Genomic DNA, 44,651 nt, shown 5'->3' with positions numbered 1-44,651 from the left:
GCACAATCACAATCAACCACACAATGCAGAAAAAGTACATCGGCACACTATTGAGTTCTCAGACATCATTCGCATTAGTTCAACAACATTTAACCTGCTGTTTCTCTAAGCGACTGGAGTTCATACTTTAGCTAACAAGTCGATATCTTGTCAACCAAGAGTTAATCTCTCCGCCGACCGCTTGTCGCGGCGACTTCGATAAATATACGCACGCCCCTAAAGGTTGACAAATCGCCAGGTCAAACACGAAAACCGCCCACCTTAGGTGGACGGTTCTCACGACTTGTCGCGCTAGAAGCCTTTAAACCAGGCGTGCGCCCGCAAAGTTCTTCTTGCCGCGACGTAGGACGAGCCAGGTGCCATGCAGTAGGTCCTCTGCTGCAGGCTCCCAGTCATCCGATTCAATGCGCTGGTTGTTGACGTAAGCGCCACCTTCCTTAATGGTGCGGCGTGCAGCGCCCTTGGAATCAGCCAGACCAGAAGCCACCAGAAGGTCAACGATGGTCCGCGGCTCGCCTTCCGTAATCTCAGCGACTGTGGTTTCAGACAACGCACCCGCCAGGGTCTTTTCATCCAGTTCTTTAAGCTCCGCCTTACCGAAGAGTGCCTGGGCAGCAAGCTCGACTGCCTTGGTTGCCTCTTCACCATGAACCATGTTGGTCATCTCCTGAGCCAGGCGACGCTGCGCAGCGCGCTTGTATGGCTCTTCCGCCACGGCCTTCTCGTACTCCGCGATTTCTTCCTGAGTCAGGAAGGTGAACCAACGCAGGTAGTCAATGACGACAGAGTCGCCAGCGTTAAGGAAGTACTGGTACCAGGAGTAAGCAGAGGTCTTTTCAGGATCCAGCCACAACTTGCCGCCGCCGGTGGACTTACCGAACTTCTGCCCCTGGGCGTCGGTAACCAGCGGAACGGTGAGCGCATGGACCTTAGCGTTATCCATGCGACGGTTCAGATCGACACCAGAGACAATGTTGCCCCACTGATCGCCGCCGCCGATCTGGAGCACGCAATCGTACTCACGGTGCAGGTGCACGTAGTCGTTGGACTGCAGCAGCATGTAGGAGAACTCGGTGTAGGAGATACCGTCAGATTCCAGGCGGCGCTTGACGGTGTCGCGGTCAAGCATGGTGTTCAGCGAGAAGTTCTTTCCGATATCACGCAGGAAGTCGATAACGGAAAGGTTCATGGTCCAATCAGCGTTGTTAACCATGATGGCGGCGTTTTCGCCCTCAAAATCCACAAAGCGACGCAGCTGCTTCTGGATTGCCTGCAGGTTCTGCTCGATGACGTCCATGCTGAGCATGGAACGCTCGCCCACATCGCGTGGGTCACCAATAGTGCCGGTCGCACCACCAGCAACGGTGATCGGGCGGTGGCCAAATTCCTGGAAGCGGCGCAGCATAATCATCGGCACTAGGTGCCCTGCGTGGAGGGAATCCCCCGTCGGGTCGAAACCGCAGTACAGGGTAATCGGCTTTTCGCACTCTTCGCGCAGTGCGTCGAGGTCGGTGGACTGGTTGATGAGGCCGCGCCAAGACAGCTCGTCAATAATGTTCATAAAGGTCTTCCTAATTTCTTCCTAGATTCGAGGTGCAGAAAAGTTTGTTAGGCCTCTGCTTGTGCAGGCCATGCTTTTGCGTGATCAGCTAGCATCACTGGGATGTCGTCCTCGATGGGATAGGCAATGCCGAGACGCTCATTGACCAGAACCTGTGCATCCTCGTTATAGGTCAGCGGCCCTTTATCTTGGGGGCAGACCAAAATCTCTAGAAGTTGTGGATCAAGACTCATGGCGTTAATCCTACACTCGGCGCTTCGGCCGGCGGCTCCAACCCAGCGATGCGAAATGCACAAGCGAAAAGCCGGCCGTCTTCACTCCCTGAAGATGACCGGCTCCACTGGCTTAAGCTTCTGGGATCACCGAAGCCTGTGCCCATTTCTTAAATTCCGCGGCAATCTCGTCAACGCGTTCACGCTGTTCAGCGACCCGCATACCTGCGGTTCCACCCTTGGTAGAACGCGAGGCCACCGCACCATCGATGGTGAGTACGTCACGCACTGCAGGGAGCAAGCGCTTATCGACGCCGGCGAGCTCCTCATCGCTGAGGTCCACCAGGTCCACTCCCCTTGCCTCGGCAATCTGAACGCACGCGCCCGAAGCCTCATGTGCCTCGCGGAACGGAACGCCTTGGCGAACCATCCACTCGGCGAGGTCCGTTGCCAGAGTGAATCCACGTGGGGCAAGCTCACGCATGCGGTCTTCGTGGAATTCCAAGGTAGAAACCAGGCCGGTCATGGCTGGCAGCAGCAGATTGAGCTGCGCCACCGAGTCAACAATCGGCTCTTTATCCTCTTGCAGGTCACGGTTATAGGCCAAAGGCTGTGCCTTCAGTGTGGCCAGCAATCCGGAAAGGTTGCCAATGAGGCGGCCCGTCTTACCACGGGTTAGCTCCGCAACATCGGGATTCTTCTTCTGCGGCATGATGGAAGAACCGGTCGACCAAGCATCATCCAGGGTGACGTAACCGTATTCCGGAGTGCACCAATAGATGATTTCTTCCGCCAGGCGAGACATATCGACCGCGATCTGTGCCAAGACGAAAGCTGCCTCCGAGGCAAAGTCACGCGATGAGGTTCCGTCCAGAGAGTTCTCCGCAGCAGAATCGAAGCCCAGCTCCGTAGCTATTGCCTCTGGGTCGAGGTGCAGCGAAGAACCCGCAAGCGCGCCAGAGCCATAAGGCGATACAGCAAGGCGCTTGTCCAGATCCTTTAAGCGATCGACGTCGCGAAGCAAAGGTTGCGCGTGCGCCAGCAGCTGGTGTGCCAACAAGATCGGCTGCGCTGCCTGCGAGTGAGTCTTACCCGGCATGATTGCCTCCGGGTGCGCTGCTGCCTGCTGAGACAAAGCATCCACCAGGTCAGTGACCTGCAGAGCAATATCGCGAATGGCATCGCGGACCCACATGCGAAACAGGGTTGCTACCTGGTCGTTGCGGGAACGACCCGCGCGCAGGCGGCCGCCGACCTCAGGCCCGACGATGTCGATAAGCCCGCGCTCCATCGCACCGTGGACGTCCTCGTCGGTGGGCAACGGGCGAAACTCGCCGGAGGCTACCTTCTCCCCCAGCTGTGTCAGGCCATCGAGCATGGTCTGCAGGTCGGCGTCGGAAAGCAGGCCTGCTTTGTGCAGCACCTTGGCGTGTGCCTTGGAAGCCAGGACATCATATGGCGCCAAGACCCAGTCGAAGTGAGTAGATACGGACAGGGCAAACATTGCCTCGGACGGGCCGCCGGTAAAGCGGCCGCCCCACAATGCGCCCTCGTTAGTCTTATGCATTATTTCTTTCCGGTTGGGAAGCCGCCGTCGCGGTCACGCTGGTTGGAGATCTGGGTGGACAAGCCGTGCAGCTGGACAAAGCCCTTGGCCGCGGACTGATCGAAGGCGTCGCCAGTGTCATAGGTGGCCAAGTCGAAGGAGTACAGAGACTCACCCGAGCGGCGACCATTGACAGTTGCGGTGCCGGCGTGGAGAACCATGCGGATATCGCCGGTGACGTTCTCCTGGGAGGACTCGATGAAGGCGTCCAGGGAACGCTTCAGCGGCGAGTACCAGAGGCCGTCGTAGACCTCTTCGCTCCAGCGAGCGTCGGTCAGGCGCTTATAACGTGCGAGCTCACGCTCGACGGTGACATCCTCCAGCGCCTCGTGAGCCTTGATGAGCACCATGGCACCCGGGGCCTCGTAGACCTCGCGGGACTTGATGCCCACGAGCCGGTCCTCAACCATGTCGAGACGGCCGACGCCTTGTGCACCCGCGCGGCGATTGAGCTCTTCGATTGCTTCCAGAACGGTCACCGGCTTGCCGTCGATGGCGACGGGCTTGCCTTTTTCAAAGGAAATGATGACCTCATCGGGGGCGTTACCCAATGCCGGATCCTCGGTGTAGGCGTAAAGATCCTTTGTTGGCGGATTCCACAGATCCTCCAAAAAGCCGGTTTCTACCGCGCGGCCCCACACGTTTTGGTCAATAGAAAATGGCGAGGATGCGGACTGCTCAATCGGCAGGTTGATCTCCTCTGCGAAGGCGATTGCCTTGTCACGAGTCCAGGCGTAGTCACGCGCTGGCGCGATGATCTCTAGCGAAGGATCGAGTGCGCGGAAGGAAACCTCGAAGCGGACCTGATCGTTACCTTTACCTGTGCAACCGTGGGAAACATGTGTTCCGCCGTGCTCCTGCGCAGCTTTCACGAGGTGTTTGGTGATAAGCGGGCGGGAAATCGCAGAAACGAGCGGGTACTGCTTCATGTACATGCCGTTAGCCTTGATGGTAGGCAGGCAGTACTCTTCTGCGAATTCATCCTTAGCGTCAATGACGATGGACTCGACCGCGCCGCAATCGAGGGCGCGTTGGCGTACCGACTCCATATCCTCGCCACCCTGGCCAAGGTCAAGAGAGACAGCAACAACGTCGCCGCCGGTCATCTTAGCCAGGTAAGGGATCGCCACGGACGTATCCAGTCCGCCGGAATAAGCCAGTACAACACGTGCGCTCATAATCATTCTCCTTTGGTTATCTTCGAGCTATCGTTAATATTATACAATAGAACGTATAAAACCTAGACGTCGCGTGCTGTGAGCTTCTTCGCAAGTTCCTCGCCGGTGGTCGACTCGCGCGCGAGGACGAAAATAGTGTCATCACCAGCAATGCAGCCGACTACATCGCTCAAACCAACGCGGTCAATAAAGGAGGCCAAATACTGCGCAGCGCCGGCTGGAGTGCGCAGCATGGCGATGTTTCCTGAATGATCATGCGAGACAACAAGTTCGTCGAGCATGCGGCGCAGCTTCTCGCGGGGTCCGTTAAGCTGGTCTTCGAATTGCTCCAGCTCTCCGCCGACCATATAGAAGGAACGCCCGCCACCGCGCTTTACTTTCTTCGCGCCGAGCTCGTCAAGATCGCGCGAAAGGGTTGCCTGGGTAATGTCGATTCCCTCATCAAGCAGCAGCTCAGAAAGCTGCACCTGGCTGGTGACACGGGTGCGATCCAGAATTTCCAGGATCTTGGCTTGGCGCGCATTGCGCGTGGTCGGCGTCGTTGTCATCGCTAAAGAATTCTCCTTAAAACTCATGCCGGCAATCCGATATCCTCAAATGCGCTAAGTCTTAGTGCATTAAATTCGCTTTCAAGCATAAACCTTCAGCGTGAAGGATTCCGGAATTGTCCCGGCGGGAGCCATTAATTCTGCGTACGCTCGAAAGTTGCGCGGATATAGCTTGCGGACTCAGCCAACTTCTGGGTCTCCCATTCATCGAGCTTGGGGGCCAAGCGCTTTTCGACACCGCCGCGGCCGACAACCGATGGCATGGAAAGCGCAACATCGTCGATGCCGTATTCCCCCTCCAGCATGGAGCAGACCGGATGAACCGCCTTCTCATCCAGCATGATCGTTCGCGCAATCGCTACCGCGGAACGTGCCACACCAGCGTCGGTCCAGCCCTTTGCATTGAAGACGTCGTAGGCCGCGCCGACGACGGTTTCTTTGAGCTCTTCCTTACCTGGTAGCGAGCCCTGGTGGAGCTCTTCGAGTTCTTCCCAGCCCAAGCCCTGGACGTTCATTTTCGACAGCACTGGGAAGGCCGTCATGCCATGTTCACCCATCATGTAACCGGTGACAGACTTTGGATCGATACCGAGCTCGCGCCCTATAGCCCAGCGCAGACGCGCTGAATCGAGCATGGTGCCGGTACCAAAGAGTAGCTCGCGCGGGTAGTCGAACTCGCGGTGCGCAAGGGTAACCATTGCGTCCAGAGGATTGGTGATAAACAGGATGACCGCTTCACTCGTATGGGCAGTGATGCCTTCCATAACGTTGCGAACAACGTGGCCGGAAGAAACTGCCAACTCGGCACGGTCAGGAGCAGAACCCGGATTGTCCGGGTCCGGCTGCATGGACGCACCGGCAGAGACGATAATGAGGTCAGCATCAGCGCAGTCCGCGTAGGTACCGGCGTGGACGTGGATATGGTCAACGCCAGGCACGCCGGTGGATTGATCATGGTCCAGCGCCTCACCGTGTGCCACCTTATCGTTGACATCGATTGCGGCGATATCCGCGAAAAGGCCAGACTCCATGGCATAAGCAAGGACCGAGGATCCAACGTGACCCAGGCCAATACAAACAAGCTTTGTGGTGTTTAGGTTCTTCATATTCCCGAGCATAAACCTCACGCCGGACACGTGGTGCTTTAGCTGACGGTGGCGTCGGAAAGCGCCAGCGCAAAGCGGTTAACCGCGGCGTCCAGCTCTGCCTCTTCAATCACCAGCGGCGGCGTCAAACGCACGACGGAATCATTCGGCGCATTCACAATTACTCCGTGCTTGAAGCCGGCGCTGACCACCTGTTTAGCCACAGGGCGTTCCAGAACCACGCCCAACATCAGGCCGCGACCGCGCACTTCTACTACGCCAGGCAACGCAGCTACGCGTTCTGCGAGCCGCTCTCCCTTGTTGCGTACCTCAGCAATGAACGCGGCATCGATAGTGTCCAGTACCGCATTTGCCGCCGCACACGCAACGGGATTGCCGCCAAAGGTCGTGCCGTGGCTACCCGGAGTAAGCAAATCCTTCGCCGCGCCCCGTACGATGGTCGCGCCGATGGGCAGGCCCGCCCCCAAGCCTTTGGCCATGGTAATCACATCGGGCAAGATTCTCGCAGACTGGAAAGCGAAGAAGTCACCAGTACGCCCGACGCCAGTCTGAACCTCATCAACAATCAAGAGGAGCTCGTATTCATCGCATAACTGGCGCACCTTAACCAGAAATCCATCCGGCGCGGGAATCACTCCGGTCTCGCCTTGGATAGGCTCCAAAATGATTGCCGCGGTATTGGCTGGGTCCTGTTCCACCAATGTGCGCAGATATTCAATGTCGCCATAGGGATAAAATTCCACGCCAGCTGGCAGCGGCTCGAAAGGCGCCCGTTTGCCCGGCTGCCCCGTCATCGCGAGCGCGCCCATCGTACGCCCGTGGAATCCGTGGTGCGCCGCCAGCACCCGCTTCTTTCCAGTCAAGCGTGCTACCTTGAACGCAGCCTCGTTGGCCTCAGTACCGGAGTTGCAGAAGAATACCCGGGCATCGCTATCGCCCACCCGAGCCTTGAGCTTCTGTGCAACCTCAACCACAGGCTCGCTAGCAAAAAGGTTGGATACGTGCGCCAACTTAGCCACCTGCTGGCTTACCGCCTGAACTACGGCAGGATGCCCGTAGCCTAGTGAATTGACCGCAATGCCGGCCAGCATGTCAATGTAGGACTTCCCCTCTTCATCAACCACGGTAGATCCTGCACCTGAGACCAATCCGAGCGGCGGAGCGCCGTAGTTATTCGCGATCGCCTCGTTCCACTGCTTTATAAGCGAAGTCATGCGTTATCGTCCTTTCTAAAGACCGTTCCTTCCGGATAATCAGCACGGTCATAGTTATCAGGCAGAATCATCGTTCCGATGCCGCCGGAGGTCAGCAGCTCTAGGACCACCGCATGCTCGGTGCGGCCATCGATAACGTGGGCCGCATTTACCCCTGCCTCCACTGCTTTAAGGCAGGCCTCCATCTTGGGGATCATCCCGCTGTCTAAGGTGGGCAAGAGCTGCGAAAGCTCGCTGCACTCAATCTTGGAGACCAAAGAATCGGAATCTGGCCAGTCGGTATAAAGGCCCTCCACGTTGGTTAGGACCACGAGCCTTTCCGCACCCACAGCGCTAGCAAGCGCACCCGCCGCGGTATCCGCATTCACGTTATAAACCTCGCCATCCCTACCGGGCGCAATGGTTGACACAACGGGAATCCTTCCCGCATCCACGATGTCCATCAAGGCTTCGGGGTTGACGTCGGTAATATCGCCGACCAAACCAATGTTTGTCAGCCGCCCATCGATGTTGACCAGGCGCTTTCGGGCGCGAAATAGTCCTGCGTCCTCGCCCGAAGTGCCCACCGCGTAGGGCCCGTGGGAGTTGATGAGGTTGACCAATCCCCTGCCCACCTGGCCAAACAAGACCATCCGTACGACTTCCATAACCTCCGGGGTGGTTACCCGAAAGCCACCTTTGAATTCGCCCTCGATGCCGAGCCTGCCCAGCATCTGGTTGATCTGCGGGCCGCCGCCGTGGACGACAATCGGCTTCGCGCCTACCGCGCGCAGAAAAACCATGTCTGCCGCGAACGCCGCCTTGAGCCGCTCATCCACCATGGCATTACCGCCATACTTCACCACGACTATTTTGTCGCGATAATGCTGGAGCCACGGCAGTGCCTCCGCCAAGACCGTGGCCCGCTCCAAGTTCGTTAACTGCATAGTCTCCTCGCCTTTGCCTATTCCCCGAAGCTAAGAGCTATAGGCCGAGTTGATTTCGACGTACTGATGAGACAGATCCGTAGTCCGTAAAAATGCTCGGCCTGGCCCGTTAAGACCTAAGTGAACGTGGACGTCAATATCGATTCCTGATAGGTCCACCTCGCGCGCGCCGGGCGCGCCCGTGGAGTTGATGCAGACAGGCTGATTGTTGAAGGCAACAGAGATGTTTTCCGGGTCCATATCCGCGTCCGCCATGCCCACTGCCGCAAGGACGCGGCCCCAATTGGGATCGGAGCCAAACATCGCACACTTGAACAGGTTATCCCGGCCCAGCGTCCGCGCAGCGGCAAGCGCCTGCGCATCGTCAGTGGTGCCCTCGACGGTGATTTTGACGCGCTTGGTCACCCCTTCCGCGTCGGCCTGCAGCTGATCCGCGATATCGGCACAGGCTTTAAGAACAGCATCGTCGAGCTCTTCCTGCGAAGGCTCGATGCCCGATGCACCATTTGCCAAGATGATGACGGTGTCATTAGTCGAGGTCGAGCCATCAATATCTAAGGTATTGAAGGTCGCATCGCATGCACTGTGCAGCGCTTGCTGCAGCGCGGCAGGCGTGGCCGCGGCGTCGGTTGTCAGGCACACGAGCATCGTTGCAAGCGAGGGCGCCATCATGCCCACGCCCTTGCCCATCGCACCCAAAGTCCATCCACCACCGTGCACCACAGCTTCCTTCGCCACGGTATCGGTGGTCATTATCGCCTCGGCGGCAGCGTGACCTCCTTCTGAGCTGAGTTGCCCCACGACGCCGCGAACGCCGCCCAATGTTTTATTCATCGGCAAAGGCTCGCCAATCAGCCCTGTGGAGCATACAGCGATATCTTGCCCGACAATTCCAGTTAGAGCAGCAAGTTCATCCACCATGGCTTGGGCATCTTTGTCGCCTTGCTTCCCGTTACAGGCGTTGGCGTTGCCCGAGTTATACAACACGGCCCTTACCTGCCCGTCTGCGACGGCGGCCTTGGAAAGTTTTACCGGTGAGGCAACGACCCGGTTGCGAGTAAATACCGCCGCTGCATTAAAGTGTGGGCCTTGATTTACAACGAGCGCCATATCTGATTTCCCAGATGGCTTAATCCCAGCAGTAGTTGCTCCCGCCACAAAGCCTTTCGGCGCGGTAACGCCAGTCGGTTTGGGAACGGGCCCTCCTAGCGTGGTGGGCGATAGAGACATGGTCTTCTCCTAATTAGAAAGGTGGCTATTAATAACCTCCTAGGGCGCGACGGCCGCCTGTGGCAGGCCGTAGGCTTCTTCAAGCCCTAGCGCGAGATTCATACATTGAACGGCGGCACCGGCGGTACCCTTGGTCAGATTGTCGAGCGCAACAGTGATGAGCAATCGTCGGGCACGACCGTCCACATGAGCCTGGATATGCACCATATTGGAGCCCACTACGTTCTGCGTTTCTGGCTGGATTCCTTCTGGCAAAACTAGGCAAAAAGGCTCGTCCTTGTAGAAGTCCGCGAAGGCTTTGTGCACCTGGGAGGCATCCACTCCTCCGGCAAGAGGAGCGCTGATAGTTGCCAAAATCCCCCGCACCAGCGGGGCCAAGACCGGAGTAAAGCTGAGGTTGAGCTCAGCGTCACCGTGCACGAAAGGCGCCAGGTTCTGCACCATCTCCGGGGTATGACGGTGCGTGCCGCCCGGCGAATAGGCGCGCAAACTGCCCATGGTCTCAGCACCAAGCAACCCCACTGCGGCCTTCTTGCCTGCACCGGAAACGCCAGTAACCGCAACCACGTTGAGATCAGGTTCGATGAGCTCCTGCGCCAAGGCCGGCACAGCACCCAAAGTCACGGCGGTGGGAAAGCATCCCGGCACCGCTACCTGCGATGCCCCCTGCAGCTGTACGCGATTTCCAGGCAGCTCTGGGATGCCATAAGGCCACGCATCCGCGTAATCCCCACCATAGAACTCCCGCCAGTCCTCTTCGCTCCGGAGGCGGAAATCGGCCGCGCAATCAATCAACACCGGCGCTGCGACGCCGGTGCTTTGCGACGCCGCCTCTATCTCCCGCGCCACCGGTTGCCCGGCTGTGGAGTGCCCACAGAGGGCGCCAACGCGCAGCTCACCGGACAAATATGCTGGATGAGACAAGAGCAGGCGCAGAATCTCTCCGCCTGCATACCCGGAAACGCCCGCGATGGCTACTGAAATACTCATGCGGGAAACGCATAACAAGTTATGCAAGGCGCTGCAATATATATGAGGAATCTTTTATATCGCTCCAAAACGCAAAGTGCCTCCCGCGGCCCTCCTCCACCAATTAAGTGGAGAAGAAAGCCAAGCGGGAGGCACTAAACACTGAGCCTGAGGGCCGCAACCCTCGAGCCGCAGCTTAGGAGTAAATCAGCACCTGAGTTACCAGCATGATGCCGCCGAAGACCAGAAGGAAGACCATCATCGGCCAGACGAAGCGCAGCCAGTGCGTGTACTTCATCTTCAGCATCTGCAGCGTTGCCATGACCAGGCCGGTCGGGCAGATGAACAGCATTGCATACTGTCCCCACTGATAAGCACAGACCACAATCCAACGGTCGATGCCCACCGTATCTGCCAGCGGCGCCATAATCGGCATGGACAGCACAGCTAGGCCGGAGGAGGAAGGAACAACGAAGCCCAGCAGGAAGAAGATGATCATCAGCATGATGATGAAGACTGGACCATGCATTCCCTCAACCAGGTTGGTTGCAGAGTTCAGCAGTGTATCGGAGATATGACCATCATTGAGCACCAGGTTGATGCCGCGGGCCAGACCGATAATCAGGGAAACGCCGACCAGGCTGGAAGCACCCTCAGTGAAGGCGTCGCAAAGCTCAGCTTCGCCCAAGCGATTCTCACCGGTTGCCGCAATGAACATGATGGCCAGGGCCACCGTGAGGAATGCGGCCGCCATCGTTGGGAACCACCAGCCCTGGGACATAACACCCCAGACCATCAACGGGAACGCGATAGCGAAGAGGATGAGGATGACCTTCTGACGAAGGTCGAACTTCTTAACGTCACCGGTGGCGTCCATGGACCACTGGCCCTCAAAGACTTCCTTATCCTCCAGGACATAGGAGAAGTTCGGGTCTGCCTTGAGGCGACGCGCATACCAAGCCATGTAGCTAATCACCACGATGCCGCCGACGACACAGCCGACCAGACGCCATACGATGCCGTCCGTGAAGTTGATACCCGCCGCGTTCGACGCGATAACAACCGAGAACGGGTTAATCGTAGAGAACGCCGTACCCATGGAACCTGCCAGGAAGATGGCACCCACCACGACGATGGCGTCATAGCCTAGCGAGATAAAGATTGGGGCGAGGATCGGGTAAAAAGCAACAGCTTCCTCCTCCAAGCCACAGGCGGAACCGCCCATCACCATCAGCACGGAGACCACGACAACGAGCAGGAACTCGTGCCCCTTAGTCTTCTTGGTCAGTGCGACCAGGCCCGACTCGAAAGCGCCCGTTGCGCGGACCACGCCAATGAGGCCACCCAGCACGAGGATGAACACGATGATGTCAACGGCCTCGATGGTGCCCTGCACCATGCTGACCGGGATATCCCACAGACCAGCCGGGTTCTGAGTGACATGCTCATAAGTGCCCGGGACGGAAACTGCCTGCGTCAGTGCACCAGAGGTGAACTGATCGATGTTGATCTGCACGCCCAGGCTATCGAGAGTCTTTTGCGTAGCGTCCAGAACGTCGACCGAACCATCAGGGTTGGTCACATTCAGCTTGCCCGAGTCAGGGTCATACATCAGCTTCGAATACGAGCCTGCCGGAACCAGCCAGGTGGCGATTGCAGAAATCACCGTCAGGGCAAACAGAATCGTAAAAGCAGACGGAACTGAGAAGTGGAACCTCCGCTTCTTCTTGCGGTCTGTATCCTTCTCTTTCAGTGGCGCGGTCATGGCGCCTTCCTTTCATATCATAAAAGGCCGGGGAAGCCAGCACATACTGTCTTACCCGGCCAATAAACTTCTCCTAAGAGGTTATAACGGTTCCGACGGAACCAGTCATGGCTTCACCGGCATGTTCGAGCGAGGTGATGATTGCTCGACGGCCGGCGCCCGAACGGGCGAACTCCAAGCAGGCTTCCACCTTCGGCAGCATTGAGCCTGGTGCAAAGGCTGCATCATCAATCAGCTTCTCTACCTCGTCAACGGTGACCTTCTCCAGAGCCTTTTGTTCTGGAGTGTTAAAGCCGGAGTACGCGTAGTCAACTGCGGTGAGAATCAACAGGGTGTCTGCCTCAATCTGCTGAGCGATAAGAGCCGCGGTGCGGTCCTTATCGATGACTGCGGTGACACCGCTGAGCTGACCTTCCTTGCGGACGACTGGGATGCCGCCGCCACCGGCTGCGATGGCAATGCCACCGGAGCCCAGGATGTTGGCGATGCTCCTTGCCTCTACAACCTCGATAGGAAGTGGCGAGGCAATGACCCAACGCCAGCCGCGGCCGGAATCCTCGACGTAGGTGTTGCCGGTTTCCTTAGCCAACCGCTTTGCCTCTTCCTCGCTGTAGTACACACCGATGGGCTTGGTTGGGTTATCAAAAGCCGGGTCGTTTTCGTCGACAACCGTCTGTGTGATGAGGGAATAGCAGTCGCGCTCTAGGTTCCGCATGCGCAGCACATTCTCAATGGCCTGCTGGAGGTGGTATCCGATGTAGCCTTCGGACATTGCACCGCACTCGGCGAAAGGAATCTCTGGCGTGGTTCCCTCCTGGTGTGAGAAGTCGGAGGAAACCTTGATCATGCCAACCTGTGGACCGTTGCCGTGGGTAACCACGACCTCGTGGCCGGCCTCGATGAGGTCAACGATTGAGTCGGCGGTCTGGCGGATTGCTTCCAGCTGCTCGGTTGGGGTGTTTCCAAGGGCGTTGCCACCTAGGGCAACGACAACACGTCGCTTATCCATTGCACTTTCTCCTGGTGAAAAGACCTTGATTTTCTAGGACAAGGTGGCGTACATGACCGCCTTGATGGTGTGCAGACGATTCTCTGCTTCATCGAAGACCTTGGAGTAAGCGGACTCGAAGACCTCGTCGGAGACCTCCATCTCGCTAACTCCGAGCTTCTCGGAGATTTCCTTGCCAATGACGGTCTTGACGTCGTGGAAGGAAGGCAGGCAGTGCATGAAGATGGCGTCGTCGGCAGCCATTGCCATGACATCCTTGGTGACACGGTATGGCTCGAGCAGCTTGACGCGCTCCTCCCAGAGCTCAGCCGGCTCACCCATGGACAGCCAGATGTCGGTGTAGATGACGTGGGCGTCGGTGCAGGCTTCCTTGACGTCTTCGGTCAGGGTGACGGAGCCGCCGGTCTCGGCTGCAATCTTGGTGCACTCCTCGACCAGGCCATCTTCTGGCATCTGTGCCTTCGGGCCACAAGCGACGAAGTGCATGCCGAGTTTTGCACAGACAACCATGAGGGAGTTTGCAACGTTGTTGCCTGCATCGCCCATGAAGACCAGCTTCAGACCCTTCAGGCCCCGTGGGAAGTTCTCCTCTACAGTGAGCATGTCTGCAATCATCTGGGTCGGGTGGAACTCGGTGGTCAGGCCGTTCCAAACTGGAACGCCTGCGTTTGCGCCCAAGTCCTCAACAATCTCCTGAGCGAAGCCGCGGTACTCGATGCCGTCATACATGCGGCCCAGCACGCGAGCGGTGTCCTCGATGGACTCCTTCTTGCCCATCTGCGAGCTATCCGGCGCCAAGTAGGTAACGCCCATGCCAAGGTCGGAGCCGGCAACCTCGAATGCACAGCGGGTACGGGTCGAGGTCTTCTCGAAGAGGAGGGCGATGTTCTTGCCCTCGAGGTAGCGGTGCGGCACACCGGCCATCTTCATTTCTTTGAATTGCTTGGAGAGGCGGATAAGGTAGCGAATCTCGTCTGGGGTGTAGTCCAAAAGCTTGAGGAAGTTACGTCCGCTGAGGCTTACTGGCATTGTTGCCAACTCCTTTCTTTAATAGGGCCTTTTACCCTATTGTCACTCCGGCTACTCCCCTTCAATTCACACTCATGGGGTGCGCCGGCCGAACCCGGAAGCCTTGTGCTTCTCATCTGAAGTTCTGGCTTTATCGTGACTCGATTTCCTCACCCAAGCAAGCGCTAATCGAGCTTATTTTTCATTAAATCCGGAGTTGACCGCCACTAAACCCGGTTTAAACCACTCTTGAGGTGCAGGTTTACACGCAAGGTTTATATTGTGACATCCATCTCTTCTTCTAGAGACGGTAACGCAACCTACAAATTCACCCGGTTTAAACCGCTGCCCAAACGCGAGCAAAAGCCGGTTACATTACCCCTGACCAGTACCCCTCAACCAATAGGTCACGAGACTCGTAGGATGACTTTTTCAAAATGTTGTGAACGTGGACCTTTACGGTAGAAAGCGAGATGCCGAGTTCGTCCGAGATCTCGCGATTGCTCTTGCGGGCAAGCACCAGGCCGGCCACTTCACGCTCGCGCTTCGAAAGGCCATGGACCTCCGAAAAGCGCTCAAGGCTGCGCTCATGAAAGTCATCCGCTGCCGCATCTGCGATTGGCTTAACCGCCGCATCCGCACCAACGTGGCGCAGAACCACTCGCGCATGAGAGATGACCGCCCAGCCGATGGCAACGATTAGAACGTTTTCCATAAAATTGCGCTCCGGCAAGAATGAGAGCACATCGGGCCCGGCAGCCTCCCAGTCAAAGATGAGCTGATAGTAAACGTTCTCTGCCACCACCAGCACGGCACAGATAGCGACCTGGAAGAAGAGATGGCGGTAGGAATAAAGGCGTGCGCGCTCCGCGGGATCATTCGCGCGCAAGTAGCAGCCAAAGCCATAGCAAAGCAGAAATGTCAGCGTGATAGGCCGCATGTTGAAGAAAAGGAACTGGCGTAGTGCCGGGTCCTCTACTGCCCACAAGGCCGCGACGCTGCCTATCAGGAACAACCCGACGCAGGCATGCGGCAGAAAGCGCCAGCCATTTAAGTAGCGCTGCACCACGATGGCCATCACAGCCATCATCACGCCACCCAGCAATATCGACTCGAAAGGCGCCGTAATTGCGTAAACAGAAACCTCACGGTTAGCCATTCCGCCGTGGATGAACTGCGTTCGAAAGACAAGCGCTATATCGAAGGCATAGACACCGAAGAATACCGCCAACAGTTTGAAGACTTGGGAGCGGGTGGCCACCAGGCATCCCACGCAGACGCCGGCGACCAGGACGCTGGCTAGCAGCATGCAGATAGTGAAATAGAAGACGGCATACTCTAGCACCAGCACCTACTTTCCCAGCAGCGAGAGAGAAAAACTGCCGGTTTCAAGTCAGACCCAATAACTTGGGTAATCATAGCTCACATCATTAAGGATTCATAAGAATAGGACCGAGCAGTCACCCATAATTAGAAGTGATCTGCACGGTCCTTAGCGCGACTCAACGCGCGGGTTTAAAGCCTCGTTTAAGCGCGCATCTGAGCGCCCAAACGCTGCTCGGCCAACTTCGCTGCAGCCAGACGGTGCTCGTTTGCTTCCTCGTCAGTCAGCGTGCGGTCGGAGGCACGGAAGATCAGCTGGAAGGCTAGTGACTTTTTATCCTCACCGAGCTGCTCACCGCGGAAGACGTCGAAAAGCTCAACGCCCTCGAGCAGTTCGCCGGCGCCTTCCTCCACGACCTTACGCACGGACTCAGCAGGAGTGTCTTCGTCGACTACCAACGCGATGTCTTGGTGCAGTGCCGGGAATGCAGACAGAACCGGAGCCGGGAACATCTCCTCAGTAGGCAGCGCGTTTACATCCATCTCCATCGCGCAGGTGCGTGCCGGCAGGTTCAGTGCCTCGAGGATCTCTGGATGCAGCTCGCCTGCATGGCCCACGACGACGCTTTCACCATCGACGACAGCCTTAATCGCTGCGCAACGGCCCGGGTGCCACGGCAGCTCGGAGTTAGCCTCTACCTCGATCTCTACGCCGGCCGCGCGAGCGACCAGGCGCGCAGACTCAATGGCATCGGCGTAGGTGTAGGCGCGACCCTTGCCCCAGGGGCCCTCGTGCTCGACGTTGCCGGTAGCAACGGTGGCCACGTGCAGCGGCTGGTACGGCAGGGAGTCGCGCAGCTCCTGAACGACGGCGTCGCTTGGACGCTCCTCAACGGAAGGCATTGCGGAAGCATCCGCACGCTTGAAGGAAACCTGCTGCAGGCCGAACAGCGCGAGGTCGTTGCGGCCGCGGGCGACGTTGCGTGCGACTGCTTCGAGCATGTTCGGCAGCAAGGTGGTGCTCAGAATTGCCTTGTCTGACTCGAGCGGGTTCTGCACCGAAATGGTCTTGCGGCGCTCGTCATCGCCTTCCAGGCCGCAGACATCGAAGGTGTTGTTGGCGATGAACGGCGAAGGAAGCACCTCGGCGTAGCCGGCATAAGCCAGGCCATGGCCGATGGCGCGGCGACGCTTCTGTGCCGGGGTCAGACCGCGGCCACCAACTGGGGTCGGCAAAATGGTCGGGATGTCCTCTAGGCCTTCCAGACGCAGCACCTCCTCGATGAGGTCAACATCCATGGTGATGTCGGTGCGCCAGGTAGCCGGGGTAACCAGCAGGTTGTCACCGGACTCTTCAACCTCGCAGCCGACCTCTTGGAGACGGTTCACGACGGTCTCACGGGAGTATTCAACACCGGCATACTCGCTCGGCTTGGTAGCGCGCATGGTGATCTGCTGCGGACGAGCGACCTCGCCGACCAGGGTGCGGCCGGCTTCGATGGTTCCGCCAGCGATCTGCACGAGCAGTGCACAGGCGACGTCGAGTGCAACTTCAACGATGGCCGGATCTACGCCTCGCTCAAAGCGGCGGGATGCCTCAGAAGACAGTTTGTGGCGGCGCGAGGTGCGAGCCACGGTGATGGAATCCCAGTTTGCGGCCTCGAAGTAGACGTTGGTGGTGCCGTTTTCGCCCTCGGTAATCTCCGAGCTCGTTCCGCCCATCACGCCGGCCAGGGACTGGATACCGTTGTCGTCGCAGATGACTACGTCTTCGGCGTCCAGGGTGCGCTCAACGTGGTCGAGGGGCTCGAACTTCTCCCCTGCCTGCGCGTTACGTACAACAAGGTCGCCAGAAATCTGATCGGCGTCGAAAGCGTGCATCGGCTGGCCGAGCAGCAGCATGACGTAGTTGGTTACGTCGGTTGCTGGGTTAACAGGGCGTTGGCCTGCCAGCATGAGCTCGCGCTCCATCCAGAACGGAGTGCGCGCGGTCGGGTCAATGCCAGTGACCTTCCGCAGGCCAAAGCGCTGTGCCTTGGTCTCCTCGCGCAGCTCAACATTGATGAGTGAGCCACTAGCCTCCGGCACAGCGCTGACATCGATGCCAGCAACGGATGGGTCCTGCGCCGGGCACGCGTAGTCAAGGCCGAAGGCCGAGGCAACCTCGCTGCCGAGGCCGCGCAGGGAAAGCGCGTAGCCACGGTCCGGTGTGATGTTGACGTCGAAGACAGTATCGTCCAGCCCCAAGAATGGACGGGCATCCTGGCCGACTTTGTCCGCGAACTCCTCGCCCAAGGTTATGATGCCATCGGACTTCTCAGCGATGCCCAACTCGGCCGCGGAGCACATCATGCCCGCAGAGATCTTGCCGTAGGTCTCACGTGCGGAGATCTTGAAGCCGCCTGGCAGCTCAGCGCCCGGCAGGGAGACTACGACGTAGTCCCCCAAGCGGAAGTTGCGCGCACCACAGATGATGCCCTGCAGCTCGCCAGTGCCGTTAGCGTCGCCGACATTGATCTGACAGTAGCGGATGGGCTTCTTGAAGCCCTCGAGCTCCTCGAAGGAGTCAACGTGGCCGATAACGAGCGGGCCGGTGATTTCTGGCAGACCCTCGTAGCCCTCGGTCTCAAAGCCGACGCGAACGAAACCAGCGTCGAGTTCTTCCGGAGTGACGGACCAGCCGGGGTTTTTCGCGCCAAGCAACCTGGTTACCCAGCTCTGGGAAATAAGCATTGTGTCTAAATTCCTTCCTAATTGCGGGGTAAACGGTTATGCCTGGACGCCGAACGGCAGGGTGAAACGAACGTCGCCTTCGACCATGTCGCGCATATCGGTCAGGCCGTTGCGGAACTGCAGGGTGCGCTCCAGGCCCATGCCGAAAGCGAATCCGGTGTATTCCTCCGGGTCAACGCCTACTGCGCGCAGGACGTTCGGGTTGACCATGCCGCAGCCGCCCCACTCGATCCACCCGGCGCCGCCCTTCTTGTTCGGGAACCAAACGTCAACCTCAGCGGAAGGCTCGGTGAATGGGAAGTAGTTGGTGCGCATGCGCGTCTTGGTCTCTGGGCCAAACAGTACCTTCGCCAGGTGATCCAGAGTGCCGCGCAGGTGTGCCATGGTAAGCCCCTTGTCCACTGCCAGGCCCTCGACCTGGTGGAAGACTGGGGTGTGGGTGGCATCGAGCTCGTCGGTGCGGAAAACACGGCCCGGGCAAGCAATGTAGAGCGGGACATCGCGGTCCAACATGGTGCGTACCTGCACCGGTGAGGTGTGCGTGCGCAGAACCTGTCGCGAATCTTCCTTACCCACGTGGAAGGTATCTTGCAGGGTACGTGCCGGGTGGTCAGGTTTGAAGTTCAGGGCGTCGAAGTTAAAGTACTCCGCCTCGACCTCAGGACCCTCGGCGATCTCCCAGCCCATGCCAACGAAGATGTCGGCAATGCGCTCCGACAGCGCGGTAATTGGGTGCAGTGCACCGGTCTGAGTGCGGGTGGTCGGGATGGTCACGTCGACGGTCTCTGCCGCCAGCTGCGCCTTCCGGGCCTCTGCTTCCAGCTGCTGCTGGACCTGAGCAAAGCGCTTTTCGACGCGACCGCGGGCCATGTTGACGTTCTTGCCTGCGTCTTTGCGCTGGTCCTTTGGCAGGCTGCCGAGCATGGTGCGTGCCTGTGGGATATAGCCCTGCTCGCCCAAGTGCTCGCGGCGAGCGGCAGCCAGCTCATCGAGGCTTGTAGCAGCGTCAAATGCAGCTATGGCGGAATCGGCAGCCGCGCCCAGCGCGGCTTCGGTCAATTCGATCTGAGATGTGTCGGACACGTGCCTTGAAACCTTCTTCTTGCGCGAAAACTAACGGCGCTAATCATACCGTAGTGACCGTCACAAGAAGCCAGCAGGGGCACCAGCTAGCGGCTATGAGACTTCGCAGATTCGTAAAGACATATAGAAGCGGCGGTGGCGAGATTCAGCGACTCCGCGCGGCCCAAAATAGGAATGCGCACGCGCATATCTGCCTCGTCGAGCAGCTCCCCTAGCCCGTGTGCCTCGTTGCCAAATAGCCACGCGGTGGACTGGCTGAGATCTGCCTCGGCAAGGTCGACCTCGCCGTCGGCTGCGGTGGCAAGAATCTGCATGCCGGACTTGCGCAACTGCCCCAGGACGTCCTTGATGTTAGGTTCGCGCGCAACGGGAACGTGGAAGAGCGAACCTGCTGAGGAACGCGCCACCTTGCAGCCCAGGGGATCCACGGTCTCGCCGGCGAAGATGACGCCGTCGGCGCCCATGGCGTCAGAAGTCCTGATCAAGGTACCCGCGTTGCCTGGCTCCGAGGTCAAGACCGGAACCGAGACCAGACGTGGTTTGGCGTTGAGAATCTTGCCCACTGACCACAGCACCGGCTTGCAGAGGGCAAATAGCCCGGTGGTGCTTGCGGTATCAGACATGTGGCGCGCTGCTTTACCCGTGATGGGATGGACGTAGACATCCATGTAGCCGGCAGCGGTGACAATGTCTGCGAAACGCTCAGCCGCTTTCTCGGTGACGAAGACATCGGTTGCGGCACCGGTGGACACTGCCGCGTCCACCGCATTTTCGCCCTCAATGATGAACTGCTTGGCCTTGCGCCTATTAGCCGCGCGGTGCAGCTTGACCGCATTAACGATGCGCGGGGTTCTCTCAGTAAAAGCAGATTCAAAGTCCAATTCCATAGACCCCAATCTAGCAGCGCATACGCCCCACACACCAAAAGGATTAAGCCACACCCCCAAAAGCACCAAAAGCCCCAGAAAACCACCAAACCCACCACAGCAAAAGCCGTAGTGGGCAAGTATTAGAGCTCGGGCTTTAAGTGAGCAAACGCTTAGCGACGCAGCGGGATACCGCGTCCGTCACGGTCGTATCCGCCGGCACCCGCGATGATCATGATGAACTCGACGAATGCCCAGATCTCGAGGGCGCCACCGATGAAAAAGCCGATGATCACGATGAGGGTCACAGCGGAAACCACGAAGGTAATCAGCTGTGCGATACCGCGGTTGGTCTTGCCCAAGTAGAAGTTGTGTGCGCCCAAGTATCCGAAGAAGAAAGCCAGCAGCATCGCTGCAACCCAGGACTTCTGCTCAACGCCTGCTGGGTACTGCTGAACTGGGTAGGCCTGGCCGAACTGTGGCTGACCGCCCTGGTATGGAGCAGGCGTAGGAGCGTTGTTGTTGAACTGCTGCGGCTGCTGGCCAAACGGGTTCTGCGGCTGGTTGCCGTAGCCTTGAGGGTTTCCGTTGTTTGGATAGGTCATAGAAGGCTCCTGAGAAATGGGCAAAAGATGAAAAGGAGTACACGCCGGAAAAGTCCGCGCCGTGTGTCACAGACAAACTAGCACGAGCTAACTGCGACTTCCTAGATGGGTATAGATAACTGGGGAAAAATCCCCAAATACATAAAAGCTCCCCCTATCCTTTCACACCATAATTGACGGAAAGTAGTAGCGGGAGCTTTAAAAGTAATACGCTTTGCGCATACCTATTTAACTAGGCAGCCTTCGGAGCGTTGATGTCCTCCGGCAGAGCAGCCTTGGCTGCCTCGCACAGTGCGGAGAATGCCTCGAAGTCGTTGACTGCGAGCTCAGCGAGGATCTTGCGGTCAACCTCGATCTCAGCCAGGCGCAGGCCGTGGATGAGGCGGTTGTAGGTGATGTCGTTCATGCGGGCAGCGGCGTTGATGCGCTGGATCCACAACTTACGGAACTCAGACTTACGGGCGCGACGATCGCGGTAAGCGTAAGTCATGGAGTGCAGCCACTGCTCCTTAGCCTTACGGTACAGGCGGGAACGCTGGCCGCGGTAGCCCTTAGCGGACTTCAGAATCGCGCGACGCTTCTTCTTAGCGTTAACTGAGCGCTTTACTCGTGCCACAGTATTACTTCCTTATCTTGTGTGGGTCTAGTAAGTGGGTTGATTCGGCGCTAATTAGGAGCGGCCGAGCAGGCGCTTTACGCGCTTGACGTCGGAAGGTGCAACGTCCTTGGTGCCCTTGAGACGACGGGTCTGCTTGGATGGCTTGCCCTCCAGCAGGTGGCGGCGGCCAGCCTGCTCACGGCGCAGCTTGCCGGAACCGGTCACCTTGATGCGCTTGGCGGTGCCCTTGTGGGTCTTCTGCTTCATGAGAATTAAGTCCTTAGATCCTAAATGGAGTTTGGTCTACTTCTTGCCCTTGCGGACGGGTCCCAGAACCATGGTCATGTTGCGACCATCCTGCTTGGGGCGGGACTCGACGGAGCCGTACTCAGCGACATCCTCGGCGAGGCGCTCCAACAGGCGGAAACCAAGCTCCGGACGCGACTGCTCGCGGCCACGGAACATGATGGTTACCTTGACCTTGGAACCCTTCTCCAGGAAGCGCACCACGTTGCCCTTCTTGGTCTCATAATCGTGATCATCGATCTTCGGACGGAACTTCTGTTCCTTGACCACAGTCTGCTGTTGGTTCTTGCGGGCTTCGCGAGCCTTCTGAGCCTGCTCGTACTTAAACTTTCCGTAGTCCATGATCTTGGCTACGGGCGGCTTTGCATTAGGCGCAACCTCAACAAGATCAAGGTCTGCTTCATATGCAAGCTTGCGAGCATCATCAGTACGGACGATGCCCACCTGTTCACCACCGGGGCCAACTAGACGGACCTCGGGTACTCGGATGCGCTCATTGATGCGAGCTTCAGCGCTGATTGTGGTTCTCCTCGATTAAGGGGGTGGGTTAGTGATGTGCCTACCGAGACCACAAACGAAAAACCCGGTCTGCCATAAGGCAGCCGGGAGTTCTCACAAAAATGCCGAGGTATTAACCTCAACCCTTTTACCTTTATCCTTCGAACCAAATAGGTTCGCGGCTTCAGGTGGGAGAAACTCCGCTTGTGACCCGTGACCTCCTGGAGAAGGCCCTACGGGCGGTAGTGCTGATTAGTATAACCCCCACTTCCCGCAGAGCCAAATCGCCACGCGCAACTAACTACGCGCTCACTGCCAGAGGCGACTACAGGAGCTCCTTCAGGAACTGGCCTGTATAGGAGCCTTCCACCTTTGCGACATCTTCTGGAGTGCCCTCAGCTACGACGCGACCGCCGCCATTTCCGCCTTCGGGACCCATGTCCACGATCCAGTCAGCGGCCTTAATCACGTCAAGGTTGTGCTCGATGATAAGAACCGAGTTGCCCTTGTCCACCAGCCCTTGGATAACCAGCATGAGCTTGCGAATGTCCTCGAAGTGCAGGCCCGTGGTTGGCTCGTCCAAAATGTAGACGGTACGCCCCTTGGTGCGTTTTTGCAGCTCAGCAGCAAGCTTTACGCGCTGCGCCTCGCCGCCAGACAGCGTGGTGGCCGCTTGCCCCAGGCGAACATAACCCAGTCCGACGTCGACAAGCGTGGCGAGGTAACGGTGAATCGAGGTAATCGGCTCGAAGAACTCGGCGGCCTCGGAGATAGGCATGTTGAGAACCTCAGCGATGTTCTTGCCCTTGTAGAGGACCTCCAGGGTTTCACGGTTATAGCGCGCACCCTCACAGACCTCACACGGGACATAAACGTCCGGCAGGAAGTTCATCTCGATCTTCAACGTGCCGTCACCCTGGCAAGCCTCGCAGCGACCACCCTTGACGTTAAAGGAGAAACGGCCTGGCTTGTATCCGCGCACCTTTGCCTCTTGGGTCTCCGCAAAGAGGTTGCGGATCTTGTCGAATACACCGGTATAGGTAGCCGGGTTGGAACGCGGGGTACGGCCGATCGGGCTCTGGTCCACCTGCACCAGCTTGTCGAGGTGCTCGACGCCCTCGACGCGCTTGGCGCGGCCTGGCACCTGGCGCGCACGGTTGAGCTTGTTGGACAGAGTCTTGGCCAGAATCTGGTTGACCACCGTGGACTTGCCGGAACCCGATACACCGGTGATGCAGCAAAGCACGCCGAGCGGAATCTCAACGTCGATGCCCTTCAAGTTGTTTTCCCGAGCGCCGACTACCTTGAGCTTGCGTTCAGGGTCAATCTCACGACGCTTATCCGGCACCGCCAGCACACGCTTGCCAGACAGATACTGACCCGTAAGCGATTCTTCCTTATCCATGATGCCGGCGGGCTCACCTTGATAGACAACCTCGCCGCCGTACTCGCCGGCGCGCGGGCCAACATCAACAAGCCAGTCGGCCTCGCGGATGGTGTCTTCATCGTGCTCAACCACAATCAACGTATTGCCGATGTCACGGAGGCGCTTCAAAGTAGCGATGAGACGCTGATTGTCACGCTGGTGCAGACCAATGGAGGGCTCATCCAGCACATACAGCACGCCAGCCAGACCCGAACCAATCTGGGTTGCCAGGCGGATGCGCTGCGCCTCCCCACCAGAAAGCGTGGAAGCTCCACGATCCAAGGTGAGGTAATTCAGACCCACGTCGAGCAGGAATCGCAGGCGGGCCTGAATCTCCTTCAATACTGCGCCAGCGATAATTTCCTCGCGGTGCCCCAGTACCAGCGAGTCAAGGAACTCCGCGGCCTCTTCGATAGACAGCGCGGACAGCCCCGCAATGGACTTCTCGCCGTGCGCGGTGGAGGCAAGCCGCACAGCCAAGATCTCCGGGCGCAGGCGCGTGCCATTACAGGTATTGCAAGCCACCCGGCGGGTGTACTGCAGCAAGCGGTCCTTCTGCGACTCGGAATCGGCCTGCTCAAGCTTGCGCTCCAAGAAGCCGATCGCACCCTCAAAGGGAGCGGTCCAGTTGCGCTGCCTGCCGTAGCGGTTCTTATAGCGCACGTTTACTTCCACGTCGGTGCCATAAATCAGCGCATCGCGCTGCTGCTTTGTCAGCTGTGAAACCGGAGTCTGCGGATCAAAGCCCAACGTCTTACCAAGGCCCTCGACGAGTTTGACGAAGTAGCGCGAATTCGGGCTGGAATGCCACGGCTGGATGGCGTCGACTGCTGGAGCGTCAGGATCCGGAATCAGCAGATCTACGTCGACCTCAAGTCGGGTACCTAGACCGTCACATTCTGGACAGGAGCCGAAAGGCGCATTGAAGGAAAACGCACGCGGCTCGTATTCCTCGATGGTTAGGGTGTGACCATTGGGGCAGGCGGCCTTCTCCGAGTAGGTATGAGTGAGCTCGGGGTGATCGATGAAGTCGAGGGTAACGAGACCGTCTGACAGGCGGAGCGCAGTTTCGACAGAATCGGTCAGACGCTGCTTCTGTGAGGCCTTGACCTGCAAACGGTCCACCACCACGTCAATATCGTGCTTGATCTGCTTCTTCAGCGTCGGCGGCTCAGTTAATTGATAAACCTCGCCATCAACCCGCACGCGGGAGAAACCCTGAGATGCAAGATCGGCAAAGAGATCCACAAACTCGCCCTTGCGGTGTCGCACCACGGGAGCCAGGACCTGGAACTTTAGCTTTTCCTCGAGTTCAAGCACTGTGTCCACGATTTGCTGCGGGGTCTGACGCTCAATCACGGCGTCGCACTTCGGGCAATGCGGCGTGCCCGCGCGGGAGAATAAAAGGCGCAGATAGTCGTAGATCTCCGTGATGGTGCCCACCGTAGAACGCGGGTTGTGGTTGGTGGACTTCTGGTCAATCGAGACCGCGGGAGAAAGGCCATCAATGAATTCGACGTCAGGCTTGTCCATCTGACCTAGGAACATGCGGGCGTAGGAGCTCAGCGATTCAACATAACGCCGCTGGCCTTCCGCGAAGATAGTGTCAAAAGCCAACGATGATTTACCGGAACCGGAAAGGCCGGTAAAGACCACCATCTTGTCGCGCGGCAGGTCGATATCGACGCCCTTGAGATTGTGCTCGCGAGCACCGCGTACGACCAAACGATCAGCCACTTATTGCCTCCTTTGTCAGCCTAGCTTCGCGCCCATCCTAGGTTCTGTTGGGGATAAGCAGCCAGACCAGTGAAAAATGTCTATCTCGAAATCTACCCGTAGGGTTGGACACATGAATAACGCACTAAAGCTCAAAAGTATTTCCGTGTCCGAGATGGACAACAACTGCTACCTCATCTGTGCCGGGGAAGAAGCACTGCTTGTCGACGCCGCGGATGACGCTCCCGCACTCCTCAACTTGGCCAAGGAAAACGGCGTCCGCATTAGCGCCGTGCTTACTACCCACCGCCACTGGGACCATGTCCGCGCCACTAAGGAAGTAATCAAAGCTACCGGCGCTACCCACTACGCCTCCTTCCTCGACTCCCCTGCGATGCCGGCGCCTGTCGACGTCGAGTTGAAGCAGGGAGACACACTGACTTTCGCAGGCCACGAATTCCCGGCGATTATTTTGCGCGGCCATACCCCAGGCGGCGTCGCCATCGCCGTCGATATCGATGGGACCACGAATCTCTTCGTGGGCGACAGCCTCTTCCCCGGCGGTGTGGGCCGCACCGATTCGGAAGGTGACTTTGTACGCCTTTATAAAGACGTCAACGAGCGCATCTTCGATGTCTACCCAGATTCCGCCATCGTGCGACCCGGCCACGGCAAATCCACCACTTTGGGTGAGGAGCGTCCAAAACTTGCTGAATGGTGGCAGCGCCGCTGGTAGATGCGACCTTTGTACACCAAGTGGTGGGTGGATAAGCACGGTTTCCACCCACAGCGGTCGGCGTTTTCCGTACACTGGTGAGAAGTTCATTACTTTACTCAATGAATCTCAACGAATGGAGTAACAAGTGATTCGTAAGTTTGCTCGCCCTATGCTGGCTTCTGTTTTTGTCTGGGACGGCGTCGATACCCTGCGTAACGCCTCCGACCACGTAGCCGAGACCGAGTCCGTTCTGCAGCGTCTGCGCAAGGTTGTCCCGGCACAGTACGCCGGTTACATCCCGAACGACCCAGAGCTGGCTGCCCGCGCAGTCGGCGGCCTGAAGGTCGGCGCCGGCTCCACCCTGGCGCTGGGCAAGGCACCGCGCACCTCCGCAGCAGTGTTGGCGCTTTCTACCCTGCCTAATCTCCTCGGCCGCAACGCTTTTTGGGAGGCAGAGGATTCTGAGGAGAAGAACAATCGCCGCAACGGTTTCATTACCAACACCGCTCTGCTTGGCGCACTGTTCATCGCTACCCAGGACACCGAGGGTAAGCCTTCCCTGGCATGGCGCGCATCCAAGTCCGCAGAGCGCACCAACAAGAAGATCCAGAAGGCTCTGCCGACCAAGTCCGAGCAGCAGAAGTTCGCTGATAACCTCTCCGACCGCGCCGATGAGTTCTCCACCAAGGCCAGCGATTGGTTCGAGGGCGCTAAGGAATACGTCGATGACAACAAGGATGACTGGCAGGCAACCGGCAAGGACCTGGTAGATTCCGCTCGCTCCTTCATCGAGGACAGCGCCGAGCAGGCAAAGAGCTTCATCGATGACAACAAGGATGACTGGCTGTCCACCGCCCAGGAAAACGCTGAGCTGGCTCGCAAAAAAGCTGTGAAGGCAGCTTCCAAGGCTCAGGAGCGCGCTGACTTCGCTCGCGCACAGGTTGATACCAAGGCCAACAAGCGTGCTGCCAAGAAGGCCTCCAAGCGCGCTGAGAAGCTGCAGAAGGAAGCTTCCAAGAAGCTCGACAAGGCAATCAACAAGTTCGGTGACCGCCTGAACTAAGCCTTTAACCTCCAACGGCCCAGCAAGGTATGCTGGGCCGTTGTCGTTTTTATCAATCTCTTCGCGTATTGAGGTGTATTAACCGTCGTGGCCTCCCCAGAACATAGCCCAAATCACCCGCAGAACGAGCAGGTAGCACAGGAGATTGCCGCTGAGCAGGCCTACGTTGACAGCCTCTTTTCAAGGCTGGACCACGAGGTCGCCCAAGCCAACGAACGCCTCAACGAGGTGCAGGCCGCAGTGGACCCGCACACGCCTGATGCGGATGCCCTAGTCCGCCGTGAAACGGAGTACCACGGCCTGCAAGCCAAGCTGGACCGTCTAAATCTCGCGCAGCTAGGCCTCGTCTTCGGCCGCATCGATATCGATGCCCCAGGCGATAATCCCACCGCAGAAGGCCTAGACCGCCGCTACATCGGCAGGATGGGCTTAGATGCCCGCGAAGAGGATTACCGCACTCTCCTGCTGGACTGGCGCGCGCCGATGGCACGTCCTTTCTACCTGGCCACCACTGCGCAGCCAGAGGGCGTTACGGTCCGCCGCCACATCCGTACCAAAGGCCGAACCGTAACTGATATCAACGATGAAGTTCTCTCCGGTGCTGGCGCGGCGGACGAGACCGCGGGCGTCGCCAGTGAGTCCGCGCTCTATCACGCGTTGCAGCGTGCTCGCACCGGCCACATGGAATCCATCGTGGAGACCATTCAGCGCGAGCAAGACGAGATTATCCGCGATAGCACCCGCGGCGTACTCGTGGTCGAAGGTGGTCCCGGGACGGGCAAGACCGCAGTCGCTTTGCACCGCGTGGCCTATCTCCTCTACACCCATCGCGAGCAGCTGGCGGCCACGGGCGTGCTCATCGTCGGGCCTAATTCCACCTTCCTTGACTACATCTCGCGCGTCCTTCCAGAACTGGGTGAAACCGGCGTGGTTCTTTCCACCATCGGTGAGCTCTTCCCCGGCGTTCGCCCCACCCACCAAGAGTCTTTGGCCGCGCGCGAAATCAAAGGCTCGGAGGCGATGGTGGAAATTCTCGCAGCCGCGGTGAAGAACAACCAGACGCTTCCCGAAGGCCCGCGCCGCATTCGCGCGGAGCACTTGGAGCTGACCGTCGACCCCGCGATGATTAAGGCGGCCCGCACCCGCGCGCGTCGTTCGCGCAAGCCGCACAATGACGCGCAGGCGGCCTTCGCCGAACATCTCACGGAGTCACTCGCCCAGCAGATGGCTGAAAAGATTGGTGCCGACCCGCTAGGTGGCAAGAACCTGCTTTCGCGCGCGGACATCGACCAGCTCCACGATGACCTGGCGGAGGAACCACAAGTGCGCGAGCTCATCGACGAGTTCTGGCCTACCCTGGACCCGCGCGCAGTACTGGCGGATTTGCTATCTTCGCGTGCGCTTATCGACGCCGCGGCACCGGACTACGACACCGAGACCCGCGACGGCCTGTACCGCGTGCAGGGCGACGCGTGGGCGCCTTCCGACGCCGCGCTCCTCGACGAGCTCGCGGTACTCATCGGCATGCCGAATCCAGAGGAGGAAAAGGCTGCCGCGGATCAGGCCTGGCGCGAGCAAGTTGCCGACGCCGAAGACGCGCTCGACATCTTGTCCTCCTCCGATTCCACAGACAACGACGATGACATGTTCGACGCCGAGATCCTGTCTGCACACGACGTCATCGACGCTGAGACCCTTGCCCGCCGCCAGGAGGTGCGCGATAACCGCACCACCGCGCAACGTGCCCAGGAAGACTACACGTGGGCCTACGGCCACATCATCGTCGACGAGGCCCAGGAATTAAGTCCGATGGAATGGCGCATGCTCTTTCGCCGCAGCCCTTCGCGCTGGATGACGCTCGTGGGCGATACCGCGCAAACCGGAGCGCCCGCTGGCGTAGACGATTGGGCCGAAGCGCTTGAGCCCTTCGTGGCCCAGCGCTTCCGCCACCACAAGCTGACCGTGAACTACCGCACGCCGCAGCCGATTACCGAGCTGGCCAATTCCCTCCTCGAGCTCATTAACCCCGAGGCAGCTCCCGCCGTGGCGGTCCGCGACGGCGCGGAAGTCGTCTTCACCGCGCAGCCAGCAACGCACGCACCGGGGACTGTCACCGATGCCGACGGGCGATTGAACGCCGTCATCACGCGCGAGAACGTCGAGGAGATCAAGGGGCTCGAATTCGACCACGTGGTGGTCGTTGACCCTGATGCCATCGTGGCCGCCTCGCCACAGGGCCTGCAAAATCTCTACGTTGCGCTCACGCGTGCGACACAGACGCTGACCTTGGCCGGCCGCTTCCAAGAGACTTTCCACTAGTCTGGTGGGCATGGCTTTATCTGACATCGCACGCAAAATTGAACGCGCCACAAATAAGGCGGCGCTAGAGCGCACCACCCGCAAAGGCTGGACGCCGGAACTTACGGGTTATGCCGGATACGGCAACACGGAATTCGTCCACGTCTTGGGCCGCGTGCTCATGCATGATCCAGCGGCCGAGGCCACGGAGACGTGGGCGCAGCGCGGTTACCGTCAGTTTTTCACGATTCAGGTAAACAACCTCGACGTCCGTGTCACGGTCAATGGCAAGACCGTCCACGGCCGGACCAATTACAACGGCTATATCGATATCTTGGTCCACGAGCATGGCCTAGGTGCCGGCTGGCACGAGGTAGTCATCGAGGCAGACGGCGCCGAGCCCATTACCTCCGAGGTGCTCATCGTGTCTGAGGACTCCCCACTGGGCGTCGTCAGCGATATCGATGACACCGTCATGGTGACCTGGCTGCCGCGTGCGATGACTGCGGCATGGAACTCGTGGGTCAAGCGCACCAACACCCGCCAGCCGGTTGAAGGCATGGCGCGCTTCTATCAGCAGTTGCAGGAACAGCACCCGGAGATGCCTTTCATTTATCTGTCCACCGGCGCGTGGAATACCTACGACACCTTGGTCAGCTTCATGGAGCACAACGGCTTCCCGCGTGGTCCACTCCTGCTGACTGACTGGGGCCCTACCCCCACCGGGCTTTTCCGAAACGGCCAGGAGCACAAGCGCGTGCAGCTGCGTAACCTCTTTATCGCTTTCCCATGGATGAAGTGGCTGCTCATCGGTGACGATGGCCAGCACGATCCGCTCACCTATGGTGATGCCGCGAACGAGCACCCAGACCGCGTGGCCGCGGTGGCCATCCGCAACCTTTCGCCACAGGAGCAGTTGCTCTCCCACGGTTCACTGGGCCCGCTTGCCGACGCCAACGAGGAAGGCTCGTTTAGCATCCCCCTCATCCAGGGCGGGGACGGCTCGGAGCTCGCCGCACAGATGCACAAGATTTCGGCGGAGCTTGAGGCTGGGGCCTTTGCAAAGGACGCACCGGAGACCGACGACGTCAAGTAGCGCAAGCGAAAAGCCCAGTCAGATTCCCCGCGAGGGAATCTGACTGGGCTTTTTAAAGCAAGATATTAGCTCACGGTGTGAACAATCATGACGTCGCAGTCAGACTGGCGAGCGACGTCAGCCGGTACGGACCCCAGCAGGCGGCCGGTCAGGGAGTTGATGCCGCGGTTACCAACGACGAGCAGCTCAGCCTGATTGTCATTAACGATGGACATCAGAGCCTGGACCGGGGTGCCCGGGCGGACGGCGGTCTCTACCTTGGTGGCACCGAACTTCTCAGCGTGCTCCTTGCCGGTGGTGAGGTTAGCCTCTGCCTTCTGGTCACCCAGAATGGTCACGGAATCTTGGCGCAGGGTCTTGGAAGCCTGCTCCTGGTTCTCGTAATAAGCGCAACCGATGATAAGAGTTGCATCGAATGCGGCGGCGATCTTAGCGGCGCGCTCCACTGCCAGGAGGGAGGACTTGGAACCGTCAGTGCCGACCACGATCTTCTTGTAATCGCTCATGATGACCTTTCTTCAGGGGCCTTATACCCCAAATGATGATGCAGAATGTGCAAATTGCTAATCCTTATAAAGGCGCAAACGTAAGTTTAACAACTTTGTGACCTGTCCGTTGCGCAACGTGGCATTTTATACCCCAAATGGAAAGTGCTGTTTTTCTCACTTTTGGCGCCGTTTGTCGTCACCGCAGCACGCTAGATTCCCGCCTCTTTCAGGCCACGCATTTCCTTCTTCAAATCGGCAATTTCGTCACGCAAACGACCCGCCAATTCGAACTTCAACTCGCGGGCCGCAGCCCCCATTTGGGCGGTGAGGTCGTCGATAAGCTTTTGCACTTCGTCGGCAGCCATGCTCGAAACGTCGGGTTTGTCCACCATCGCCGCTGGGTCGGCGGAGTCCTGCTCTTCCCCATCGGATTCGTAGACCTGGTCCAAGATGTCCGCAATCTTCTTGCGCAGCGGCTGCGGGTCGATGCCGTGTTCCTTGTTATAGGCAATCTGCTTTTCACGGCGGCGCTCGGTCTCATCAATGGCCTCTTGCATGGACTCGGTGATTTTGTCCGCGTACATGATGACCTCGCCCGAGACATTTCGAGCCGCACGGCCGATAGTCTGGATGAGCGAGGTGGTCGAGCGCAGGAAGCCCTCCTTGTCCGCATCCAGGATGGCCACCAGAGAGACCTCCGGAAGGTCAAGGCCCTCGCGCAGGAGGTTGATGCCCACGAGGACGTCGTATTCACCAAGGCGCAACTGACGCAGCAGCTCCACGCGCTGTAGGGTGTCGATGTCCGAATGTAAGTAACGGACCTTGACGCCGTGTTCCAAGAGATAGTCGGTGAGGTCCTCGGCCATGCGCTTGGTCAGGGTGGTAACGAGCACGCGTTCCTGCTTTGCGGTCCGGGTGCGGATCTCGTCGATGAGATCGTCGATCTGCCCCTTGGTGGGCTTGACCGTCACCTTTGGGTCGATCAGGCCGGTTGGGCGAATGACCTGCTCGACATACTCGCCCTGGGAGGCAGTCAGCTCGTAGTTGCCCGGAGTAGCAGACATATAGACGGTCTGGCCCACACGCTCTTCGAACTCGTCAAAGGTCAGCGGGCGGTTATCCGTGGCCGAAGGAAGGCGGAAGCCAAACTCCACGAGGTTGCGCTTGCGCGACATATCGCCTTCAAACATGCCGCCGATCTGCGGAACCGTCACGTGGGACTCGTCGATGATGGTCAGGAAGTCCTGCGGGAAGTAATCCAGCAGCGTGGCCGGCGCAGAACCTGCCGGGCGGCCGTCGATATGGCGGGAGTAGTTCTCGATGCCTGAGCAAAAGCCCACCTGCTCGATCATCTCGAGGTCATACTCGGTGCGCATGCGCAGGCGCTGGGCTTCGAGCAGCTTGCCGCGATTTTCTAGATCCTCCAGGCGCTCAGCCAGCTCCGCCTTGATGTCTTCCACAGCCTTGGCCATGCGCTCCGGACCCGCCACGTAGTGCGTCGCCGGGAAGATGCGCACCTCGTCGACGCGTTCTAAGACGTCACCGGTCAGCGGGTGGATGTAGTAAAGCTCATCGACATCGTCGCCGAAGAACTCAATGCGCACCGCACGCTCCTCATATGCCGGAATAATATCCACGGTATCGCCTTTGACACGGAAGGTACCGCGGGTAAAGCCGACGTCGTTGCGCTCGTATTGGATATCTACCAAAAGGCGCAGGAAGCGGTCGCGGTCGATCTCCTCGCCTTCCTCAATGACCACCGAGCGGTCCAGGTAGGACTGCGGGGTACCCAAGCCGTAAATGCACGAAACGGAGGAAACTACGACGACGTCGCGGCGGGACAGCAGCGACGAAGTGGCAGAGTGACGTAGGCGCTCGACGTCCTCGTTGATGGAGGAATCCTTCTCGATGTAGGTATCGGTCTGCGCGATATAGGCCTCGGGCTGGTAGTAGTCATAGTAAGAGACGAAGTACTCCACGGCGTTATGCGGCAGGAGCTGGCGCAGCTCGTTAGCAAGCTGTGCCGCCAGGGTCTTGTTCGGTGCCATAACCAGCGTGGGGCGCTGCTGTTGCTCAATCAGCCAGGCCGCCGTTGCCGACTTACCGGTACCGGTAGCGCCCATGAGCACGACGTCGCTTTCGCCACGGCGCAGGCGCGCGTCTAGCTCCGCGATAGCGGAGGGCTGGTCTCCGGAGGGTTCAAACTCTGATTCCACCTTGAATTCGGCGGAGCGACGCTCCACCTCGCTCACTGGGCGATGCTCAGAGACCGGCAAAATTGGATGTTCCGCTGCAAATGCCATGCCCGCAAGTCTAGCGTTTTAGGGCAATGCAGCGCGCACAGCCATAATCCACGTCTCTAGCTCGCCGGTGGGTTCCCACAGTGCGTACACGGAAGAGGTATCCGGGTCGAGGGTGGCGTTAATCTGCTTGCGCAACCACGCCCGCGACTGCGGCTTGTAGAGCGCGTTGATGCTTTCTGCGCTAATACCCTGGGGCAAATGTTCAGGTGAAGTCTTGGCCAACATGCCAAGGGCAATGACCACCTCGGCCTCGTCGACGTCGAGCGGCGGGGCGGCGCACATGCGCTTGAAACGTTCGAAATCGAAGGAGCCATCACGAATGGCGGCGAGCAGGTCGCACGCCGCGTGATTATCGAAAGGTCCTACATCCCACGTTCCCATAGATTGGGACAATAGGAAAGGAAAGTGAACGTAGCTAAAGCGCAGCGTTAACATTCATCGCTACAAAACTTAAATTTTCGCGTCGAGGGCCGCCACCAGTCGCTCTACTTGCGGCACCAAATCCTCGCGCGCACCGTTGTTGTCGATGACGAAATCCGCTGCGGCCAGGCGCTCCTCATCCGGGATCTGTGCCGCTATCCGACGCCGCGCGTCATCCTCGTCCAAACCTCGGAACTCGACGAGGCGGCGCACGCGCTCCTTAACAGCGACGTCGACCACGACCGTATAGTCCATGTCGCGGTGCAGGCCTTTATCCACCAACAAAGGCATGTCATAGACGGTAAAAGCTTCACCGCGTTTGCGGGCCTGCGCGAAACGGGATTCGGTCTCAGCCGCAATGCGCGGGTGGGTGATTTCGTTGAGGCGCGCGGTAGAGGCGGCGTCGCCAAACGCGCGCTTAGCCAACAAGCCTCGATTCAAGCTGCCATCCGCCTGGAGGATGTCGGAACCGAAAGATTCTGCCAGCTCCGCTAGGGCGGGCTGGCCCGGCTCGACGATATCGCGCGCAATCTGATCTGCGTCCACCACGTTCCAGCCGCGTTCCGCCAGAAGCTCGGCCACGGTGGACTTGCCGCTTCCTATGCCACCGGTTAAACCAATCAGTTTCATAATTGGCCAGGGTACGCGAAAAGGCCGCACCCCGCGTTTGGAAGCAAACGGAGGATGCGGCCTTTATGAGCTAGCTGGGATTAGTTGCCAGCGAGCTTGTCGCGCAGAGCAGCAAGCTGCTCGTCGGAAGCCAGGGAGCCGCCAACCTCAGCCGAAGCCTCGGATGCCGGAGCTGCATCGTTGGACTCGGAGGAGTAGTTGGAGGACTCGTTAGCCTCTGCAGCCTCAGCGGCTGCGGCACGGTTGCGCTCGATCTGAGCGGTGTGCAGGTTGAAGCGACGCTCGGACTCTGCGTAGCGTGCCTCCCAAGCCTGACGCTGCTCGTCGTAGCCCTCGAGCCACTCGTTGGTCTCTGGGTCGAAGCCCTCTGGGAAGACGTAGTTGCCCTGCTCGTCGTAGGAGTCAGCCATGCCGTACTTGGACGGATCGAACTCTTCGGTGTAGTCCTCGTCTGCCTGCTTAACGGACAGGGAGATACGACGACGCTCGAGATCGATGTCGATGACCTTGACCATGACTTCCTGGCCAACGGTGACAACCTGGTCCGGAACCTCGACGTGGCGCTGAGCCAGCTCGGAGATGTGAACCAGGCCCTCGATGCCCTCTTCGACGCGAACGAATGCGCCGAACGGAACGAGCTTGGTGACCTTGCCCGGGACGATCTGGCCCACAGCGTGGGTGCGGGCGAATACGCGCCACGGATCTTCCTGGGTAGCCTTCAGGGACAGGGAGACGCGCTCGCGGTCGAGATCAACGTCGAGAACCTCAACGGTGACCTCGTCACCGACGGTGACGACCTCAGATGGGTGATCGATGTGCTTCCAGGACAGCTCGGAAACGTGAACCAGGCCGTCGACACCGCCGAGATCGACGAATGCGCCGAAGTTGACGATGGAGGAAACAACGCCCTTGCGGACCTGGCCCTTCTGCAGCTGGTGCAGGAACTCGGAGCGAACCTCAGACTGGGTCTGCTCGAGGAATGCACGGCGGGACAGGACGACGTTGTTACGCTGCTTGTCCAGCTCGATGATCTTTGCTTCCAGCTCCTGGCCGATGTACGGCTCCAGGTCGCGGACGCGACGCATCTCGACGAGGGAAGCAGGCAGGAAGCCACGCAGACCGATGTCCAGGATGAGGCCACCCTTGACAACCTCGATAACGGTACCGGTAACTGGCTCTTCCTTGGCGTGCAGCTCCTCGACTGCACCCCAAGCACGCTCGTACTGTGCGCGCTTCTTGGACAGGATCAGACGGCCTTCCTTGTCCTCCTTGGTGAGAACGAGTGCGTCGATCTGATCGCCGACCTCGACGACCTCATCTGGGTCGACGTCGTGCTTGATGGACAGCTCGCGGGATGGGATGACGCCTTCGGTCTTGTATCCGATGTCGAGCAGGACCTCGTCGTGGTCAACCTTGACCACGGTACCCTCGACGATGTCACCATCGTTGAAGTACTTGATGGTGGCGTCAACGGCAGCGAGGAAGTCCTCAGCGGTTCCGATGTCGTTGATCGCAACCTGAGGGGTGTTAGAAGTTGGCATATGTAGAAATGCTCCGAGTTGATGTAGGAGATCGTAAATGGACAGTTACGCGTCTCTCGAAAAGCGTCTCTAAACAGGCAAGATAGCGATAGTTTAGGATGGATTCCGATCCCGCCGTGACGATGTATAAAGCCCTCCTACGGAAGCCTCAGACAACCCACGGCATAGACACGCCCGTGCAATACTACATCCGCGCAGCTAAAACGGCAAATACTTCAATTTTTCACAAGGACTTCATCCATGCAGACTCCCTCCCGCGCGAACCAATCCTTTTGGGACAACGATGCCGCGGCCTATCATGCCGCGCATCCGGATTATCTTTCCTCCTTTTATTGGTGCCCGGAGATGCTGCACGAGGCTGACGCACACCTGCTTGGCGACGCCGCCTTCCTCGCCGCCGCGCGCGTGCTCGAGATTGGCTGTGGTTCAGCACCTTGTACCGCGTGGTTGCAGGATAAGGCGGGCTTTGCCACCGGCTTCGATATCTCACGCGGCATGCTCTCCCACGCGCCGAGCGGCCTGCCGCTAGTACAGGCAGATGCCCTAGTGCTGCCCTATGCCGACGAGTCCTTCGACATCGCCTTTTCCGCTTTCGGCGCTTTCCCTTTTATTGCTGACTTAGACGCGGCGCTCGCGGAGGTCCGCCGCGTGTTGCGCCCGGGCGGGCGCTTGGTCATCTCCGCTACTCACCCGATGCGCTGGATTTTCCCCGATGACCCGCTAAACCTCACCGCTGAGCTTTCCTACTTCGACCGCGCCTACTTAGAGCACGACGCTGATGGCAACTTGAGCTACGCGGAGTTCCACCGCACACTCGGCGACTGGGTGCGCGCCATACAAACCCGCGGCAGTTTTCTCATCGAGGACGTCCTCGAGCCGGAGTGGCCGCAAGACCTCGACATCACCTGGGGCCAGTGGTCGCGCGAGCGCGGCGAAATCTTCCCCGGCAGCATCATTTTTATCTGCACCGCCGTTTAGCAGCAATCGACTATGAGTAATCTATAGCGCATGGATTTTTTGGTTAAAGAGCGCTTGGGCATCACCCTCCGCCGCGTCGTGGCGTGGTGGATTGATGCCTTCCTCGCCGCCGCCATCATCATGGTGGTGCGGTGGACCATCAACGCGCTTTTCGACGCCCCCATCACAGGCCACGCCGCCGCCATCTACGACATCGCGGCCCTTGCCAGCGTGTTCTACCTCTACCGCGTTATCTGTGAGGCACGCAAACGCACCTCGCTGGGCAAATGGTCGCTGCAGTTGCGCGTCATCACTGACAAGCCCGGCTGGTGGTCGGCCGCGCTGCGCAATAGCTGGATTCTTCTCACGCTCATCTCTTTGACCGGCGTGCCACACGTGGAGGCAATAGTTCTCGGCGTGCTAGGAATATCAGTTTTGGCAACGGGCCAAACGCCCTTCGACATGCTGGCTAATTGCCTAGTCGAGCGCCGCCCACTGCCTTTCTAACTTCGCCTTCGCGTAGGCCGGGATACCGTGGTCCTCGATGCCCTGGGCTACCAGGCGTGCGCGGGCCTTAGTGCGCTGCGGCATCCCAATCCTTACCGGCACCGGCGGAGACCTCGAGCGGGACGTTGAGCTCGATGGCCGAATCCATCTCGCGTTCTAGAATCTCGCGGACCGCATCAGCCTCGCCTGGGGCGACTTCCACCACAAGTTCGTCGTGGACCTGCAGCAGCACACGGGAGCGCATTCCCTCAAGCGCCCTATCCACGCGAATCATGGCGACCTTGATGATGTCCGCAGCCGTGCCCTGAATCGGAGCGTTCAGCGCTGCACGTTCGGCGTTCTCACGCGCGAGGCGATTATCAGAGTTCAGCTCCGGCAGGTAGCGACGGCGCCCGAAGACGGTCGCGGTGTAGCCATCCTTGCGGGCTTGCTCAACGACGTTGTCGAGGTAGCGTTTCACGCCACCGAAACGCTCGAAATAGCTTTCCATGATCTCCTTGGCCTCGCGGGCCGGGATGCCCAGCTGCTGGGACAAGCCGAACGCGGAAAGGCCATAGACTAGACCATAAGACATCGCCTTGACACGGCGGCGTAGCTCCGAGGTCACCTCATCGACCGGCACGTCGAAGACCTTCGAGCCGACGTAGTTGTGCAGATCCTCACCCTCGCGATAGGCCTCGATAAGCCCCGGATCCTCGGACAGGTGAGCCATCACGCGCATCTCAATCTGGGAATAATCGGCCGTCATCAAGGTCTCGAACTCCGTGCCCACGATGAACGCAGAGCGAATCTGGCGCCCTGCCTCCGTGCGCACTGGGATGTTCTGCAGGTTCGGCTCGGTGGAGGAAAGTCGACCCGTGGAAGCCACCGTCTGGTTGAAGGTGGTGTGGATACGACCGTCCGGCTGCACGGTCTTAATGAGTCCTTCCAGGGTGGTCTTCATCTTCTGGTACTCGCGGTGAGCAAGCAGATGATCGAGGAACGGGTGCGGGTGGTTGACCGCCAGCTGCTCAATCTCCTTGGCCGCGGTGGAATAGCCCGTCTTGGTCTTCTTCGTCTTCGGCATCTCGAAGGTCTCGAAGAGCACGGTCTGCAGCTGCTTTGGCGAGTTCAAGTTCAGCGTCTCGTCGCCAGCCAGCTCGCGGGCGGCGCGCTCCTGCTCGGCAACCTGCTCGATGAAGGCATCGCGCTGGGTTTCTAGAATCTCCACGTCCACGGCGATACCGGTGGCCTCCATGCGCGCGAGAATGCCCACGAGCGGCAGCTCCAAGTCGGTATAAAGCTCGAAGGAATCGATCTCTTGCAGCTGCTTGCTAAGCGCCACAGCCAGCTCCATGATGGCACCCGCCTGGTCCACCAGGGAAGAATCTTCCAGCAGCGAGAGCTGGTCGCTGGCCTGGGCGAGAGTCTTCTTCAGGTGACGTTGATAGACATCCGGCAGGTCATAGGTGCGCTGGCCCGGGCGCAGCAAGTAGGCAGCGATCGCGGTATCGTGCGCGATGCCACGCAGCTCGATGCCGCGGCCTGCCAGCATATGGAAAGCGGCCTTGGCCTCGTGAAAATACTTCGGCGCAGAAGAAGCAAACCAGGCGGCAAGTGCGGCGTCATCCTCCGCGCTCAATTCGCCAAGTTCGACCTGCATGCCTTCAAAGTCGGCGTCGACAAGCGCGAGTGCGCTCGCGTCACCCTGGCCGGGGCGGGAGTCACCAGTGACAAAGACCGCGACGTGCTCTTTGCCCTCCAACCACTGGGCCAAAGGCTTGTCGACGACCTTAATCTCCAGCGTCGGCGCCTCCTCCACGGCCGGCGCCCCACCGCCGTCGTTCGGGATGGCCTCCAGCACGCGCTCGCGGAGATTGGTGCCGAACTCGAGCTCGTCGAACTTCTCGGCCACCTCGCTAACGGTCGCGCCTTGGAATGCCAGATCGTCGGGGCCAACCTCTAAATCCATGTCCGTGATCATCTGCGTGAGTTTGCGGTTCATGCGCACCTGCTCGATGCGATCGCGGAAGTTCTGACCGGCCACACCCTTGATTTCCGCGGCGTGTTCGATAAGCTCCTCGAGGGTGCCGTATTGGAGGATCCACTTGGTGGCCGTCTTCTCGCCCACCTTGGGAACGCTCGGCAGGTTATCGGAGGGATCGCCGCGCAGGGCCGCAAAATCCGGATACTGCTGCGGAGTCAGACCGTACTTCTCCTCCACCGCGGCCGGGGTAAAGCGATGCAGAGTGGAAACGCCACGCATGGGGTACAACACGGTGGTGTCCTCGTTGACCAGCTGCAGGTAGTCGCGGTCGCCGGTAACGATGAGGGTTTCATAATTATCGGCCTGGGTAGCCAGCGTGGCCACGATGTCATCGGCCTCGAAGTTCTCGCGGGATAGCGTGGTGATGCCCAGGGTGCCGAGCACCTCGCGGATGAGCTCTACCTGGCCGCGAAACTCCTCGGGCGCAGCCTCGCGCTGGGCCTTGTACTCCGGGAACATCTCGGTACGGAAGGTCTTGCGCCCGACGTCGAAAGCCACGCCCACGAACTCCGGCTTCTCCTCGGCGACGATGTTGGAGAGCATGGACAAAAATCCATACACCGCATTCGTGTGCTGGCCGCCGGAAGTGGCGAAGTTTTCTGCCGGCAGCGCATAAAAAGCGCGGAAGGCCATAGAGTGGCCGTCGATAAGCAAAAGGCGCGGTTTGGTGGTCTTATTGTGTGTTGTCGAAGAAGTCACTCGCCCCATCATAGAGCCTTTACCCCCACCTAATTAGTAATTGCTCGCCCGGCTGCGCTAAACTGCTTTCCAGTCAACAAGACGCGCCCCTGTAGCCCAATTGGCAGAGGCAATGGATTCAAAACCCATTCAGTGTGAGTTCGAGTCTCACCAGGGGCACCACCTTCATCCCCTCGCTCGGCAACTTTGCCTGGCGAGGGGATTTTTTACGTTCGGGGCCGCAAAATTTTGCCACGTTGCGTGAATAATATGCCGCGAGTGGTATTTATTGTGATAGGTTTATTCCTCGGGCGGCGCGGCGTTTCTCCGATCCGCTTAAAATCTCGGCCATATTGCGGCACGTCACGCCCCAGAGCCCGATCATTCAAGGTTAGTTTCGAAAGTATGCAATATATTCTCAACGCCATTCGCGGCGCACTCATAGGCTCGGCAGAGCTCGTCCCCGGAATCTCCGGTGGCACTGTCGCGCTTATCGTGGGCATTTACGAACGCGCGCTGCACAATGCAAACTTTCTCATCTCTGGCCGGTTCAAAAAGGTGGAATGGGGCTTTCTCGCCTCCGTCGCGGTAGGCATGTTCGCGGCCGTATTTGGACTGTCGACGCTGTTGCACAACTTCGTCGAGAGCCAAGTATCGATATCAAGCGCCCTGTTTTTAGGAATGGTGGCGGTATCCATCTTCGTGCCGATCTCCATGATGACTCGGGCTGAGCGCTTCAAGGCCTCCTCCATCGCCACCTTCGCAGTGGCGGCCGGACTTATTTTCTTTGTCACGGGATTTACCTCGGAGCCGGTGGACAATCCCTCACTCATCGTGGTCTTCTTGGCCGCCATGGTAGCGGTCTGCGCGCTCGTGCTCCCCGGTGTCTCGGGCTCGCTGATTCTGCTGACGATGGGCCTTTACCAGCCAGTCATCGGCGCCGTTTCCGACCGCGAGCTGGGCACCATTGCCGTATTCGCCTTGGGTGCCCTGTGCGGCCTCGCAGCGTTTGTAAAGCTGCTCAACTACCTATTGGATAATCACCGCTCGCTGACCCTGGCAGCCATGGCCGGCTTCATGTTCGGCTCCCTGCGCGCTTTGTGGCCGTGGGGTGCGGACCAGGACGCATCCAGCGGGGCAATCATCGCGATGATGGTGCTCGGCGGCATCATCGTATCCGTATTCATCTTCATCGACGCGCGCAAGGCCAAGGCCTACAACGAGCCAGAAAAGCAAAGTTAGAACACCCCAATGAAAAGAAAAGTCGCCACCACAGCCGTGGTACTAAGTTGCACCGTCCTAGCGACGGGATGCGTCACCAACAAGGAATCCTCCATGCCTGAGGGTTGGCAAGCACCTGACATCGAGATGGTTCCGGAAATCGCGGCGATGTACCACGACAACGATGGCGTGCTCACGGCGGGCACCAACCCGCCGTTTGCGCCCTTCGAGTTCAAGGACTCCGATGGCGCGCTCGTCGGCGTTGAGATGGACATCACCAACGCTATTGCCGACGTCCTGGGGCTCGAGTTCCAGCCCGTCGAACAGGATTTCTCGCTCATCCTGCCCGCGGTGCAATCCGGACAAATCGATATCGGTGCCTCCGGATTTACCGATAACGAGGAACGCCGCAAAAACTTCGACTTCGTCGACCACCTCTACGCCGGCATCCAATGGGCCGAGCGCACCGAGGGCATTAAAGACGTAGACCCGCAAAACCCGTGTGGGCTTACCGTCGCGGTCCAGCGCACCACGGTCTCAGAAACCGACGACCTTAATCCGAAACGCGATGCCTGCGGCGGTGACCTGCGCATCCTGGCCTATGACACCAGCGACAACGCGGCGCTTGCCGTGTTGATGGGCCGCGCGGACGCAATGTCCGCCGACTCGCCTGTCTCCTCCTGGGCCGTCAACCGCTCAGAAGGCAAGATGCGCATGGTCGGTGACATGTTTGACGCCGCACCTTATGGGTTGGCGGTGCCGAAAGACTCCGAGCTCGGTCCTGCTGCCGCTGCGGCACTGGACTACCTCATCGAAACAGGCGAGTACGAAAAGATTTTGAGCCGCTGGGGCATCTCTGAGGGCCTCGTGGACCAGGCAATGATTAACGAAAGGCCAGTCAATGACTAAGACAACTCCGGCCGCGCAGCCGCAAGAAATTCAGGCTCGTCCCCTGCGTCACCCATGGCGCTGGGTCTTTGCCACTATCCTCGTCCTTCTAGGGCTCTGGTTTGTCATCGCCTCCGCGCGCAACGAGGCATTTGGCTGGGATACCTACTTCCAGTACCTCTTTGACAAGCGCATCGGGGCCGCATCCCTGCATACCCTGGCCATTACCATCCTCGCGATGCTCATCGGCGTCGTCGGTGGCGCGGTGCTCGCGGTGATGCGCATGTCCCCCAACCCGGTTTTGCGCGGCGTCGCCTGGCTATTTTTGTGGATCTTCCGCGGCACCCCGGTCTACGTGCAGCTGGTGTTCTGGGGCCTTTTATCCGCGCTATATCAATCCATCAACCTCGGATTCACCGAGATTTCGCTCTCGGGAGTGTTGACCAACGCCTTCCTGCTGTCCGTGCTGGGTCTCGGCTTGAACGAGGCGGCCTACATGGCAGAAATCGTCCGCTCCGGCATTTCTGCAGTGCCGGAAGGCCAGAAAGAAGCCTCCAAGGCTCTGGGCATGGGCTGGTGGATGACCATGCGCCGCACTGTGCTTCCGCAGGCGATGCGCATTATCATCCCGCCGACGGGCAACGAGTTCATCTCCTTGCTCAAGACCTCCTCGCTCGTGGTTGCGGTGCCCTATACCTACGAGATTTTCGGCCGCGCTACCGATATCTCCGCCGCTCTCTTCGAACCCATCCCGCTGCTTATGGTCGCAGCCACGTGGTATCTGGTGATCACCTCCTTGCTGATGGTGGCCCAGTACTTCTTGGAGCGCCGCTTCGAACGCGGTGCCACGAGTGAGCTCACCGGGCGTCAGCTAGCAGCGCTTGCCGACGCCGAGGGCACCATCCCCCGTAACGTTTCCGTCATCCCGGAGGTAAATAACTAATGGCTACGCCAATGATTTCCGCACAAAACGTGCACAAGTCCTTCGGCAGTTTGGAAGTGTTGAAAGGTATTACTCTCGACGTCATGCCGGGCGAGGTCGCCTGCCTGTTGGGGCCTTCAGGCTCGGGCAAGTCGACGTTTTTGCGCTGCTGCAATCACCTAGAAAAGGTCACGGCGGGCCGACTATACGTCGACGGGGACCTGATTGGTTACCGCGAGCGCGACGGAGTCCTCTACGAGATTACGGAAAAGCAGGCCGCCGCCCAGCGCACCGATATCGGCATGGTGTTCCAGCAATTTAACCTTTTCGCCCACCGGACGGTGCTCGAAAACATCATTGAGGCGCCGGTGAACGTGAAAAAGCAGCCGGTGGAAAAGGCAAAGAAACGCGCGATGGAGCTGCTCGAACAGGTAGGCCTTGCGCACAAGGCGGATGCCTATCCGGTGCAGCTTTCGGGCGGCCAGCAACAGCGCGTAGCCATCGCGCGGGCGGTGGCGATGGAGCCGAAGCTGATGCTTTTCGACGAGCCGACCTCCGCACTCGATCCCGAACTCGTCGGCGAGGTATTACGCGTGATGAAGGAACTCGCCGCGGGTGGAATGACCATGTTGGTGGTCACCCACGAGATGGGATTTGCCCGAGAAGTCGCCGACAAGATTTTCTTCATGGACGGCGGCCAAGTCATCGAATCTGGCACTCCGCAGCAGGTCATCGACGATCCGCAGCACCCGCGAACCAAGGAATTCCTCTCCTCGCTGCTATAGCGAGCTTACGATGAGTTATCCACAGATTTAGCCCGAAAAAGAAGTTAGGGCTAGCACTTGGGTGACTAGCGCTCCTAGCGTTTAAGGCATGACTCTTCAGGCATACCTTGACGCACTGCGCCCCGGCATGGATATCATCGCCGGGGCCCAAGGCATGTCTGCCGCGCAATTAGAAGCCCTCGGCGCCCCGGATACCGAGGCCCGCATGCTCGCCCGCTTGGCGCACACCTACTTCGGTCCGACCAAATTTAGCGCCAAACAGCGCACGGCCCGCGAGTCCACGCACAGTCTGCCGGTGCTAAAAATCATCGAACGCTACGCCGCCAAGGCGGCCAATCAGGCCGAAGCGTGGCGGCTGCGCGAGAAACTCTGCGCGCTCCAGGCGCCCGCCAGCGACATCGAAAAGCAGGCGCGCCGACTGACCCGCAGGCCAGCACGGGGGCCGCGTGCTGGGGCGCGGTTGTATCGACGTCGCAAAGCGTGGACACTTGCCATCACCGGCCCCAACGACATGATTGCGGACTTATGGGCGCGCTTGGATAAGACCAAGCCTGTGGAACAACTGACCGGCCTTCTCTACGGCGGCGTGAAGGCTGCACAGCGCCCGACGCCGCGCACCAACGT

General features: G+C 59.1%; 39 protein-coding genes and 1 tRNA gene (1 of these 40 cut by a window edge). 12 read left to right on the top strand and 28 right to left on the bottom strand.

All coding sequences use genetic code 11. The features are described 5' to 3' along the window. Nucleotides 1-301: 301 nt before the first annotated feature. From tyrS to uvrA, 22 genes are all read right to left on the bottom strand, one after another. Nucleotides 302-1,561 (bottom strand): tyrosine--tRNA ligase, encoded by a 1,260-nt coding sequence (gene tyrS / locus HMPREF2692_RS11520; protein WP_070456699.1) that lies wholly within the window; start codon nucleotides 1,559-1,561, stop codon nucleotides 302-304. Nucleotides 1,562-1,608: 47 nt separating this feature from the next. Continuing rightward, complete coding sequence (locus HMPREF2692_RS11515; RefSeq protein WP_061922621.1) at nucleotides 1,609-1,794, bottom strand: Trm112 family protein; 186 nt, start codon at nucleotides 1,792-1,794, stop codon at nucleotides 1,609-1,611. A gap of 112 nt (nucleotides 1,795-1,906) precedes the next feature. Then, the gene (gene argH, locus HMPREF2692_RS11510) at nucleotides 1,907-3,340 is read right to left on the bottom strand and encodes an argininosuccinate lyase (protein WP_061922624.1); all 1,434 of its coding nucleotides are present in this window, start codon (nucleotides 3,338-3,340) and stop codon (nucleotides 1,907-1,909) included. Beyond that, nucleotides 3,340-4,557, bottom strand: coding sequence for an argininosuccinate synthase (locus HMPREF2692_RS11505; RefSeq protein ID WP_061922627.1), 1,218 nt, complete (start codon nucleotides 4,555-4,557; stop codon nucleotides 3,340-3,342). The genes argH and HMPREF2692_RS11505 overlap by 1 nt, the downstream gene beginning before the upstream one ends. Before the next feature lie 62 nt (nucleotides 4,558-4,619). After that, on the bottom strand, nucleotides 4,620-5,132 hold the full coding sequence (locus tag HMPREF2692_RS11500; RefSeq protein ID WP_256374959.1) for an arginine repressor: 513 nt from the start codon (nucleotides 5,130-5,132) through the stop codon (nucleotides 4,620-4,622). Nucleotides 5,133-5,239: 107 nt separating this feature from the next. Continuing rightward, nucleotides 5,240-6,211: a lactate/malate family dehydrogenase gene (locus HMPREF2692_RS11495; protein WP_141761327.1), complete on the bottom strand. Its 972-nt coding sequence runs from the start codon at nucleotides 6,209-6,211 to the stop codon at nucleotides 5,240-5,242. Between the two features lie 38 nt (nucleotides 6,212-6,249). Further along, nucleotides 6,250-7,425: an acetylornithine transaminase gene (locus HMPREF2692_RS11490; RefSeq protein WP_070823657.1), complete on the bottom strand. Its 1,176-nt coding sequence runs from the start codon at nucleotides 7,423-7,425 to the stop codon at nucleotides 6,250-6,252. Beyond that, the gene (argB, locus tag HMPREF2692_RS11485; protein ID WP_049147595.1) at nucleotides 7,422-8,351 is read right to left on the bottom strand and encodes an acetylglutamate kinase; all 930 of its coding nucleotides are present in this window, start codon (nucleotides 8,349-8,351) and stop codon (nucleotides 7,422-7,424) included. Before argB ends, HMPREF2692_RS11490 begins: the two co-directional genes overlap by 4 nt. Nucleotides 8,352-8,381: 30 nt before the next feature. Then, on the bottom strand, nucleotides 8,382-9,581 hold the full coding sequence (gene argJ / locus HMPREF2692_RS11480) for a bifunctional glutamate N-acetyltransferase/amino-acid acetyltransferase ArgJ (RefSeq protein WP_070823655.1): 1,200 nt from the start codon (nucleotides 9,579-9,581) through the stop codon (nucleotides 8,382-8,384). Nucleotides 9,582-9,620: 39 nt separating this feature from the next. Beyond that, nucleotides 9,621-10,571 carry an N-acetyl-gamma-glutamyl-phosphate reductase gene (gene argC, locus HMPREF2692_RS11475; RefSeq protein WP_070823654.1) on the bottom strand — a complete coding sequence of 317 codons (951 nt, stop codon included), beginning with the start codon at nucleotides 10,569-10,571 and terminating at the stop codon, nucleotides 9,621-9,623. A 175-nt stretch (nucleotides 10,572-10,746) separates the two neighbouring features. Then, the gene (locus HMPREF2692_RS11470; RefSeq protein ID WP_062040663.1) at nucleotides 10,747-12,315 is read right to left on the bottom strand and encodes a YfcC family protein; all 1,569 of its coding nucleotides are present in this window, start codon (nucleotides 12,313-12,315) and stop codon (nucleotides 10,747-10,749) included. A gap of 73 nt (nucleotides 12,316-12,388) precedes the next feature. Next, on the bottom strand, nucleotides 12,389-13,324 hold the full coding sequence (arcC, locus tag HMPREF2692_RS11465; protein WP_070823652.1) for a carbamate kinase: 936 nt from the start codon (nucleotides 13,322-13,324) through the stop codon (nucleotides 12,389-12,391). A gap of 33 nt (nucleotides 13,325-13,357) precedes the next feature. Further along, nucleotides 13,358-14,353, bottom strand: a complete 996-nt coding sequence (gene argF, locus HMPREF2692_RS11460; RefSeq protein ID WP_070823650.1) for an ornithine carbamoyltransferase — start codon at nucleotides 14,351-14,353, stop codon at nucleotides 13,358-13,360. Nucleotides 14,354-14,702: 349 nt separating this feature from the next. Continuing rightward, nucleotides 14,703-15,683: a helix-turn-helix transcriptional regulator gene (locus tag HMPREF2692_RS11455; RefSeq protein WP_061922648.1), complete on the bottom strand. Its 981-nt coding sequence runs from the start codon at nucleotides 15,681-15,683 to the stop codon at nucleotides 14,703-14,705. 176 nt (nucleotides 15,684-15,859) lie between these two features. After that, nucleotides 15,860-18,388, bottom strand: coding sequence for a phenylalanine--tRNA ligase subunit beta (pheT, locus tag HMPREF2692_RS11450; RefSeq protein ID WP_070823647.1), 2,529 nt, complete (start codon nucleotides 18,386-18,388; stop codon nucleotides 15,860-15,862). Between the two features lie 36 nt (nucleotides 18,389-18,424). Beyond that, the gene (pheS, locus tag HMPREF2692_RS11445; RefSeq protein ID WP_061922654.1) at nucleotides 18,425-19,471 is read right to left on the bottom strand and encodes a phenylalanine--tRNA ligase subunit alpha; all 1,047 of its coding nucleotides are present in this window, start codon (nucleotides 19,469-19,471) and stop codon (nucleotides 18,425-18,427) included. Between the two features lie 86 nt (nucleotides 19,472-19,557). Next, nucleotides 19,558-20,358, bottom strand: a complete 801-nt coding sequence (locus HMPREF2692_RS11440) for a TrmH family RNA methyltransferase (protein ID WP_070823646.1) — start codon at nucleotides 20,356-20,358, stop codon at nucleotides 19,558-19,560. Nucleotides 20,359-20,510: 152 nt separating this feature from the next. Beyond that, a complete protein-coding gene (locus tag HMPREF2692_RS11435) occupies nucleotides 20,511-20,942 on the bottom strand; it encodes a TM2 domain-containing protein (RefSeq protein ID WP_061922661.1) in 432 nt (143 codons plus the stop codon). 232 nt (nucleotides 20,943-21,174) lie between these two features. Further along, entirely contained in the window at nucleotides 21,175-21,558 is a 384-nt protein-coding gene (gene rplT / locus HMPREF2692_RS11430) for a 50S ribosomal protein L20 (protein WP_061922666.1), read from the bottom strand. A gap of 54 nt (nucleotides 21,559-21,612) precedes the next feature. After that, complete coding sequence (gene rpmI / locus HMPREF2692_RS11425; protein ID WP_046646844.1) at nucleotides 21,613-21,807, bottom strand: 50S ribosomal protein L35; 195 nt, start codon at nucleotides 21,805-21,807, stop codon at nucleotides 21,613-21,615. Nucleotides 21,808-21,843: 36 nt separating this feature from the next. After that, nucleotides 21,844-22,365: a translation initiation factor IF-3 gene (infC, locus tag HMPREF2692_RS11420; RefSeq protein WP_082778602.1), complete on the bottom strand. Its 522-nt coding sequence runs from the start codon at nucleotides 22,363-22,365 to the stop codon at nucleotides 21,844-21,846. Between the two features lie 304 nt (nucleotides 22,366-22,669). Then, on the bottom strand, nucleotides 22,670-25,507 hold the full coding sequence (gene uvrA, locus HMPREF2692_RS11415) for an excinuclease ABC subunit UvrA (RefSeq protein ID WP_070823644.1): 2,838 nt from the start codon (nucleotides 25,505-25,507) through the stop codon (nucleotides 22,670-22,672). 112 nt (nucleotides 25,508-25,619) lie between these two features. On the opposite strand from uvrA, the gene HMPREF2692_RS11410 reads away from it, so the two are divergent. From HMPREF2692_RS11410 to HMPREF2692_RS11395, 4 genes are all read left to right on the top strand, one after another. Continuing rightward, nucleotides 25,620-26,222 (top strand): MBL fold metallo-hydrolase, encoded by a 603-nt coding sequence (locus HMPREF2692_RS11410; protein ID WP_061922676.1) that lies wholly within the window; start codon nucleotides 25,620-25,622, stop codon nucleotides 26,220-26,222. 127 nt (nucleotides 26,223-26,349) lie between these two features. Beyond that, entirely contained in the window at nucleotides 26,350-27,267 is a 918-nt protein-coding gene (locus HMPREF2692_RS11405) for a DoxX family protein (protein ID WP_062038930.1), read from the top strand. 87 nt (nucleotides 27,268-27,354) lie between these two features. Then, the gene (locus HMPREF2692_RS11400; protein WP_070823643.1) at nucleotides 27,355-29,586 is read left to right on the top strand and encodes a HelD family protein; all 2,232 of its coding nucleotides are present in this window, start codon (nucleotides 27,355-27,357) and stop codon (nucleotides 29,584-29,586) included. A 10-nt stretch (nucleotides 29,587-29,596) separates the two neighbouring features. Then, nucleotides 29,597-30,661, top strand: coding sequence for an App1 family protein (locus HMPREF2692_RS11395; protein ID WP_070823642.1), 1,065 nt, complete (start codon nucleotides 29,597-29,599; stop codon nucleotides 30,659-30,661). 65 nt (nucleotides 30,662-30,726) lie between these two features. Here HMPREF2692_RS11395 and HMPREF2692_RS11390 read toward each other — a convergent pair whose 3' ends face one another. The 5 genes from HMPREF2692_RS11390 to rpsA form a co-directional block, all read right to left on the bottom strand. Continuing rightward, entirely contained in the window at nucleotides 30,727-31,167 is a 441-nt protein-coding gene (locus HMPREF2692_RS11390) for a universal stress protein (protein ID WP_061922687.1), read from the bottom strand. A 191-nt stretch (nucleotides 31,168-31,358) separates the two neighbouring features. After that, a complete protein-coding gene (gene uvrB / locus HMPREF2692_RS11385) occupies nucleotides 31,359-33,452 on the bottom strand; it encodes an excinuclease ABC subunit UvrB (protein ID WP_062038921.1) in 2,094 nt (697 codons plus the stop codon). A gap of 18 nt (nucleotides 33,453-33,470) precedes the next feature. Continuing rightward, nucleotides 33,471-33,833: a DUF4259 domain-containing protein gene (locus tag HMPREF2692_RS11380; RefSeq protein ID WP_083306128.1), complete on the bottom strand. Its 363-nt coding sequence runs from the start codon at nucleotides 33,831-33,833 to the stop codon at nucleotides 33,471-33,473. Between the two features lie 69 nt (nucleotides 33,834-33,902). Next, a complete protein-coding gene (gene coaE, locus HMPREF2692_RS11375; RefSeq protein WP_062038917.1) occupies nucleotides 33,903-34,502 on the bottom strand; it encodes a dephospho-CoA kinase in 600 nt (199 codons plus the stop codon). An 80-nt stretch (nucleotides 34,503-34,582) separates the two neighbouring features. Beyond that, nucleotides 34,583-36,043, bottom strand: coding sequence for a 30S ribosomal protein S1 (gene rpsA / locus HMPREF2692_RS11370; RefSeq protein ID WP_062038914.1), 1,461 nt, complete (start codon nucleotides 36,041-36,043; stop codon nucleotides 34,583-34,585). Nucleotides 36,044-36,283: 240 nt separating this feature from the next. On the opposite strand from rpsA, the gene HMPREF2692_RS11365 reads away from it, so the two are divergent. Then, a complete protein-coding gene (locus tag HMPREF2692_RS11365) occupies nucleotides 36,284-37,021 on the top strand; it encodes a class I SAM-dependent methyltransferase (RefSeq protein WP_070823641.1) in 738 nt (245 codons plus the stop codon). Nucleotides 37,022-37,051: 30 nt separating this feature from the next. Further along, nucleotides 37,052-37,507, top strand: coding sequence for an RDD family protein (locus HMPREF2692_RS11360; protein WP_201054688.1), 456 nt, complete (start codon nucleotides 37,052-37,054; stop codon nucleotides 37,505-37,507). A 67-nt stretch (nucleotides 37,508-37,574) separates the two neighbouring features. Here HMPREF2692_RS11360 and polA read toward each other — a convergent pair whose 3' ends face one another. Continuing rightward, the gene (gene polA, locus HMPREF2692_RS11355; RefSeq protein ID WP_246823453.1) at nucleotides 37,575-40,166 is read right to left on the bottom strand and encodes a DNA polymerase I; all 2,592 of its coding nucleotides are present in this window, start codon (nucleotides 40,164-40,166) and stop codon (nucleotides 37,575-37,577) included. Nucleotides 40,167-40,317: 151 nt separating this feature from the next. Here polA and HMPREF2692_RS11350 point away from each other — a divergent pair. From HMPREF2692_RS11350 to HMPREF2692_RS11325, 6 genes are all read left to right on the top strand, one after another. Next, nucleotides 40,318-40,394 (top strand) — tRNA-Leu (locus HMPREF2692_RS11350). Between the two features lie 222 nt (nucleotides 40,395-40,616). Next, on the top strand, nucleotides 40,617-41,453 hold the full coding sequence (locus HMPREF2692_RS11345) for a DUF368 domain-containing protein (RefSeq protein ID WP_070823638.1): 837 nt from the start codon (nucleotides 40,617-40,619) through the stop codon (nucleotides 41,451-41,453). 9 nt (nucleotides 41,454-41,462) lie between these two features. Next, a complete protein-coding gene (locus HMPREF2692_RS11340) occupies nucleotides 41,463-42,341 on the top strand; it encodes an ABC transporter substrate-binding protein (RefSeq protein ID WP_061922709.1) in 879 nt (292 codons plus the stop codon). Then, a complete protein-coding gene (locus HMPREF2692_RS11335; RefSeq protein WP_070823636.1) occupies nucleotides 42,334-43,263 on the top strand; it encodes an amino acid ABC transporter permease in 930 nt (309 codons plus the stop codon). The genes HMPREF2692_RS11340 and HMPREF2692_RS11335 overlap by 8 nt, the downstream gene beginning before the upstream one ends. After that, a complete protein-coding gene (locus HMPREF2692_RS11330) occupies nucleotides 43,263-44,027 on the top strand; it encodes an amino acid ABC transporter ATP-binding protein (protein WP_062038895.1) in 765 nt (254 codons plus the stop codon). The genes HMPREF2692_RS11335 and HMPREF2692_RS11330 overlap by 1 nt, the downstream gene beginning before the upstream one ends. Nucleotides 44,028-44,115: 88 nt before the next feature. Next, nucleotides 44,116-44,651, top strand: partial view of an HNH endonuclease signature motif containing protein gene (locus HMPREF2692_RS11325; RefSeq protein WP_070823635.1) — the 5' portion only. 454 nt of this gene lie beyond the right edge of the window; only the first 536 of its 990 coding nucleotides appear in the window; the start codon lies at nucleotides 44,116-44,118; the stop codon falls past the right edge of the window.

It is taken from the genome of Corynebacterium sp. HMSC036D03, assembly GCF_001836185.1.
In the GTDB taxonomy this organism is placed as follows: Bacteria; Actinomycetota; Actinomycetes; order Mycobacteriales; family Mycobacteriaceae; genus Corynebacterium; species Corynebacterium simulans.
This window is presented reverse-complemented; position numbering and strand designations above follow the sequence as displayed.

Bases quoted from the DNA above. Each gene is read 5' to 3' on its own strand.
- tyrS (WP_070456699.1), bottom strand. From the start codon at position 1,561: ATGAACATTATTGACGAGCTGTCTTGGCGCGGCCTCATCAACCAGTCC.
- HMPREF2692_RS11515 (WP_061922621.1), bottom strand. From the start codon at position 1,794: ATGAGTCTTGATCCACAACTTCTAGAGATTTTGGTCTGCCCCCAAGAT.
- argH (WP_061922624.1), bottom strand. From the start codon at position 3,340: ATGCATAAGACTAACGAGGGCGCATTGTGGGGCGGCCGCTTTACCGGC.
- HMPREF2692_RS11505 (WP_061922627.1), bottom strand. From the start codon at position 4,557: ATGAGCGCACGTGTTGTACTGGCTTATTCCGGCGGACTGGATACGTCC.
- HMPREF2692_RS11500 (WP_256374959.1), bottom strand. From the start codon at position 5,132: ATGAGTTTTAAGGAGAATTCTTTAGCGATGACAACGACGCCGACCACG.
- HMPREF2692_RS11495 (WP_141761327.1), bottom strand. From the start codon at position 6,211: ATGAAGAACCTAAACACCACAAAGCTTGTTTGTATTGGCCTGGGTCAC.
- HMPREF2692_RS11490 (WP_070823657.1), bottom strand. From the start codon at position 7,425: ATGACTTCGCTTATAAAGCAGTGGAACGAGGCGATCGCGAATAACTAC.
- argB (WP_049147595.1), bottom strand. From the start codon at position 8,351: ATGCAGTTAACGAACTTGGAGCGGGCCACGGTCTTGGCGGAGGCACTG.
- argJ (WP_070823655.1), bottom strand. From the start codon at position 9,581: ATGTCTCTATCGCCCACCACGCTAGGAGGGCCCGTTCCCAAACCGACT.
- argC (WP_070823654.1), bottom strand. From the start codon at position 10,571: ATGAGTATTTCAGTAGCCATCGCGGGCGTTTCCGGGTATGCAGGCGGA.
- HMPREF2692_RS11470 (WP_062040663.1), bottom strand. From the start codon at position 12,315: ATGACCGCGCCACTGAAAGAGAAGGATACAGACCGCAAGAAGAAGCGG.
- arcC (WP_070823652.1), bottom strand. From the start codon at position 13,324: ATGGATAAGCGACGTGTTGTCGTTGCCCTAGGTGGCAACGCCCTTGGA.
- argF (WP_070823650.1), bottom strand. From the start codon at position 14,353: ATGCCAGTAAGCCTCAGCGGACGTAACTTCCTCAAGCTTTTGGACTAC.
- pheT (WP_070823647.1), bottom strand. From the start codon at position 18,388: ATGCTTATTTCCCAGAGCTGGGTAACCAGGTTGCTTGGCGCGAAAAAC.
- HMPREF2692_RS11440 (WP_070823646.1), bottom strand. From the start codon at position 20,358: ATGGAATTGGACTTTGAATCTGCTTTTACTGAGAGAACCCCGCGCATC.
- HMPREF2692_RS11435 (WP_061922661.1), bottom strand. From the start codon at position 20,942: ATGACCTATCCAAACAACGGAAACCCTCAAGGCTACGGCAACCAGCCG.
- rpmI (WP_046646844.1), bottom strand. From the start codon at position 21,807: ATGAAGCAGAAGACCCACAAGGGCACCGCCAAGCGCATCAAGGTGACC.
- HMPREF2692_RS11410 (WP_061922676.1), top strand. From the start codon at position 25,620: ATGAATAACGCACTAAAGCTCAAAAGTATTTCCGTGTCCGAGATGGAC.
- HMPREF2692_RS11395 (WP_070823642.1), top strand. From the start codon at position 29,597: ATGGCTTTATCTGACATCGCACGCAAAATTGAACGCGCCACAAATAAG.
- HMPREF2692_RS11390 (WP_061922687.1), bottom strand. From the start codon at position 31,167: ATGAGCGATTACAAGAAGATCGTGGTCGGCACTGACGGTTCCAAGTCC.
- uvrB (WP_062038921.1), bottom strand. From the start codon at position 33,452: ATGGCATTTGCAGCGGAACATCCAATTTTGCCGGTCTCTGAGCATCGC.
- HMPREF2692_RS11380 (WP_083306128.1), bottom strand. From the start codon at position 33,833: ATGGGAACGTGGGATGTAGGACCTTTCGATAATCACGCGGCGTGCGAC.
- coaE (WP_062038917.1), bottom strand. From the start codon at position 34,502: ATGAAACTGATTGGTTTAACCGGTGGCATAGGAAGCGGCAAGTCCACC.
- rpsA (WP_062038914.1), bottom strand. From the start codon at position 36,043: ATGCCAACTTCTAACACCCCTCAGGTTGCGATCAACGACATCGGAACC.
- HMPREF2692_RS11365 (WP_070823641.1), top strand. From the start codon at position 36,284: ATGCAGACTCCCTCCCGCGCGAACCAATCCTTTTGGGACAACGATGCC.
- HMPREF2692_RS11360 (WP_201054688.1), top strand. From the start codon at position 37,052: ATGGATTTTTTGGTTAAAGAGCGCTTGGGCATCACCCTCCGCCGCGTC.
- polA (WP_246823453.1), bottom strand. From the start codon at position 40,166: ATGGCCTTCCGCGCTTTTTATGCGCTGCCGGCAGAAAACTTCGCCACT.
- HMPREF2692_RS11345 (WP_070823638.1), top strand. From the start codon at position 40,617: ATGCAATATATTCTCAACGCCATTCGCGGCGCACTCATAGGCTCGGCA.
- HMPREF2692_RS11340 (WP_061922709.1), top strand. From the start codon at position 41,463: ATGAAAAGAAAAGTCGCCACCACAGCCGTGGTACTAAGTTGCACCGTC.
- HMPREF2692_RS11335 (WP_070823636.1), top strand. From the start codon at position 42,334: ATGACTAAGACAACTCCGGCCGCGCAGCCGCAAGAAATTCAGGCTCGT.
- HMPREF2692_RS11330 (WP_062038895.1), top strand. From the start codon at position 43,263: ATGGCTACGCCAATGATTTCCGCACAAAACGTGCACAAGTCCTTCGGC.